The organism is Pseudomonas kulmbachensis (genome assembly GCF_963681935.1).
GTDB classification, from domain to species: domain Bacteria; phylum Pseudomonadota; class Gammaproteobacteria; order Pseudomonadales; family Pseudomonadaceae; genus Aquipseudomonas; species Aquipseudomonas kulmbachensis.
The window spans coordinates 4445001-4502671 of record NZ_OY817088.1; the positions used below are offsets into that span (position 1 = coordinate 4445001).

Sequence of the window (57671 nt, forward strand, 5' to 3'; positions counted from 1 at the left end):
TTACGACGCAAACGCAGTAAGTACTGAATCGGACCCGATGCCGCATACACCAGGAAGGCCAGCAACAGGATGCGTGGCGGATCGCTGAACACAACAGCGAATACCAGAACCACAGCCAGGATCGCCACAAAAGGAACACGCCCTTTCAAATCCAGCTCTTTAAAGCTGTTGTACTTGATATTGCTGACCATCAACATGCCAGCGGCAGCGACCAGCAAGGCAACCAGGAACGACATTTTCGATCCCTGGATCCCGTAATCACTGAATGCCCAAACAATACCCGCTACCACACCTGCAGCAGCCGGGCTGGCCAACCCGATGAAGTAACGCTTATCCGCTGTTCCGACCTGCGTGTTAAAACGCGCCAGACGCAACGCCGCACCCGCTACATAGATGAAGGCAACCATCCAGCCGACCTTGCCCATATCTCCCAGCGCCCAGCCAAAGGCCAGCAATGCAGGTGCCACACCAAAGGCAACCATGTCCGACAAGGAGTCGTACTCGGCGCCAAATGCACTTTCGGTGTTGGTCATACGGGCTACACGACCATCAAGACCATCCAGCACCATTGCGATAAAAATCGCGATGGCCGCAAACGCAAAATATTTGCTTGCGCCAGCAGCGTCACCCGCACTCATGGCGCTTTGGGCACTCATGGAGCTGATGATCGAATAAAAACCGGCGAACAGGTTCGCAGTGGTGAAAAGGTTCGGCAGCAGATAGATACCACGATGCCGGACTTTACGCCCTTCGGCGTCATGCCCTTCTTCGACATGCTCATCGATAGGCAGCAGGCTATCGGCGTCTGAAGCCGCTTTTGGCTCTTCGGGACGTTCGCTCATGGACATTACCTTGCAACGATATGGAAAGTTTCGATAGAAGCTTGGGGCCAACATGCACCCGCAAACGATCCTGCTTTATACCAGAAGCTGGCGCTCAAACGAAAAAACGCGGCCTAGGCCGCGTTTTCTCTACAGACCAAGAACTTAGTTCTTGGCTTGGTCAACGATCTTGTTCGCGCCGATCCAAGGCATCATCGAACGCAATTGTCCGCCGATGACTTCGATGCCGTGAGCAGCGTTGTTACGACGCTTGGCGGTCATCGATGGGTAGCCGGTAGCACCTTCACTGATGAACATCTTCGCGTATTCACCATCTTGAATGCGCTTCAAAGCGTTACGCATTGCTTGACGGGATTCAGCGTTGATCACTTCTGGACCGGTAACGTACTCGCCGTACTCAGCGTTGTTGGAGATCGAGTAGTTCATGTTGGCGATACCGCCTTCGTACATGAGGTCAACGATCAACTTCAACTCGTGCAAGCACTCGAAGTAAGCCATTTCTGGCGCGTAACCGGCTTCAACCAGAGTTTCAAAGCCAGCTTTAACCAGCTCAACAGTACCGCCACACAGAACAGCCTGCTCGCCGAACAGGTCGGTTTCAGTCTCGTCCTTGAAGGTGGTTTCGATGATACCGGTACGACCGCCGCCCACGCCCGAAGCGTAAGACAGTGCCAGGTTTTTGGCATTGCCCGAAGCATCCTGGTAGATAGCGATCAGGTCAGGGATACCGCCGCCGCGTACGAATTCAGAACGCACAGTGTGGCCCGGAGCTTTTGGCGCGATCATGATCACGTCAAGGTCAGCACGCGGTACAACCTGGTTGTAGTGGATTGCGAAACCATGGGAGAACGCCAGGGTTGCGCCTTTTTTGATGTTCGGCTCGATTTCATTCTTGTACAGCGCGGACTGGAACTCGTCCGGAGTCAGAATCATGACCAGGTCAGCAGCGGCAACAGCGCTGGCAACGTCAGTCACTTTCAGGCCGTGAGCCTCAGCCTTGGCGACAGTGGCCGAACCTTTACGCAGACCAACAGTAACGTCAACGCCGGAGTCTTTCAGGTTGCAGGCTTGGGCGTGACCCTGGGAGCCGTAACCGATAATGGCTACTTTTTTGCCCTGGATGATCGAAAGGTCGCAGTCTTTGTCGTAATAAACTTTCATGATTTTCCCTTATATCCAGGCCATTCAGGCCAATTAGCACTTATTAGTTTTAGATGCTGAGTACTTTGTCGCCACGGGCAATCCCGGTGACGCCACTGCGAACTGTTTCCAGGATCGAGGCGGTCCCAATCGACTGGATGAAACTGTCGAGCTTCTCGCTGGTGCCTGTCAACTGCACGGTGTACACACTGGCGCTGACATCAACGATCTGCCCACGGAAAATATCCGTTGTACGCTTGATCTCTGCGCGCTGTGCGCCTGTCGCCTTGACCTTTACCAGCATCAACTCGCGCTCGATGTGAGCACTTTCCGACAGGTCCACCAACTTGACCACTTCAATCAACTTGTTCAGGTTTTTGGTGATCTGCTCGATCACTTCATCATGCCCCACCGTGGTCAGCGTCAGACGCGACAAGGTCGGATCCTCGGTTGGTGCCACCGTCAGGCTTTCGATGTTGTAGTTACGTTGCGAAAAAAGCCCGACAACACGAGACAAGGCGCCCGGTTCGTTTTCAAGAAGCAAGGAAATAATGTGCCGCATGATTAAGTACGCTCCGTCTTGCTCAGCCACATGTCGCGCATGGAGCCATCTTTGATCTGCATCGGATAAACGTGCTCACTGGTATCAACCTGGATATCCAGGAACACCAGGCGATCCTTCATGGCAAAGGCCTCTTCCATCTTCGGTTTGAGGTCTTTCAGATCAGTGATCCGAATACCCACATGCCCATAAGCCTCTGCCAGCTTGACGAAATCAGGCAGCGATTCCATGTACGAGTGCGAGTGACGGCTGCCGTAGTTCATGTCCTGCCACTGGCGCACCATGCCAAGCACACCGTTGTTGAGGCTGATGATTTTTACCGGCAAGCCATACTGCAAACACGTCGACAGTTCCTGAATATTCATCTGAATACTGCCCTCACCCGTTACACAGGCAACGTCAGCATCAGGGAAGCTCAGTTTTACACCCATCGCCGCCGGGAAACCGAAACCCATCGTGCCCAGGCCGCCAGAGTTGATCCAGCGATTAGGCTTGTTGAAGCGGTAGTATTGGGCCGCAAACATCTGGTGCTGACCCACATCGGACGTTACATACGCATCGCCCTTGGTCACTTCGCAGAGCATCTCGATAACAGCCTGAGGCTTGATCACGCTGCCGTCGCCCTTGTTATAAGGGAACAGGTCACCATCACCACGCCACTCGTCGATCTGCTTCCACCAACTGGCAACTGCCTCCGGGTTCGGCTTATCGCCAATTTCCTTGAGGATTGCGACCATTTCGCTCAACACGCTCTCTACCGGACCTACGATCGGCACATCTGCCTTGATGGTCTTGGAGATGGACGCCGGGTCGATATCAATATGGATAATTTTGGCGTTCGGGCAGAACTTGGATGGACCGTTGATTACACGGTCATCAAAGCGCGCGCCTACAGCCAGGATCACGTCAGCGTTGTGCATGGTCATGTTGGCAGTGAAGCTGCCATGCATACCGAGCATGCCGACGAACTGACGGTCGGTGCCAGGGTAGGCACCCAGGCCCATCAACGTATTGGTTACGGGTACGTTGAGCATTTTTGCCAACTCGGTCAGCGGAGCCGAACCGCCGCCCAAAATAACCCCGCCGCCTGCATAAAGCACAGGGCGCTTGGCTGCCAGCAGCATCTCTGCCGCCTTGCGAATCTGGCCTGAGTGACCACGCAGGGCCGGGCTGTAAGAACGCAACTTGGCTTTTTTCGGGAAAACGTATTCGAACTTCTCGGCCGGGTTGGTCATGTCTTTCGGAATATCGACCACTACCGGACCAGGACGACCGGATTGAGCGAGGTAGAACGCCTTTTTCATGACCTCCGGGATTTCCGAAGCATGCTTGATCATAAAGCTGTGCTTCACGATGGGCCGAGAGATACCGATCATGTCGGTCTCCTGGAAAGCATCAGTCCCGACCATGGTGCTAGGCACCTGACCAGAAATGATCACCATCGGAATGGAGTCCATGTAGGCAGTGGCAATCCCGGTGATGGCGTTGGTAGCACCCGGTCCGGAAGTAACCAGTACTACACCGGCCTTACCGGTTGCACGGGCATAGCCGTCAGCCATATGGGTAGCAGCTTGTTCGTGGCGAACCAGGATGTGGGTAACTTCCGGCTCTTTGAACAGTGCGTCGTAGACATGCAGAAGAGCACCACCAGGGTACCCGTAGATATATTTGACACCTTCGTCGCGCAAAAAGCGCACGAGCATCTCACCGCCAGATAAAAGCTCCACGTTGTTCACCTCTAAAACGCCAGAATACCGTTCACAAAAATACGAACGGGTCTTAATAGGTTTACTTTTCAGCAGAGCATGAGCGACGGTGGTCGCCGACTACGTCAGCACTGACTGAGCAAGTATTGGGAACTCCCCAAATGTTGCGGGGGTTTCCCACCCAGCGCGAGGTAACGCGTTGCGGGTGTTGCAGGTCGGCGCGGGTGTGCGCCTCATGATCTGCTGAGAGGGTCTGCTTCTGGCAGTCCCTCTACAGCGGGACTTCGATTCTTGTCATTAGGCCAGCCCAAGTCAAGCCATCTATGAGATTTATTTTCATAAACCGACAGGAACGCACAAAAAAACGCGCGAAATGACAGAAACTGACAAGAAAATGGATGACTGCCAGCAAAAACTGGCAGCTATGACCTCAAGCGGAGGGGCTGATCAACAGGTCAAAACCTTCGAAGTGCTTGAGCAGTGGCTTCCAGTTTCCGCGACGCTGTGCAAAAACCTGGTCAGCCATATGCCGAATACCCGAAACATTTGGCAATGGCAGACCCTGCTCAACAATGACTTTCATCTTCGGCAGGAAGATCCACTGCACCCACAGCTCAAAGTCGAGCCGGTCGACGCTGAATGGCTCTTGGCTGGACAAGTCGTGCTCCGTAGGAACCTTGTCGCTCCACAACCCCTGCGTGCGCATTTCCTGCTCGATCAGCAACAAGAACTCGGCGACTTCAGGAGTACGTGAGTCCATAACCATCAGAGACTCACCTTGGCTTTTTGACGAGCCAGTGCAGCGCCTGCTGCATCGCCTTGTTTCTCACGCGCCTGGGCAATCAAACCCCACAGGCTCGCTTGCAAATCCGGGCGGCCATTGGCGAAAGTCAAACCACGACGGGCAAACTGCTCCGCCTGGGCAGCATCACCCTGAGCCATACGGACCTGGGCCAGACGGTAAAGCACTTGGGGCTCACGAGGTGCCACGCGCTGAGCCCGCTCAAGGCTCGACGACGCGCCGTTCAAGTCCCCGCTCGACTGTTGCTGCTGTGCGGTGGTGAGCAGCGCCAGCACCGGGCCGTCCAGTTGCTCGTCAGCAGCCAGACCACCGCCACTGCTGTTCGATGGAATACCACTTGGTGTAATCGGTGCCGGTGCACTGTAAGTATTACTCGGCGTGTAGCTACCCGTGCTGATAGGCGCGGCAGCTGGCCCCGGAGTAATTGGCCCCGGAGTAATTGGCCCCGGTGTGAAAGGCTGAGTGCTGATCGGTGTCGAAACACTGGCAGCGCCACCCGGGACCATCACCACAACACCCGAGTCCTCGGTAATCGTGCGCGCTTGAGCTGCCCGCGGAACAGCGGCCTGTGGATAACTCCCCGCCGTACGCTGGGCCGAAATACGTTCGTTATTGGATACCGGAACACCAGAATCGACCACAGGAATCGAACCCTGCGGTACGCTGGCACAACCATTGAGCAAAGCCAGGGCTGAAACAGCCGCAATCCACCACTTATTCACGTCAAACCCTCTTTGCTTAATTCAACCAGCCCTTGACCCAATCCATCACGGCGTCACCCGTGGCAGGCGCCTGCCCACCACAACTGGCCCCCGCTGGCGGCTCACTGCCGCGAATATACGGCATCTGTACCGCGCCAGGGCAGCTGGCATCAGATCCTTGACCGGTATGCGGATCAATCCAGGCCTGAACAATGTTATCGGGCTGAGGCATATCGAGCGGCAGGGGACCTGCTTTGCTCATAAAGCTGGTCCACACCTGCAAGGCCCCGGTGGCACCGGTAAACGGTGTTTTGCCATTGTCATCGCGGCCCAGCCATACAACTGCCAGCAAATCCTGGCTGAACCCTGCGAACCAGCTGTCACGAGAGTCGTTACTGGTGCCGGTTTTACCTGCCAACGTAAGGTTTTTTGGCAATACGTTATAGACCGAGCGCCCTGTACCTTCGCGCATCACATGCTGCATCGCGTTCTGAATCAGGAAAATCGAACCCGGATCAAAGCGCTGCTGGATCTGGAACGGATAACGCTTGAGCGGCTGACCTTCAGCTGTCAACACGCTGCGAATACCGCGCATGGGCGTATTGAAGCCGCCGTTGGCCAAGGTCTGATACATCGTCGCCACTTCCATCGGGCTCAATGCGCCAGCCCCCAGCAACATGGAAGGGAACGCAGGGAATTGCCGCTCTACCCCCAGTCGCGCCAATGTCTTGAGGACGTTAGGCACCCCGACTTCCTGCCCCAACCTTACCGTGCCGAGGTTGTAGGAATTCATCATCGACTGGTAGAGGAAAATCGTACCGTGCGAGCGCCGATCATAGTTCTGAGGTTTCCAGATCTGGCCATCTGCGCCTTTGATCGATAGCGGCTCATCCGACAGCCAACTGGTCAGTGTGTACTGACTCGGCCGTTCAAGCGCCGTGAGATAGACCGCAGGTTTGATCAGGGAGCCAATCGGCCTCACCGCATCCAGTGCACGGTTAAAGCCTGCATAGCCTGGAGCACGACTGCCGATCAGCGCCTGAACCTCACCGGTTTCCGGGTTGGTCACCACCATCGCGGCTTCAACCTCATCCGATCCCTTGCGCCCGGCAAGTCGCTTGAAGGTTTCACCGACAGCTGCCTCAGACTTCATCTGCAGGATCGGGTCGAAGCTGGTGAAGATCCTCAACCCTTCTTCGGTCAAGTCTTCGTCACGATAGTCTTCACGCAACTGACGCTTGACCAAATCCAGGAAGCCCGGGAATGAGCTGTCTGCCAGACTGCCGCGCGTGGTCACGCCCAGCGGCATTTTCTTCGCTGCGGCAACTTGCTCAGGCGTTGCAACACCTTGCTGCTCCAGCAAATCGAGCACAAGGTTACGGCGCATCAGCGCACGTTCAGGATAGCGTCGCGGGTTATAGGCTGACGGCCCTTTGACCATACCTACCAGCAGCGCCACTTGATGCAACTTGAGCTCGGCCAGCGGCTGGCTGAAGAAGAACTGACTGGCCAAACCAAAGCCGTGAACAGCGCGCTGGCCGTCCTGGCCGACAAACACTTCGTTGAGATACGCCTCAAGAATTTCGCGCTTGTCGTAATGCAACTCCAGCAACAACGCCATCATTGCTTCGGTCAACTTGCGGGTCAGACTGCGCTCATTGGTCAGATAGAAATTCTTGACCAACTGCTGGGTCAACGTACTGCCGCCCTGGCGCATTTGCCCGGCCGAAGTGTTGACCCACATGGCCCGCGCGATCGACTTCGGCGACACCCCAAAGTGATGATAGAAGTCCCTGTCCTCTACGGTTACCAGCGTATCAAGCAGAAACGGCGGCACCTGATCAATATTGATCAGGATCCGGTCTTCGAGGTTTTTCGGATAGATACCACCGATCAACAAGGGCTCAAGGCGCACCACGGGCAGCTTGGAGCCATTGGTCGATAAAAGCTCTGCCACATAATCGCCAGAAAAGCGTATCCGCACTGGCTGTGCCTGCTCGGCACCTTCATAGAATTGGAAACCACGGGTATTGAGGTCGACCGTGTTGCCATTAACCGCTGCAGCACCTGGGCCATTGGCAACGCTTTCGCGGCGATAGCCCAAGGCGTCGAGCTCCGTGAGGAAGTCGTTCTTGCTCAGCTTCTGGCCGACGAACAGCTCCAGCGGCCGAGCATAAACCTTGGCCGGGATGGTCCAGCGCTTGCCGGAGAACTTCTCCTGGACGATGGCATCGAGGTAGACGGCAAAACCTGCCAGCACCACCAGGCCGACCAGACTGAGCTTGATTGCCCAGCCGAGCCAGGGCCGAAGGCCGCCAGAAGGACGTTTGGAACGGGAGCGAGGGGATCGGGTACGAGTCATGGCGCGAGATTATACGCACTTTATTCATGTTCATCATGCGCAGCCCGGCGGTTTGCACTCCCGCTGTCAGCGGCCATAATGGCGCATTGAATTTTCCAGACCTTGAAGGATCAACCGTGAGCCAGAACCTGATTACAGCCCTGCAGAACCCGGACCTCTACCCCCATCAAGTCGATAAGTTTCAGGTTATCGAGACTCACATCTCCTGGGTCATTCTCACCGGCCCGTACGCCTACAAGCTAAAGAAACCGGTCAACTTTGGCTTCCTTGACTTTACCGAGCTCAGCGGTCGTGAACACTTCTGCAATGAAGAGCTGCGCCTGAACCAGCGCCTGACCGAAGGCCTGTACCTCGACGTGTTGCCGATCACCGGTACAGCCGAGGCGCCAACGCTGGGCGGCGAAGGTCCGGTGATTGAATACGCACTAAAAATGCGCCAGTTTCCGCAAAGCCAGCTACTGAGCACGTTGCAAGCCAATGGCGAGCTTAATGCCGCCCATATTGACGAGATGGCCCAGCAAATTGCCCATTTCCACACGCAGGCGCCCCACGTTCCTCTAGACCATTATCAAGGCACTCCAGACGCCGTGATGGACCCGGTCCGCCAGAACTTCGAGCAAATTCGCCCATTCCTCGTGGATAAAGCCGACCTGCTGCAACTGGAGGCCCTTCAGGCCTGGGCAGAGGCAAGCTTTACACGCCTCAAGCCACTGTTTGAACAGCGCAAGGCCCAAGGATTTATCCGCGAATGCCACGGTGATATTCACTTGGGCAACGCCACGATGATTGATGGCAAGGTCGTAATTTTTGACTGCATCGAATTCAACGAGCCTTTCCGCTTCACCGACGTGTATGCCGATACCGCCTTCCTGGCGATGGACCTTGAAGACCGCGGCCTGAAGTCTCTGGCACGACGCTTTGTCAGCCAGTACCTGGAGCTGACCGGTGATTACCAGGGGCTTGAGCTGCTGAACTTCTACAAGGCCTACCGTGCGCTGGTTCGCGCCAAAGTCAGTCTGTTCAGCATGCCTGCCGAAGCCAGCCCGGTGCAACGCGCAGCCACCCTGCGTCAGTACCGTAACTACGCCAACCTGGCGGAAAGCTACAGCACTATTCCGTCACGTTTCCTGACCATTACCCATGGCGTTTCGGCTGTAGGTAAAAGCTCAGTAGCCATGCGACTGGTTGAGGCGCTGGGAGCGATTCGTCTGCGCTCAGACGTTATCCGCAAGCAACTGTTCGGCAAGCAGACCGCTGAAAACGCTGTAGGAGATGGCATCTATAATGCCGACGCCAGCGCAGCAACCTACAACAAACTGCATGAGCTGGCTGGCATCGTGCTGCGCGCGGGCTTCCCCGTCGTTATTGACGCCACCTACCTCAAACGCGAGCAGCGCGACGCCGCCGCCAAGGTTGCAGAAGCCACCGGTGTACCTTGCCTGATCCTCGACTGTACCGCGCCAGACGCTGTGATCGAAGGTTGGCTGGCCCACCGCAAGTCCATTGGCACCGACCCTTCCGACGCCACCCTCGAAGTGGTCAAGGCCCAGCAAGCCAACCGCCAAGCGCTGGGCGCCGATGAAATTCTGCGCAGCAAGCGTGTTGAAACCCACAACAGCAAAAGCCTCGACACCCTGATTGCGGACATTCGTCAGCGCTTGCCAGGCCTGTAAGAATTCGCGTTCGCCGTGAAACCGCAATGGTTTCACGGCACCCGATAGTGGCACTATAATATTAGTTACCACATCCGGCTGGAGCCCTACCATGAGCCATCCCAAGTTGCTTGAGTCGGCGCTCTACGCTCTGCTGCATAAAGATGATATCCGCGGTTTCAATCAGCAGCGTCCTGCCGGACATATCGACATGCGCGGCGGAGACTTTCGTGGGCTGGATTTACGCGAGTTACAAGTCGAAGACGTGGACTTCACCGACGGTTATTTCCGCTCAGCCGACTTGCGCGGCCTGGACCTGCGCACGTCTTGCATCGAAGGTGCCAGCCTGGCCCATGCACAGATTTCAGGTGCCTATTTCCCGGTCGAGCTGACGGCCGATGAAATTCTGATGTCGGTTAATTTTGGCACCCGCCTGCGCTACCGCACCAAGTGACGCAAATACGACACCCGGTCCGAGGTTAAAGCGTCGTAGTAATACCGCTCTGTTGACCCGGACACAGCCACCTGCCCGTCTGGCCCCTTGCCACTGTCCGACAGAAAGCAGCCTGAACTGGGTACTCCTTGTTCCAAAACCGACTAATGGACTGCGGTTTTCCTACTGAGCGCTACACTTCGTAGGATCACCATGCCCTGTAAACGCTGAGCTCACGCCGTCGCAAGGAGAGCAGATGAATGATGAACTCCAGCATTTGAAAAACCTCGGAAAAACCTCGGCCCAATGGCTACATGCTGTTGGCATCCATAGTGCCTCTGACTTGAAGCGCTTAGGCGCCGTAGATGCTTATCGAGCGGTGAAAGCCAGGGGCTTCAGGGCCTCTAAAGTGCTTCTGTATGCCATTGAAGGGGCCTTGCTGGATGTGCACTGGAATGACATTCCGGCAGAACGCAAAGAAGCCCTTAACCGGCAAGTCGAGCATTTGGAAGCACTGAGCAAAGCCTGAAGTGACGGTTTAAGCCACACAAGATGAACGGTAAAAAACAGCTATTGACACTGGAATGAGAATTGTTATTATTACGCCATCTGGTCGCGAGACCAGTCGATCTTCTGGAAGGCCCTTGGTTCGGACTCTCAGAAAATCTCCTCATCAGGCTAATCACGGTTATTTGACCCGGCTCTTGCCGGGTCTTTTTTTGCCTGTTGAAAAGCACCAGCAAAAAAGTAACTGGCGCTATAGTTCAGCGGGCAATGACCAAAGGACACCCCAGTTCCGGATGAGGTTGTACTAAAACATCCAGACCAAAAACGGCCTTTAGAGCGTCCGGCTGCAATACCACTTGCGGGCAATCAAGGGCTCGCGGACGCCCCTCCTCAAGCAACAGCAAGCGATCGCAGTAACGCGCCGCCAGATTCAAGTCATGCAGGATGATCAGTACCGCCGCGCCGCGATCAGCGAATGCCCGAATGGCCTTGAGCGTGGTGTGTTGATGCAAAGGGTCGAGCATCGAGGTTGGCTCATCGAGCAACAGGGTCTGCCCGCTTTGACCTGGCCATAATTGCGCCAGTACTCGTGCCAGATGTACCCGCTGGCGTTCACCCCCCGATAACGCCAGATAGCTGCGCCCCGCCAGGTGCTCAACATCCGCAGCCTGCAATGCGGCCTGAATGATTTCCGAGTCACGAGTACGGCCTGTCTGATGAGGTAGCCGGCCCATGCCTACGACCTCTTCAACACGAAAGGCGAAATCCAGGGTCGAAGTTTGCGGCAAGACGGCAAGGCGCTGTGCCCGCTGCGCGCCTTTCCAGTGACCCAAGGCCTGCTGATCCAACCAGACTTGCCCCCCGCTCGGTGCCAGTTCCCCGCATAACGCTGCCAGCAATGTGCTTTTCCCCGCGCCATTGGGCCCCAGTACGCCCAACACTTCCCCCGGGCGCACATCAAGGGTGACATCCGCCAGCACGATTTTCTGATCGCGACGGATCTGCAAGTTTTGCGCACGCAGCATCAGTGACGACCTCGTAACAGTAGGAACAGGAAGAACGGCGCACCGAGAAATGCGGTAACAATCCCGATCGGCAGCTCTGCCGGTGCCAGGGCCAGCCGTGCAACCAAGTCGGCGAACAGCAGCAACGTCGCCCCCGCCAGGACCGATGCAGGCAACAGCACTCGATGATCAGGCCCCGCCAGCAACCGCACCAAATGCGGTACCACCAGCCCGATAAAGCCGATCATGCCTGCCGCCGCCACTGCGGCCCCCACACCCAGAGCGGTGCAAAACACCAGTTCACGCTTCAGACCTTCAACATCAATTCCTAGATGATTGGCTTCCGACTCTCCAAGCAACAGCGCATTGAGCGCACTCGCCCGCCGGGGCAGCCACAACGCAACGCCCACGGTGACAATCAACAATGGCCACAACCGCGCGTAACTGGCGCCATTAAGGCTGCCCAGATTCCAGAACGTCAGCGTACGCAATGTTGCGTCATCGGCCAGATAGGTAAACAAGCCTACCGCCGACCCGGCCAAAGCTGTCAGCGCTATCCCCGCCAACAGCATGACGGCTACATTGGTCTGACCGTTACGGCGTCCCAGTCGATACACCAGCGCTGTCACCCCCAAACCACCGAGAAATGCACATAACGACAGTAAATAAGGCCCGATAAATTCCGGTAGCCCGCCAAAAGCGGCTCCGCCAACAATCGCAATCGCCGCACCCAACGCCGCACCACTGGACACACCGACCAACCCGGGATCCGCCAGCGGGTTGCGAAACAAACCCTGCATGGCCACGCCCGACAGCGCCAACACCCCGCCTACCGCCAGACCCAACAAGGTGCGCGGCAAACGAATCTGCCCCAGGATCAGCTCAGCCTGCTCCAGCCCGTCACCCTGAATCGGCACGCCGAGCAGCCGCAGGGCGGCGCGCAAGGTGTCAAACAGCGGCAAACTCACCGGCCCCAGCGCCAGCGACAGCCAAATCGACAACAGGCACAGCGCGCTCAGCCCTATAAATAGAGAGCGGGGTTTAACCAGCGTCTTCATTGGCTTGCCGGAACCGTTGGATAAAACTCAGTTGTCAGTTGCTTCAAACTGGCCGGCAACCGTGGTCCCAGACCGCCCACCAGCAGCGTCGGGTCCAACTCGTACACCCGGCCATTTTTGGCGGCGCGAATAGACATCAATATCGGATTTTCCTTCATCAGTGCCTGGCGAACCGCCTCACCTGTCAGGCTACGATCAGCAAACACCAGCACTTCAGGATTGAGTCCCGCCAGCGCTTCCACCGAAAACGGCTTGTAGCCTTTATGCGTGGCCAGGTTATGCCCACCGGCTTGAGTCAGCAGCCAGTCTGCGGCGGTGTCCTTGCCGGCGATCAACGGCTTGCCGCCTGCATGGCCCAATAGCAGCAATACTCCGGGGGCCTTGTGACCTGCTTGTGCGGACTTGACCTGTTGCTGATGCTGCTCAAGCTGCTGTTGATAACTCTTGAACACCTGTGCCGCCTGCTCCTCGTCCCCCAGAAGCAGCCCCAGATGTTGCAAAGTACCTTCAAGACTTGCGAGGTCTGCCTGTGCCGAAAACATCTCGACCGCCACACCGGCACCACGAATTTGTGCCAGAACAGGCGGCGGCCCCATCTCTTCAGTGCCGATCAGGACATCCGGTTTCAAACTCAAGATCCCTTCTGCCGAGAGCTGGCGCTGATACCCAACGCTGGGCAGCGACTTGAGTGATTCAGGATGTTGACTGGTGGTATCGACCCCAACCAATTTAGACTCTGCGCCTAACACGCTGACCCATTCCGAAAGCGCTCCCCCTGCACTGACCCAGCGTTGCGGCAACTCACCAGCCAGGCTGGCATGAGTGATCATAAGGCCTGCACAGAGCGTAATCAGGCGGAGACTCAAGCGCATACAGAGGCATTCCTTGAAAAAGAGGGCTCAACGGGACAAAGGAATTGTCACGCCGTGAAAACAGTACATCGCGGAGCAAGGCGCCATTTGATAATTGTTTGCATTTGCACGTCAACCTCTTAACCCAACCTGAAACACGTCTTCGACACAACTGTTTGGCTGCTATTAAGGATTGTCATGAAGTTTTTATGCCCCTCTGCGGCACTTGGCGAAGGTTCCAGCCGCGGCTTCGAGTTGGACGATCTGCGTTTGCTGGTCATTCGCCGTGATGGCCAAGTTTATGCCTACAAAAACCGCTGCCCCCATCGCGGGGTACCGCTGGAGTGGCAACCGGATCAATTTCTCGACTCAAGCGCCAGCCTGATCCAGTGTGCTACCCACTCTGCGCTGTTCCTGATCGAAAGCGGGGAGTGCATTGCCGGGCCTTGCGCCGGGCAATTTCTGACGGCCCTTGGCTGTCGCGAAGACAGCCAAGGGATCTGGATTACACCAGAAGCTTCAGAGGATGACGTCTAACCGACGATCAACCACCACCGCGTCAGAGGTCAGGCTTACACCATAAGCCAGCACTTGCACCCCGGCTGCTACTGCCTCGCGCAATGCTGCGGCGTAAGCCGGGTCGATTTCTTCTGCAGGACGTACAGCGTCGACCCCCGTAAGGTTGACGCAATACAGCTGGACTGCACGGACACCTTCGCGCGCCAGAGTCGCCAGCTCGCGTAAATGCTTGGCGCCACGCTGGGTTACGGCATCCGGAAATGCCGCGACACGAGAGTCGTCAAAACCCAGGGTGACACTTTTGACCTCGACAAAGGCAAAGCCCTGCGGGTACTCCAGGCGAAAATCAATCCGGCTCTTCTCTTGCCCATAAGGCACTTCGCGCTTGAGCGCAGTGAACCCATCCAGCTCAGTAATCACCCCCGCCAGCAGCGCTTCCTCGATCAAGCGATTGGCGCGCCCGGTGTTCACACACGCCAGCCGCCCCTGCGGGGTTTGCGTGATTTCCCAGGTGCCCGGCAACTTGCGTTTGGGATCATTGGAGCGGCTGAACCAAACCTGACCGCCCTCAACCATGCAATTAAGCATAGAGCCCGTATTCGGGCAGTGAATGGTCAGCAACTCGCCGCTGGTGGTTTCAATGTCCGCCAGAAAACGCTTGTAGCGTTTTATCAGCCGCCCTTCTTCCAGCTCAGGTGAGAAACGCATCAGCCCTTCCAGCTCTTGAGGCCACGGGCGATCCGCTCTACGGCCTCCTGCAGACGCGGCAAACTTTGGGTATAGGCAAACCGTACGTGGTGCCCGGACTTGTAACGCCCAAAGTCCAGGCCCGGAGTAAAGGCTATGTGCTGGGTTTCGAGAAAATGCTGGCAAAACGCAAACGCATCACCGCCAAACGCACTGATATCGGCGTACAGGTAAAACGCACCTTCGGGTTCTACTGCAATGCCAAAGCCCAGCTCACGCAAGGCTGGTAACAGAAAGTCACGACGCCGACCGAACTCGGTCCGCCGCTCTTCCAGAATGGCCAGCGTCTGCGGCTCAAAACAAGCCAGAGCTGCGTACTGGGCCATGCTTGGCGCGCTGATATAGAGGTTTTGTGCGAGCTTCTCCAGATCGGCCACGGCTTCAGGTGGCGCCACCAGCCAGCCCAGACGCCATCCGGTCATGCCGAAATACTTGGAGAAACTATTGAGTACAAAAGCACTGTCATCGACTTCCAGCACGCTCGTAGCATCACAACCATAGGTCAGGCCGTGATAGATCTCGTCCACTACAAGATGCCCATTACGAGCCTTGATCGCCGTCGACAGGGCTACCAGCTCATCACGACTCAACATAGTCCCGGTAGGGTTGGCTGGCGATGCAACCAGCGCACCAACGCTGTCTTGATCCCAATAGCGTTCAACCAGATCCGCCGTCAGTTGGTAGCGCACATCCGGCCCCACCGGCACCAATTGCGCAGCGCCTTCAACCAGGCGCAGGAAATGTCGATTACACGGGTAGCCCGGATCCGCAAGCAGCCAGTGCTTACCCGGATCAACCAGTAGGCTTGTTGCCAGCAACAAGGCGCCAGAACCGCCCGGTGTGATAAGGATCCGCGAGGGGTCGATATTCAACCCATAGCGTTGTTGGTAGAAACCAGAGATTGCTTCACGCAGCTGCGGCAAGCCACGGGCAGCGGTATAGCGGGTCTTTCCGGCGGCCAAAGCGGCCTGCCCGGCGGCAATGATAGGCTCAGCCGTGGTGAAGTCCGGCTCGCCGATTTCCAGGTGAATCACATCGTGCCCCGCAGCCTGCAGCTCGTTGGCACGCGCCAACAACGCCATTACGTGGAACGGTTCAATTGCGCGGCTGCGCGCACTGTAAGACTGAGCCATTAGCCTGTTTTCCTGGGTAAGCAAAAAAACGATTCTACCCAAGCAATCTCACAAGGGAGAGCTAAATACAGTCTTAGCCAACCCGCCAATAGAACCAAACAACCCAGGCGCCGGTCATAGCTCGACTAAAATTATTAATTAGCCACTAATCTCAAGCACTACAGGGTCTGTACACAACCACTGACAACGGGCTAGACATGCGGGAGTAGCGCAGCCCGATTTGATCTGGTAAGTTCGCCCGCTTGCAGCCGCAGGGCCGGCAGGTGTCGGTGATGTTGCAATCCTGCGCAATGGATTAGAAGAATGAGAGGCGGTCCATTTCATGCCCACACAAACCAAGCAACAGAATAGTCAACTTAGCGGCTTTGAACCCTACGTTGAAAAAAAGGGTGAAGAGTACATGGGCGAGCCCATGCGCAAGCATTTCACCAAGATTCTGAACAAGTGGAAACAGGACTTGATGCAGGAAGTCGACCGCACCGTTGATCATATGAAAGACGAAGCGGCAAACTTTCCTGACCCATCCGATCGCGCAAGCCAGGAAGAAGAATTCAGCCTGGAACTGCGCGCCCGTGATCGCGAGCGCAAGCTGATCAAGAAAATCGACAAGACTCTGCAACTGATCGAAGACGAAGAATACGGCTGGTGCGAATCCTGCGGTGTCGAAATCGGTATCCGTCGACTCGAAGCCCGTCCTACTGCCGACATGTGCGTAGACTGCAAAACCTTGGCTGAAATCAAGGAAAAACAAGTCGGCAAGTAATCGCCGACTTGACCAGATGGGGCGTGCGAACGCCCCATTTTTGTTTCTGGAATTTGGTCACAGAATTCTGTAGCCGCTGCCGCAGGCTGCGATAAGGACCGAAGGGCCTTCAAAACACCAAGGCTGCTACTCGCAGTGGCGCACCATATCCATCGCAGCCTTCGGCAGCGGCTACAGGATTTTTGTCATGACTACTCCCTCCTACATCGGGCGCTTCGCCCCAACGCCCAGCGGCCATCTGCACTTTGGCTCCCTGGTCGCCGCCCTCGCCTCTTATCTCGACGCCCGCGCCGCAGGTGGCCGCTGGCTGCTGCGCATGGAAGACCTCGACCCGCCGCGCGAAATGCCAGGTGCCCAGGCTGCGATTCTGGATGCCCTTGAACGCTATGGCTTTGAGTGGGACGGCGAACTGGTTCTGCAAAGCGAGCGCCACGAAGCCTACGCCCAAGTCCTCAATCGCCTGTTCAGCATGGGCCTGGCTTACGCCTGCACCTGCTCGCGCAAACAGCTTGAAGGCTACAACGGCATTTACCCGGGTTTTTGCCGCAATGCTGGCCACTCGATGGAGAACGCCGCAATACGCATACGGGTTCCGGAACTTGAATACCGCTTTGAAGACCGGGTCCAAGGCTCATTTAGCCAGCATCTGGGCCGCGAGGTGGGCGACTTTGTAATTCGCCGCCGCGACGGGCTCTACGCCTATCAGTTGGCCGTGGTGCTCGATGATGCAGCCCAGGGCGTAACGGATATCGTGCGCGGCGCTGACCTGCTGGACTCCACACCGCGCCAACTCTACTTGCAGGAGCTACTGGGGTTGTCACAACCGCGTTATTTGCATGTGCCCCTGATTGTGCAACCAGATGGCCACAAACTCGGTAAATCGTACCGCTCGCCGCCCCTGACCCCGGAACAGGCTACGCCGCTACTGCTTCGCGCCTTGCGCACTTTGGGTCAGACCACAGACGAACGCTTGAACGACTCCACCCCGCGTGAAGTTCTGGATTGGGGTGTCGCCCACTGGAACGCAGCCAATATCCCACGCACACTCACCCTCGCCGAGGCGCAATTACGCTGACAGCCCTTGCAGGTTGCCAGCCATCCGTTACCATCGCCGCACGTTTTTGGGCATGCGGCCTGTAAAAGTGAGGGCGGGATGTATATCTATCGATTGGTCCTGTTGCTGGTTGTCGGGATCTACCTGTTTTCTCCCGCCATCATGGATTGGTGGATCGATGCGACAGGCGCCTGGTACAGGCCCTATCTGCTCTGGCTGATTCTGATCGTTGTGACCTTTATTCTTCAGAGCCAAAAAGATGCCGATGAGCTTTAGCCTGACCCAGATGATCCTGATCAGCGCCGCCTACCTGGGGGTGCTGTTTGGCGTAGCCTGGATCAGTGAACGCGGCATGATCCCGCGTGCAATCATTCGCCACCCCCTGACCTACACACTGTCGCTGGGCGTTTACGCCAGTGCCTGGGCGTTTTATGGCACCGTGGGCCTGGCTTACGAATACGGCTACGGCTTCCTATCCAGCTACCTCGGTGTTTCCGGGGCTTTCCTGCTGGCGCCAGTGCTGCTTTACCCGATCCTGAAAATCACCCGCACCTACCAGCTCTCATCGCTGGCAGACCTGTTCGCCTTCCGCTTTCGCAGCACCTGGGCCGGTGCGCTGACCACGATTTTCATGCTCATTGGTGTGTTACCGCTGCTGGCCCTGCAAATCCAGGCCGTGGCCGACTCCATCAGCATCCTCACTCGCGAACCGGTGCAACACCGCGTGGCCTTGAGTTTCTGTGCGCTGATTACCCTGTTTACGATTTTCTTCGGCTCACGGCACATCGCCACCCGAGAAAAACACGAAGGGCTGGTATTCGCCATTGCCTTTGAGTCCGTGATCAAGCTGATCGCCATTGGCGGCGTCGGCCTCTACGCGCTTTATGGTGTGTTCGATGGCCCGCAACAGCTGGAAGTGTGGCTGCTGCAAAACCAGACGGCGCTCGCCGCCCTGCACACGCCGCTGCAAGAAGGGCCGTGGCGTACCCTGTTGCTGGTGTTTTTCGCCTCGGCCATCGTGATGCCGCACATGTATCACATGACCTTCACCGAGAACCTCAACCCTCGCGGGCTGGTCAGCGCCAGCTGGGGCCTGCCCCTGTTTCTGCTGTTGATGAGCCTCGCCGTGCCACTGATTCTGTGGGCCGGCCTCAAGCTGGGCGCCACTACCAACCCCGAGTACTTCACCCTCGGTATCGGTATTGCCGCCAACAACAAACCCTTGGCGCTATTGGCTTATGTGGGCGGGCTTTCGGCCTCCAGCGGGCTGATTATCGTCACCACCCTGGCGCTTTCGGGCATGGCCCTGAACCACTTGGTGCTGCCGCTTTATCAGCCACCTGCCGAAGGCAACATCTACCGCTGGCTGAAGTGGACCCGTCGCGCACTGATCGTTGCCATCATCATGGCTGGCTATGGTTTCTACCTGCTGTTGGGCGCCGAACAAGATTTGGCCAACCTCGGCATCGTGGCCTTTGTCGCCACGTTGCAGTTCCTGCCTGGCGTGCTCTCGGTGCTGTACTGGCCGACCGCCAACCGACGCGGCTTTATTGCCGGGTTGCTGGCAGGGATTCTGGTGTGGATGGCCAGTATGCTGTTCCCGCTGATCGGCAACTTCCAGGGCTTTTATATCCCGTGGTTGAACATGATCTACGTGCTGGACGACACCAGTTGGCACATGGCGGCCATTGCGTCCTTGGCGGCCAACGTGCTGATGTTCACCCTGATTTCGCTGTTCACCAACGCCAGCCCTGAAGAGGCAAGCGCCGCCGAAGCTTGCGCAGTCGACAACGTGCGCCGCCCGCAACGCCGCGAGCTGCACGCCGCCTCACCGCAAGAGTTCGCCACCCAGCTGGCCAAACCCCTGGGAGCCAAGGCCGCGCAAAAAGAAGTCGAGCAAGCGCTACGCGACCTGTTCCTGCCATTCGATGAGCGCCGCCCCTATGCCTTGCGCCGCCTGCGCGACCGTATCGAAGCCAACCTCTCCGGCTTGATGGGCCCCAGCGTCGCCCAGGATATGGTCGAGACCTTTTTGCCCTACAAGTCAGGCGGTGAAAACTACGTCACCGAAGACATTCACTTTATCGAAAGCAGGCTTGAGGACTACCACTCGCGCCTCACAGGTCTTGCAGCCGAGCTCGATGCCTTGCGCCGCTACCACCGCCAGACCCTGCAAGAACTGCCCATGGGCGTTTGCTCGCTGGCCAAGGATCAAGAGATCCTGATGTGGAACAAAGCCATGGAAGAGTTGACCGGCATCCCGGCACAGCGCGTGGTGGGTTCGCGCCTGAGTACCCTGGGCGACCCGTGGCGAGAACTGCTGCAAGGTTTTATCGACCTGCCTGACGAACACTTGCACAAGCAGCACCTGGCTCTCGACGGTCAAACCCGTTGGCTCAACCTGCACAAGGCCGCGATTGACGAACCCCTGGCTCCGGGCAACAGCGGTCTGGTGTTGCTGGTCGAAGACCTGACAGAAACCCAGATGCTCGAAGACAAACTGGTGCACTCCGAGCGGCTGGCCAGTATCGGCCGCCTCGCAGCGGGCGTGGCTCACGAAATCGGCAACCCGGTGACCGGCATCGCCTGCCTGGCGCAAAACCTTCGCGAAGAACGCGAGGACGACAGCGAACTGACTGAGATCAGCAGCCAGATTCTTGAGCAGACCAAGCGTATTTCGCGCATCGTGCAGTCCTTGATGAGCTTCGCCCATGCTGGCAGCCATCAGCACAATGACGAGCCCGTCTGTCTGGCCGAAGTGGCCCAGGATGCCATCGGTTTGCTGGCCCTGAACCGACGCAATTTTGAAGTGCAGTTTTACAACCTCTGCGACCCTGACCACTGGATTGATGGTGATCCGCAGCGACTCGCCCAAGTGTTGATCAACCTGCTGTCAAACGCCCGCGATGCCTCGCCTGCGGGGAGTGCAGTCAGGGTCAAGACCGAAGCCAGCGAGCACACTGTCGACCTCATCGTGGAAGACGAAGGCACAGGCATTCCGAAGAACATCATGGACCGATTGTTCGAACCGTTTTTCACCACCAAGGACCCTGGCGAAGGCACCGGTCTGGGCCTTGCACTGGTCTATTCCATCGTTGAAGAGCATTATGGACAAATCACCATCGACAGCCCGGCTGACATTATCAGCCAACGCGGAACCCGTATCCGGGTGACACTACCGCGTCATGTCGAAGCGACGTCCGCTGTGAACTGAGACCGTCGAGAGAACTGAATCAATGCCGCATATTTTGATCGTCGAAGATGAAACCATCATCCGCTCCGCGTTACGCCGCTTACTGGAGCGTAACCAGTACCAGGTCAGCGAGGCTGGCTCGGTGCAAGAAGCTCAGGAGCGTTTCAGCATTCCCTCGTTCGACTTGATTGTCAGCGATCTGCGCCTGCCAGGCGCTCCAGGTACCGAGCTGATCAAGCTTGGCCAAGGCAAGCCGGTGCTGATCATGACCAGCTATGCAAGCCTGCGCTCGGCCGTTGACTCGATGAAAATGGGCGCCGTCGACTACATCGCCAAACCTTTTGATCATGACGAAATGCTGCAAGCGGTAGCGCGCATTCTGCGTGATCGGCAAAACACCCAAAGCGTGCCTGCCGAGCGTCCTGCCAAAGCGGGCATCGCCGACAAAAACACGGTAGATAACAGCAACGGTGAAATTGGCATCATTGGCTCCTGCCCGCCAATGCTGGACATGTACAGCAAGATCCGCAAAGTAGCGCCAACAGACTCCAATGTATTGATCCAGGGTGAGTCAGGGACCGGTAAAGAGCTGGTCGCGCGCGCTCTGCACAACCTGTCCAGACGCGCCAAGGCGCCGATGATTTCGGTGAACTGCGCGGCTATCCCCGAGTCACTGATCGAGTCCGAGCTGTTCGGCCACGAAAAAGGGGCATTTACCGGCGCCAGCGCTGGACGTGCCGGTCTGGTTGAAGCCGCCGATGGTGGCACGCTGTTCCTTGATGAAATCGGCGAACTGCCGCTTGAGGCACAGGCGCGCCTGCTGCGCGTGCTGCAAGAAGGCGAAATACGCCGCGTAGGCTCCGTGCAATCGCAAAAAGTTGACGTGCGCCTGATTGCGGCGACTCACCGCGACCTCAAAAGCCTGGCCAAGGTGGGCCAGTTTCGCGAAGACTTGTACTACCGCCTGCATGTGATCGCACTCAAACTGCCTGCCTTGCGCGAACGTGGCGCCGACGTCAACGAAATCGCCACCGCGTTCCTCGCCCGTCAAAGCGCCCGTGTTGGTCGCACCGACCTGAAATTTGCCCCCGATGCCGAGCGTGCAATCAGCCATTACTCATGGCCGGGTAACGTTCGCGAACTGGAAAACGCAGTCGAGCGTGCAGTGATCCTGTGCGAAAGCCCGGAAATTTCGGCCGAACTGCTGGGTATCGATATTGAACTGAGCGACCTGCAAGACGATGACTTCATCGGCCTGGCCCCGCAGCAGAGCATCGGCAGCGGTAACACCAGCCTTGATCCGACCGAAGACCTGTCACTGGAAGACTACTTCCAGCACTTCGTGCTTGAGCATCAGGACCACATGACCGAGACCGAACTGGCCCGCAAACTGGGGGTCAGCCGCAAGTGTTTGTGGGAGCGGCGCCAGCGCCTGGGGATCCCGCGGCGCAAAACCGGCGTGCCAAGCGAAGGCTAGGTAACACTGCTAAATGTAAAAAAACTGTTACCTCAGTTAAATCACGTAACAAAAGCCGGGTCTTACGGTAACGATGACCCGGCTTTTTTTTGCCCTTGGAAAAGCAAAAAACCTTAAAACCCCTTATTTTGCTGGGCCGCGCAAAAGTTGGCACGCCTCATGCTATATGTATCCGTACAAGAACAATAAGAATCACAGCAGCACATAATAAAAATAAGACGTATCGGCTCACGCATAACAAGAACAACACGGCGGAGGCGCAGCTAACTGATTGTTTTGGAGAGGCGTTGTAAATGGGGCTTGCCCCACGACTAGGCAGAGAACTACAAAAACTGCACTTAAAGCAGAGCCTGAACTAGTTGGATCATTGATCACATCAACACAGCGACCAAAGCAATCCGTTTGCTCTTATCTCCCGATTGGGAGGGTTGCACAGGCCAGACCTTTGTAACCAGGGCGATTAACAAAAACAAAAAGCCCGCAATCAATAATAAAAATAGAGCACGCAACTAATTCCAGGGGAGCTTCGGCTCCCCTTGTGCTTCCTGCGATTTAACAAATCCCCCTACCCCTCTAAGCCGCCCTTCTTAGCGCTTTTTCTGCTTGCAGCTTGCAGCTTCGCTCGCAAGACTGGCTCAGCGTCCTACACCATCCCCTGACTAAATGCTAGAATCCCCGCCCATCATGCGGTCATTCTTCGTTTTGGCCGAACATTCCTTCAAACAGTGCATCCCATGCTGAAGAAGCTGTTCCAGTCACTCCGTTCCCCCAAGCGTCGTACGCAACAACTGCGCAGCACCCCTGAAGTGCTCAACAGCAGCCAACATTCGCTGCAACGTGCCCAGTTCAGCCGCTACGCGGTCAATATCGTCGAACGCCTGCAGAACGCCGGTTACCAGGCTTACCTGGTCGGCGGTTGCGTACGCGACATGCTGCTCAACATCACGCCAAAAGACTTTGACGTCGCCACCAGTGCCACGCCGGAGCAAGTGCGCGCCGAGTTTCGCAATGCGCGAATCATCGGTCGGCGCTTCAAATTGGTGCATATCCACTTTGGCCGCGAAATCATTGAGGTCGCGACCTTCCGTGCCAATCACCCGCAAAACGACGAAGAGGAAGACAGCAACCAGTCCTCTCGTAACGAAAGCGGGCGCATTTTGCGCGACAACGTTTACGGCACCCTTGAAGAAGACGCACAGCGTCGTGACTTCACGATCAATGCCCTGTATTACGATCCGGTCAGCGAGCGCATCCTCGATTACGCCAACGGCGTACACGACATTCGCAACCGCTTGCTGCGCCTGATTGGCGATCCGCAACAGCGCTACCAGGAAGACCCGGTGCGTATGCTGCGCGCAGTGCGTTTTGCCGCCAAACTCAACTTTGGCATCGAAAAACACACCGCGGCACCGATTCGTGAATTGGCTCCAATGCTGCGCGAGATCCCGTCTGCACGGCTGTTCGAAGAAGTACTCAAGCTGTTCCTCTCGGGTAACGCTTCAGATACCTTTGAAATGCTGGTCGACCTCGAATTGTTCGATCCTCTGTTCCCGGCCAGCGCCGAAGCACTGGAACACAATCCGACGTACACCCACACCCTGATCAGCGAAGCCTTGCGCAACACTGATCTGCGAATCAAACAGGGCAAACCGGTGACCCCGGCCTTCCTGTTTGCCGCCTTGCTCTGGCCTGCCCTGCCAGCCCGCGTCATGTATTTGCAGGACCGCGGTATGCCAGCGATCCCTGCCATGCAGGAAGCTGCGCACGAGCTGATCAGCGAGCAATGCCAGCGGATTGCTATTCCCAAACGTTTCACGATGCCGATTCGCGAGATCTGGGACATGCAGGAACGCCTGCCGCGCCGCAGTGGCAAACGTGCCGACATGCTGCTCGACAACCCGCGTTTCCGTGCCGGCTATGACTTCTTGCTGTTGCGTGAAAGCGCAGGTGAAGAAACCAACGGCCTGGGCCAATGGTGGACTGACTATCAGGACGCCAATGACAGCGGTCGCCGCGACATGATTCGCGACTTGAGCAATGCCAAGGAAGATGGCACCGGACCAGCACCGCGCAAGCGTCGCCGTACCAGCGGTGCCAAGCGCAAACGTAGCGCCGCCGCGGACGAATAAGCGATGGAACGTATCTACATTGGAATGGGCAGCAATCTGGCTGACCCTGCAGATCAATTGCGCAGTGCTGTCCAGGCACTGGCGCAATTACCTGACTCCCGATTCGTCGGGGTTTCAGCGTTCTATCAAAGCGATTCGCTACTGCCCGGCCAACCGCGTTACACCAATGCCGTGGCTGCCATCGACAGCACCCTGGCGCCGTTGGACCTGCTGGACGCTCTGCAAGCCATCGAACTTGACCAAGGTCGCGAGCGCCACGAGCGCTGGGGCCCGCGTACGCTGGATTTGGACATCCTGCTGTTCGGCGATCGCCTGATCGACGAACCCCGCCTCAAGGTCCCGCACTACCACATGCACGCCCGCCCTTTTGTGCTGTACCCACTGGCCGAACTGGCGCCAGCATCGCTGCAACTCGCCGATGGCCGCACACTGTCGCAATTGCTCGCCGACTGCCCTTTCATCGGGCTCGAGCGCATCGCGCCTTAAAGCTGAATCGAATCAATACCCGGGTAACACCTCTGCGGTAACACCCGGAATTGACTTCCTGTGAGCTCGTCACGACTATAGGCATCCCGCAGCCATCCACTGGATGGCGCAATGTGAAAAGCAGGCTTTATAAGCACCCTCCAGAAAGGTGTGCCTGTTCATAACGATGAATCACACGCGTTACTTGCAGTGGTTATCACACTGCCTGACGAGGATCCTTTTCATGCCAGCTATTACCCTGACCACCCTGCAAAGCCTTAAGCAAAAAGGTGAAAAAATCACCATGCTGACGTGCTATGACGCCACCTTTGCCCACGCCTGCAATCAGGCCGGTGTTGAAGTGTTACTGGTAGGCGACTCCCTGGGCATGGTTCTACAAGGGCATGACAGCACATTGCCTGTTACGACCACGGACATGGCTTACCACGTAGCCTGCGTAAAGCGCGGCAACCAGGACGCCCTGATTCTCGCGGACATGGCCTTTATGGCTAACGCGACACTCGAACAAGCCTTGAACAACAGCGCCCTGCTGATGAAAGCTGGCGCACATATGGTCAAAGTCGAAGGCGCCGTGTGGCTCGCGGAATCGATTCGCGCCATGACCGAACGCGGTATTCCCGTGTGCGCGCACATGGGCTTGACCCCGCAGACAGTCAACGTGCTCGGCGGCTACAAGGTGCAAGGCCGCAACGAAAATCAGGCCCGCCAAATGCGCGCCGATGCCATTGCACTTGAGCAGGCAGGCGCAGCCATGCTGCTGCTTGAATGCGTGCCAAGCGAACTGGCGGCAGAAATCACCCACGCGGTCAAAATTCCGGTAATCGGCATTGGCGCTGGCAGCGACACCGACGGTCAGGTCCTGGTGCTGCACGACATGCTTGGTCTTTCACTGACCGGTCGCGTGCCCAAGTTCGTGAAAAACTTCATGACCGGCCAGCCTGACATCCAGTCCGCCCTCAGCGCCTACGTGTCTGAAGTCAAAGCCGTCAGCTTCCCTGGCACCGAACATGGATTCAGCGCATGAACACAGTAAAAACCGTTCGCGAACTGCGCGCAGCTGTCGCCCGCGCACGCCGCGAAGGCAAACAGATCGCCCTGGTTCCGACCATGGGTAATCTGCACAGCGGCCACGCGGCCCTGGTGACAACCGCCGCGCAGCAGGCTGATTTTGTAGTAGCGAGCATTTTTGTGAACCCGCTGCAATTTGGTGCCAACGAAGACCTCGACACCTACCCGCGCACCCTGGCAGCCGATCAGGAAAAGCTCCTGCAGGCGGGCTGCCATTTGTTGTTCGCCCCGACCGTCGCAGAGATGTACCCCAACGGCATGGACGGCCTGACCCGTGTCACCGCTGCCACGCTGAGCAATGAGCTGTGCGGCAGTCGCCGCCCGGGGCATTTCGATGGCGTGACCACCGTGGTCAGCAAGCTGTTCAATATGGTTCAGCCGGATCTGGCTATCTTCGGGCAAAAAGACTACCAACAGTTGGCAGTCATTCGCGCAATGGTCAACGACCTCAACTTTCCAATCCAGATCATCAGCGAACCCACCGTACGCGCCGACGACGGCCTGGCGCTGTCTTCGCGCAACGGTTACCTGACCCCAGAACAACGAGCCCTGGCGCCAGCGCTGTACCGTCACCTGAGCGAGATGGCACACGCCATTGAAGCCGGTGAGCGCGATTACGCGACGCTGGTGAACCAACATCTGGCGCAAATCGAAGCCATTGGTTTTCGCCCCGACTACCTGGAAGTCCGCCACGCACAGACTTTACTTCCAGCCCAGACCACTGATCGTGACCTGGTAATTTTGGTCGCGGCTTTTCTGGGGGCCACCCGTTTAATCGACAACGTACACTTAAACCTCGACAGCGCGCTCTGACAGAGCCGACTGTGCGGACCCGCGGAATGACCCGCACCCAATAAAAAACACTGAAACGTTTCAGCTCGTGTGACATAGCGGTGACAAAAGTTACCGATTGTTGTCAGACAAAGCCAAGACAGAAGCAGGCGAGAGAGTTACTGTAATCGCCCTGCTTCTAGCTGACGTGCAGAATCAGACCGACCGAGCACCTCGATAATAAAAAGGTGCAGGCGTTTTCAGTGTCCAAAGGCAGTTCAAGCAAAAAGGATATCCGCAGCGATGGCGTACTACCGCACCCCTCATGACGTTACCGCTCTGCCCGCTTGGCAAGCGTTGAAACTACACCGCACCGGCATGCAAAATTTCAGCATGCGCGACGCGTTTAATAGCAACCCCAAACGTTTTGAAGAATTCACCCTGAGCAGCTGCGGGCTGTTTCTGGACTACTCGAAAAACCTGATCGACAACGAGACCCGCGATCTGCTGGTCAACCTCGCCAATGAGGCTGACCTCAAAGGTGCGATCAAATCGTTGTTCGGCGGTGAAATCGTCAACGCCTCTGAAGGCCGCCCAGCCTTGCACACCGCGCTACGCCGCCCGGTTGCCGACAAGCTGTCGGTGAGCGGCGTGAATATCATGCCCGAGGTGCATAAAGTCCTGAACCAGATGACCGAGCTGGTCGGCCGGATTCACGACGGCCTGTGGCGCGGTTACACCGAAAAGCCGATCACCGACATCGTCAACATCGGCATTGGTGGCTCCTTCCTTGGCCCTGAGCTGGTGTCTGAAGCTCTGCTGTCCTACGCCCAGAAAGGCGTGCGCTGCCATTACCTGGCGAACATCGATGGCAGTGAGTTCCATGAACTGACCGCAAAACTGCGCGCAGAAACCACGCTGTTCATCGTTTCGTCAAAATCCTTCAACACCCTCGAAACCTTGAAAAACGCTCAGGCGGCACGGGCCTGGTACTTGGCCCAAGGCGGATCGGAAGCCGAACTGCATCGCCACTTTATCGCTGTGTCGAGCAACAACGCGGCGGCCGTAGCATTCGGTATTCGTGAAGAAAACATCTTCCCGATGTGGGACTGGGTCGGTGGGCGTTACTCGCTGTGGTCGGCCATTGGCTTGCCAATTGCGCTGGCAATCGGCATGTCCAACTTCAAAGAGCTGCTGTCCGGTGCCTACAGCATGGACCAGCACTTCCAGACCGCACCGTTCGAGCAGAACATGCCGGTGCTGATGGCCTTGCTGGGTGTGTGGTATGGCAACTTCTGGGGCTCGCAAAGCCACGCGATCCTGCCGTACGACCACTACCTGCGCAACATCACCAAGCACTTGCAACAACTGGATATGGAATCCAACGGCAAGAGCGTGCGCCAGGACGGCACCCCGGTGTCCACCGACACTGGTCCGGTGATCTGGGGTGGTGTGGGCTGTAACGGCCAGCACGCCTATCACCAGTTGCTGCATCAAGGCACACAGCTGATCCCGGCCGACTTTATCGTGCCGATTGTCAGCTTCAACCCGGTCTCCGATCACCACCAGTGGCTGTATGCCAACTGCCTGTCGCAAAGCCAGGCCCTGATGCTGGGTAAAACCCGCGAAGAGGCCGAGGCCGAGCTGCGCGACAAAGGCATGAGCGAAGAAGAAGTGCAAAAACTGGCACCGCACAAGGTGATCCCGGGCAACCGTCCGAGCAATACCTTGGTGGTTGAACGCATCAGCCCGCGTCGTCTGGGTGCACTGGTTGCGCTCTACGAGCACAAGGTTTTTGTGCAAAGCGTGATCTGGGGCATCAACGCCTTCGACCAATGGGGCGTTGAGCTGGGCAAAGAGCTGGGCAAGGGTGTTTACAACCGCTTGACCGGCAGCATCGAAGAGCCAGCCGATGATGCTTCGACCCAAGGTCTGATCAACTACTTCCGCGGTCGTCATCGCGGTTGATTGATAGCCGGCCAGTCCCTCGACTGGCCGGCACAATCGAGGCTCCATGGATTTCATCCGCATTCCCATCGAACGCCAGATCATGAGCCTGACCGGGCTTTCACTCGGCCAGCTCGACCTCGAAAACCCCAAGGGCGACCCCGGCCTGTTTGGCCCGGATTCCATCAGTTGGCAGGTGCATGGTGATTTCACCAGCATGCTGATTGGCGGCATCAGCGCCTTGATGCTGCAAGCCTTGCACCCACTGGCCCTGGCCGGGGTGTGGGACCACTCCAATTTCCGTCAAGACATGCTGGGTCGGCTACGCCGCACCGGGCAGTTCATTTCTGGCACTACCTTCGGCGCTACTGGCGATGCCAACTGGCTGATCGACAAAGTGCGTACCATCCATTTGCAAGTCACCGGCACCGCCCTCGACGGCCGCCCATATGCCGCCAGCGATCCCGAGTTGCTGACCTGGGTGCATGTGGCTGAAGTCAGCAACTTCCTCGCCGCCCACCTGCGCTATCGCAACCCGCATTTGTCCGGCGCAGATCAGGACCGTTACTACGACGAAATAGCCATGATCGCTGAACGCCTGGGAGCTACAAATGTCCCGCGTTCACGCCAGCAAATCGCCGACTACCTCGAAGGCATCCGCCCACAATTACTCTGTGATGAACGTAGTCATGAAGTGATTCGCCTGTTGCTCAACGCCCCCTCCCCCAGCCTGCTGGCCAAGCCTTTTGGCGCACTGATGATGAAGGCCGGGATTGATTTGCTACCGGACTGGGCCAGCGATCAGTTGGGGCTGCAGCAACGCCCGCTGGTTCGCAAACTGGTGCGGGCGCAAGTCAGCAGCACCGCGCCGATCCTGCGCTGGGCCGTACGCAATGGTTCAGTACAACGGGCGCGGCGGCGCATGGGGCTTGGCTGAAACCGGGTCGCGGCCATCGCGGGCAAGCCCCCACAGGTTCAAGACCTCCCTGCCCCCGCTTCTGTTAAACTGCCGCGCCTTATCCATTCCCCAAGGCGCATCGCATGTCTTCCTTGAATCAGGCGCTGCGCGCCGCCCTCGATAACCGTCATCAATTGCTGGCCGAGTTGCATACTCAGGGCACTGACTGCTATCGCCTGTTTCACGGCAGCCAGGAGGGCGCTGGCGGCCTGACCATCGACCGTTACGGCCCACAGCTACTGGTGCAAAGTTTCCATCAGCGCCTTGAGCGCGATGATCTGCTGCAACTGCACGAAGCCATCAATCGTCACTTGGGCCTAGACCTGATGCTGGTCTACAACGACCGCTCCCAAGGCAATTCACGTATTGATCGCGAAGACACCGTATACCGCGCCGATGAAGCGGCACTGGCAGACACGGTCGGTCACGAGTGGGGCCTGAAATACCGTGTACGCGGGCGCCATGCTGGACAAGATCCGTTGCTGTTTCTCGACCTGCGCAATGCTCGCGGCTGGGTCAAGCAACACAGCGCCGGTAAAAGCGTACTCAACCTGTTTTCCTACACCTGCGGCGTCGGCCTGAGTGCTGCGGCAGGGGGCGCCAGTGAAGTTTGCAACCTGGATTTCGCTGAAGGCAATCTGGCGGTGGGCCGCGAAAACGGCCTGCTGAACCCGCAATTACCGAAAATGAAATTCGTACAGTCGGACTATTTTGCGGCCATCCGCCAATTGGCAGGTTTGCCGATTATTCAGCGCCGCCACAAGCTGCCTGCCTACCCGCGCATGGATCAGCGTGAGTATGATCTGGTGTTGCTCGATCCGCCTGCATGGGCCAAGAGCGCGTTTGGTACGGTCGATCTGCTGCGCGACTATCAAAGCCTGCTCAAGCCCGCAGTGCTGACCACCGCGCCAGACGGCGTGCTGATCTGCTGCAATAACCTGGCGAAAGTCAGCATGGACGACTGGCGCGAACAGGTTTTGCGTTGCGCCGAGAAAGCAGGCCGCCCGGTTCGCGATTGGCAGGTATTGCCCCCCGCCAGTGACTTCCCGTCCCTGGATCAGCAGCCACCGCTGAAAACCTTGATCCTTCAATTTTAAAAACGTGCTGTGTTTATGGCGCTCGTCTCGGAACCAGAAACGCGTGCCATACTCCAAGGCACTCCCGACTGCTATAGACGACGCCCCACATGCTCAAAGGATTGATCCGCGCCCTCGGCGCCGTGCTGATTGCTATCGCACTTTACAGCGTGCTTGGCTTCCTGATTTTGCCGGGCGTTGGCCTGCGCATCATCAACCAGCAACTGGCCAACTACGCCACGGTACCCGCCAAACTTGACCGGCTGGAGTTCAACCCGTTCAGCCTGGAGCTGACTTTGTGGGGGCTGAAAGTTGGCGAACCGGGCAAGGAGCAAGTCGGGTTTGACCGTTTGTATGCCAATTTGCAAGCAGACAGCCTGTGGACAAAAGCCTTGCACCTGGCGGATGTTCAGCTGGACAAGCCCAAGACCGAGCTGCTGTTCAACAAGGACGGTACGCTCAATCTGACTCAGCTGTTCAAGCTTCCGGCCAGTGAGCCCACCCCGAGCGATCCCGACAGCAAGCCTTTCCCGGTACGTCTGGACAACATCAAACTGGCGGGGGGCTACCTGCACTTCACCGATATGCGTCCCAGCGAGCCTATCGAATTTCTGTACGACTCGATGGACCTTGAGCTAAAAAACCTCAGCACCTTGCCCGATGACAACGCCGACATGACCCTGGTGGCTGCTGGTCCGGCAGGCGGGCGGATTGACTGGAGCGGTACGCTGAGCCTGGTGCCCATCACCTCTACCGGCAAACTGAAAGTCACCGATGCCAAGATGAAAGTCTGGTGGCCCTATGTACGTGATGCGCTGCCACTGGTACTCGAAGACGGGGTGCTGAACTTCAGCACCGATTACACCCTGAACCTGTCCAAAGAAACCGAGATGGTGCTGAGCAACGCCTCAGCCAGCATCGCACCCTTTAAAATCAATGCCCCTGACGGACGCCCTTTGGCACGTCTGGAACGGTTGGATATCAGCGACACCACTGTAGATCTGGCCAAGCAGCAAGTCGTCGTCGGCAAGATCAACAGCCAGAATCTCGAAACCTGGGCCGCTCGCGAGAAAGACGGCCAACTGGACTGGCAGAAGCTGTTTGCCAGCCAACCCGAAAAGGTCCCGCACAAAACGGATGACGAGGTGACAGTTGCAGCGCCAAAGCCTGCCCCCGTTGCACCGAGCAAGCCATGGCAAGTGCTGCTCAAGGACGTTGAGCTGCGCGACTATCGGGTACACCTCGCCGACAAGGAGCCTAAAACCCCAGTGGCGCTGGATATTGGCCCGCTCAACCTGAACCTGAAAAACTTCGACAGCCTGAACCGCTCACCCTTCACTCTCAACCTCGACACGGGTGTGGGCAAGCAAGGCAAGCTCACCGCCAGCGGCGACGTCAACCTGAGCCCGGTAAGTGCCAGGCTCAAGGTCACAACCAAGGATATCGACTTGCGTGTAGCGCAGGCCTATATCGACCCGTTTATTCGCCTTGAGCTACGCAGCGGCATGCTCGGCAGCGACCTCGCGGTCGATCTTAAAAGTACCGAGCCGCTGGCCTTTACCGTGGCTGGGCGTGCTCAGGTCGATCAACTGCACACACTGGACACACTGAAAAACCGCGACTTCCTCAAATGGCAAAAGCTGGTACTGGAAGACGTTAAGTACCAGCACGGTGAAAGCCTGTCGATTACCCGGGTCAACTTCGAAAAACCCTATGTGCGCTTCATGATCAACGACGATCGCACTACTAACGTCGATGACCTGCTGATCCCGCAACCCGCTGGCAGCGGTGCCAAACCGGCTGCCAGCAAGAGCAAACCACTGGGCATCCATGTGGGTGGCATCGCGATCAATGACGGTTCGGCCAACTTTGCCGACTTCAGCCTGACCCCGAACTTCCAGACCGCGGTTCAACAACTCAACGGCCAGATCGGTACCATTGACAGTCGTCAGGCCAAACCGGCGAGTGTGAATATCGCAGGCAAGGTCGACCGTTACGCCCCTGTCACCATCAAAGGTAGCGTCAATCCCTTTGACCCGATGGCTAGCCTCGATATCGCCACCAGTTTCAAGCGTGTCGAACTGACAACCCTGACGCCTTACTCCGGCAAATTTGCTGGCTACCGTATCCGCAAGGGCCGTCTGAACCTCGACCTGCATTACTTGATCACCCAAGGTCAGCTCAAGGCTGAAAACAAAGTAGTGATCGAGCAATTGCAACTGGGTGAGAAAGTCGACAGCCCGGACGCCGTCAACTTGCCACTTAAATTGGCGATTGCGTTGCTCAAGGACAGCGACGGCAGGATATCCATTGAACTGCCGGTGACTGGTGACCTGAACAACCCGCAGTTCAGCGTGATGCCAATTGTATGGCAAACCCTGCGCAACCTGGTGGTACGCGCGGCACAGGCACCCTTCAAGTTCATTGGCGGGCTGATCACCGGCGGTGGCTCCGAGGACCTGGGTACAGTGTCATTCGCGCCAGGATCAAGCGAGCTGAGCCCTGAGGCACAAAAAGCGCTCACTACTCTGGCCGATGCATTGAAACAACGCCCGGCCTTGCGCCTTGAAATTGAAGGCACGGCCGCACAAAGCAGCGATGGGCCGCATATCGCTCAAGATCGTCTTGAGCGCGAGTACCAATACAACTACTACAAGATTCTCCAGCGCCGTGGCGACAAGGTGCCTGCCCAGGCATCGCTGCTCAAGGTGCCGGATGAAGAGAAGGGGCCGTTACTCGAAGGTATTTACCGCACCCGCCTCAAACAACAGCCACCTGCCGAATGGGCTGACCTGAGCCGTGATGAACGGGCCGCCAAAATGAGCGCCGCTCTGGTCGAGTTCTGGAGCAAAAGCGAAGTACTGCTGCGCCAACTGGGCCAGGACCGCGCAAGCAGCATCAAGGACTTCCTGGTCGATCAAGGCCAGTTGGCTGATGACCGCGTGTACTTTATCGATGCCACCCTGGGCGAAGCCGAAAGCGATGGCAGGGTAATCTCGCCGCTGCATCTGGATAGCGAATAAACCAGAACCCCGCACCTGTGTGGCTGCTGCGCAAGGAACGAGGCTTATGGTTTTACGACTGCTGCGCAGCCGGACACTGCCTCGTTCCTCCGGCAGCGGCTACAAAGATTTTCGTACCCTCCGCCCAAATAGAACAGCCCCCGACGCAGAGCGCCGAGGGCTGTAATGGCCACATCCGTATGGCCGTCGCATGAACCTTGTTTCAAAGCCTGCAGGCGTACTGCTTAAATGACCTGCTGCAGCTTTGCTTCCCCCGGTTCTACGAGCAAGAGTGGGTTATTCAGCTTTTAAGCCATCAGCCGAGACAGCTTTAACGCCTTTGATTTTCTTGGTAATGGCAACTGCGATCTCTTTTTGCGCCTCAGTCACTGGCACCATGGAAGAAAGGGAAACAACACCTTTGTTCGTCTCAACCTTGATATCAGTACCCGGAATGCCTTTTTCGGTAACCAGGTCAGCTTTCACTTTGGTTGTGATCCAGGTATCAGAAGTGGCTTCCTTGGCTTTGGTTACTTCGCCAGCAGCCACGACCATCGGGGCTTGGGTGGTCGCTTGAGCAGCAAATGCGGCGTTGGCCATAGTCAGGGTCAGAGCGGTGGCAGTTGCGGCAGCGATAGCGAACTTCTTCATACGAGTAACTCCTGTCTTCTTCAAAATCTGCGCCGTCTTCCAGCTGCAGGGTTATCTGTACTGTTGCAGGGCCTGTGCCAACTTTAAATTTAAAATAAATCCTTATAAATCAATAAGTTACAATTATTCAATAATCTGTATGTCGTGCAAAATGCATGACACCCCGCAAAACTGCATGCAAGTTGCGGCTTTGCACTCATGGCCTATCGCCCGACTTTTCTTCAGGCATAAAAAAAGGATCCCGAAGGATCCTTTTTTCAAAGCAGGTATCGGGGGCTATTAAGCTTCCGATGCCTTGGCAGCAGCTACGTCCTTGATGGACAGCTTGATACGGCCGCGGTTGTCCACGTCCAGTACCAGTACTTCCACTTCCTGACCTTCTTTCAGAATGTCAGTCACTTTCTCAACACGAGCATCGCTCAGCATGGAGATGTGAACCAGGCCGTCTTTGCCTGGCAGGATGTTTACGAATGCGCCGAAGTCGACGATACGCTCAACCTTGCCCACGTAGATCTTGCCGATCTCGGCTTCTGCGGTGATGCCCAGAACGCGCTGACGCGCTGCTTCTGCTGCTTCTTTGGTTTCGCCGAAGATCTTGATCGAACCGTCGTCTTCGATATCGATCGAAGCCTTGGTTTCTTCACAGATTGCACGGATGGTCGCGCCGCCTTTACCGATAACATCACGGATTTTGTCGGTGTCGATTTTCATCGCGATCATGGTCGGAGCGTTAGCCGACAGCTCGTTGCGCGATACGGCAATGATCTGGTTCATCTGACCCAAGATGTTCAGGCGAGCGTCCAGGGCTTGGCCCAGTGCGATCTCCATGATTTCTTCGGTGATGCCCTTGATCTTGATGTCCATCTGCAGCGCGGTAACACCTTTAGCGGTACCGGCTACTTTGAAGTCCATGTCGCCCAGGTGATCTTCGTCACCCAGGATGTCGGTCAGAACTGCGAATTTCTCGCCTTCTTTAACCAGACCCATGGCGATACCGGCAACCGGTGCCTTCATCGGAACACCAGCGTCCATCAGTGCCAGGGAAGCACCGCAAACCGATGCCATCGAGCTGGAACCGTTGGATTCGGTGATTTCCGATACAACACGGATGGTGTACGGGAACACGTCAGCAGCAGGCAGCATGGCCTGAACCGAACGGCGGGCCAGACGGCCGTGACCGATTTCGCGACGACCAGCGCCACCCATACGACCACACTCACCTACCGAGAACGGAGGGAAGTTGTAGTGCAGCATGAACGGGTCTTTCTTCTCGCCTTCCAGGGTGTCCAGCAGCTGTGCGTCACGGGCAGTACCCAGAGTTGCAACAACCAGAGCCTGAGTTTCGCCACGGGTGAACAGAGCCGAACCGTGGGTCTTCGGCAGTACGCCAACTTCGATGTTCAGAGGGCGAACAGTCTTGGTGTCGCGGCCATCGATACGCGGCTTGCCGTTAACGATGTTTTCGCGAACGGTGCGGTATTCGATTTCGCCGAAAGCAGCTTTGACTTCGCTGGCAGAAGGCTGGCCTTCTTCACCGGACAGCTTGGCAACAACCTGGTCTTTCAACTCGCCCAAGCGAGTGTAACGGTCAGCCTTGACGGTGATGGTGTAAGCCTGGGAGATCGCTTCGCCGAACTCGGCACGGATAGCGCCCAGCAGTTCGGTAGCTTCTGGAGCCGCAGCCCAGTCCCAAGTTGGTTTGGCAGCTTCGGCAGCCAGCTCTTTAACAGCCTGGATAACTACCTGGAATTCGTCGTGGGCGAACAGTACTGCGCCCAGCATCTGGTCTTCGGTCAGCTCTTTGGCTTCCGATTCAACCATCAATACGGCTTCCGAAGTACCGGCAACAACCATGTCCAGGCTCGAAGCGGCCAGTTGCTCGTAAGTCGGGTTCAGCAGGTAGCCGGTGCTTTCGTGGTAAGCAACGCGGGCAGCGCCGATCGGACCATCAAAAGGAATACCGGAGATTGCCAGGGCAGCCGAAGTACCGATCATCGCAGCGACGTCCGGATCGGTTTTCTTGCTGGTGGACAGAACGGTGCAGACAACCTGCACTTCGTTCATGAAACCTTCCGGGAACAGCGGACGGATCGGACGGTCGATCAAGCGCGACGTCAGGGTTTCTTTCTCGGAAGGGCGACCTTCACGCTTGAAGAAACCGCCTGGGATTTTACCCGCGGCGTAGGTTTTTTCCTGGTAGTGAACAGACAGAGGGAAGAAGCCCTTGCCTGGATCAGCTTGCTTGGAGCCGACAACAGTCACCAACACGCTGACGTCGTCGTCAACGGTGACCAATACTGCGCCGGAAGCCTGACGGGCGATACGGCCAGTCTCGAGAGTAACGGTCGACTGACCGAACTGAAATTTTTTGATAACCGGGTTCACGGTGTCCTACCTTCTTTGTGGCTCTTGGGGAACGGGTTTCTTGCGAAAGTCATGTGCAACATCGGGTATTGACCCGACTCAAGATGCTTACGAAAACAGCCCGTGCGGCAAATTTTCGTAAGAATCCGGCTAGTCCAGATAAAACTTGAGGCTGGAAGCCTGCCGTCCGCTTGCGGGAAACCCGCAAACGCACGACAGACAACCAGCCTCTAGCAACATCGCTATTAGCGACGCAGACCCAGGCGAGCGATCAGCGTTTTGTAACGCTCAACGTTTTTGCCTTTGAGGTAATCCAGCAGCTTGCGACGCTGGTTTACCATACGGATCAGACCACGACGGGAGTGGTGATCCTTGCTGTTTGCCTTGAAGTGACCTTGCAGCGTGTTGATGTTAAAGGTCAGCAGTGCAACCTGCACTTCTGGAGAACCTGTATCACCTGGAGCTTGCTGGTAGTCAGCTACGATTTCTGCTTTGTGTTCAACTGTAAGTGCCATTTGGCTTTCCTTTCAATTAGGGCCTGCTTGCAAGCAAGACAGATCCAATAGGCCGAGGACAAATCCTCGTATTTAAATGTGAGATGTGACCGTGCCTAATAACAGCCACCCTCATTCCAATCTGCCCCAAGAGTATTACATCCCGAAGCAGCCTGGTTCCGGTCATTCCGACCGAATCAGTCGACGCGGCGCAATGCGCCCGTCTTCGCTCACTTCACCGATCCCGATGAAGCGACCGTTATGATCTTGTACCCGCACCATACCGAACTTCGGAGCATCCGGAGCACGAACCGGCTGACCATTGAGCCAATAGAAAGCACTGGCTTCCGAGAAGTGCAGCAACGGCCAGTCCAGCAACCCGCTGTCCGATGGCATCAGGAAGCGATCTACCGCTTCATTACCGCCTTCGGCATGCACCGCTTCCAACTCTTCCAGCGTGACCGTTTGGGCCAAGCTGAAAGGTCCGGCGTGCGTACGACGCAACTCTGCAACGTATGCACCGCACCCCAATTGCTCACCGATATCTTCCACGAGGGTACGGATATAGGTGCCTTTGGTGCAGTCGACGGCCAAGCGCGCAGTGTCGCCTTCGCTGGCCAGTAATTCGAGGCGTGTAATAGTAACAGAACGTGGTTCACGCTCCACCACTTCGCCTGCACGGGCCAGCTTGTAAAGCGGCTGTCCGTCTCGCTTGAGTGCAGAGTACATCGGCGGTATCTGACTGATTTTCCCACGAAAATTGGGTAAAACAGCTTCGATATCGGCACGACCAACGGTCACTGGGCGAGTCTGTAAAACCTCACCCTCAGCATCTGCCGTGGTGGTGGTCTTGCCCAATTGCATCAGGGTTTCATAACCCTTGTCGGAATCGAGCAAGTATTGCGAAAACTTGGTGGCTTCGCCAAAGCACAGCGGCAATACACCGCTGGCCAATGGATCGAGACTACCGGTGTGCCCTGCCTTCTCGGCATTGAGCAGCCAGCGAACTTTCTGCAGGGCCGCGTTGGAAGTGAATCCAAGAGGCTTGTCCAACAGGATGATGCCGCTGACGTTACGACGGATACGCTTGACCTGAGCCACCGGTTACTCCTTGGTGTCTTCGGGAGCAGTGGTTTCAGGGTGCTGATTGTCTTCAGCCACTGCACGCTCGATCAAGGCGGACAGGTGAGCGCCACGCACGACACTTTCATCGTAGTGGAAGTGCAGCTGTGGAACGCTGCGCAGTTTCATTTCACGCGCCAGTTGCATGCGCAGGAAACCCGCTGCCGAGTTCAACACCTTGATGCTCTGGGCGATGTCTTCAGCATTATCCTGCCCCATCACGGTGATGAAGATCTTGGCGTGACCGACGTCACGGCTGACTTCAACAGCAGTAATGGTGACCAGACCCACGCGCGGGTCTTTGACTTCACGACGGATCAGCTGTGCCAGCTCGCGCTGCATCTGATCGCCAATACGTTGGGTACGGCTATATTCTTTTGCCATGTCTTGTTACCTGTTACTCACCCATGGGAAACCCATGCGGTCTGAAAGCGGCAAACGCCCGGCCAGACAGAAGCCGGACCGGGCGTTGCGTTTAGAGTCCAGGCCGAGCGACGGTCATTTGCATGCCGCGGCTCGTCCTCGCTCTTGAGGCTCGCGAGTTAGAGGCTGCGAGCAACCTGGACCTTCTCGAACACTTCGATCTTGTCACCGACTTTAACGTCGTTGTAGCTCTTGACGCCGATACCGCATTCCATGCCGGCACGCACTTCGGACATGTCATCTTTAAAGCGACGCAGGGATTCCAGCTCGCCTTCGTAGATAACGATGTCTTCACGCAGTACGCGGATTGGACGGTTACGGTGAACAACACCTTCAAGCACCATGCAACCTGCAACCGCGCCGAACTTAGGCGAACGGAACACGTCACGGACTTCGGCGATACCCAGGATGTTCTCCCGAACGTCGCTGCCAAGCATGCCGGTAAGGGCTTTCTTGACGTCTTCGATGATGTCGTAGATGACGTTGTAGTAACGCATGTCCAGGCCTTCCTGCTCGACAATCTTGCGAGCGCCGGCATCGGCACGCACGTTGAAGCCAAACAGTACAGCGTTGGAGGCCAGTGCCAGGTTAGCGTCGCTCTCGGTGATACCACCGACACCGCCGCCAACTACGCGCACTTGCACTTCGTCGTTACCCAGGCCGCCAAGGGCGCCCTGCAGAGCTTCCAACGAACCACGGACGTCAGATTTGAGGACGATGTTAAGCGTCTTCTTCTCTTCCTGGCCCATGTTCTCGAAGATGTTTTCCAGCTTGCCTGCGTGAGCACGCGCCAGTTTCACTTCGCGGAACTTGCCTTGACGGAACAGGGCAACTTCACGCGCCTTCTTCTCGTCAGTCATTACGCTCATCTCGTCGCCAGCATCTGGCGTTCCGTCCAGGCCGAGAATCTCGACAGGGATGGATGGACCGGCTTCCTTGATGGACTTGCCGTTCTCATCGAGCATGGCACGGATGCGACCGTAGTTGGAGCCGACCAGAACCATGTCGCCTTGGCGCAGGGTACCGTCTTGAACCAGAACAGTTGCAACAGGGCCACGGCCTTTGTCCAGACGGGACTCAACCACTACGCCACGGCCAGGAGCCGATGGAGTTGCCTTGAGTTCCAGAACTTCAGCTTGCAGCAGTACGGCTTCGAGCAATTCGTCAACGCCGGTACCCATTTTCGCCGAGACCGAAACAAACGGAGTGTCACCACCCCATTCTTCCGACGTCACGCCGTGAACGGACAACTCGCTGCGGATGCGATCGAGATCAGCACCTGGCTTGTCGATTTTGTTCACTGCAACAACCAGAGGCACACCAGCCGCTTTCGCATGCTGAACAGCTTCGATGGTTTGCGGCATTACACCGTCGTCTGCAGCAACAACCAGAATCACGATGTCAGTCGCCTTGGCACCACGTGCACGCATTGCGGTAAACGCAGCGTGACCCGGGGTATCGAGGAAAGTGACCATGCCGCGTTCGGTTTCAACGTGGTATGCACCGATGTGCTGAGTAATACCACCGGCTTCGCCAGCAGCTACCTTGGCACGACGGATGTAGTCGAGCAGGGACGTTTTACCGTGGTCAACGTGGCCCATTACGGTCACAACCGGTGCACGGGAGAACGACTCGCCTTCGAACTTCAGGGACTCGGCCAGGGAATCTTCCAGGGCGTTGTCGCTGACCAGAGTCACTTTGTGGCCCAGTTCTTCAGCAACCAGTTGAGCAGTTTCCTGATCAAGTACCTGGTTGATGGTCGCTGGAGTACCCAGCTTGAACATGAACTTGATGACTTCAGCAGCCTTGACCGACATCTGTGCAGCCAAATCGCCGACAGTGATGGTCTCGCCAATCTGAACGTCACGAACTACAGGGCCGGTTGGGCTCTGGAAACCGTGAGCGTTACGCTTCTTCAGCTTGCCCTTGCCACGACCGCCGCGACGGAAGCTGTCGCTTTCTTCGTCGGAAGTACGCGGAGCAACACGTGGAGTCGGTGCTTTTTCTTTAACCGAGGCACGATGCGGAGCGTTTTTGCGATCGCCGTCACCACTACCGCGACGATTATTATCGTCAGCACGTGGCTTGTCCGGGCGACGCTGTTCGTCACGCTTGCGTGCATCAACTGCTGGAGCCGGTGCGGCTGGTGCTGCGGCTTGCACAGGTGCAGGCGCGGCAACAGCTGGAGCAGCAGCAGGAGTAGATGCAGGCTGACGGCGCGCGTCTTCTTCGGCGCGACGCTTGGACTCTTCTTCAGCCTTTTGACGTGCGGCATTTTCTACTGCACGACGTTCATCCATCTCACGTTTGCGCTCGGCTTCAATTTCTTCCGGGCTTTGCTGTACGAAGACTTTCTTCTTGCGTACTTCAACGCTAATGCTTTTGCTGCCAGCAACACGCAGGGTACTGGTGGTTTTACGCTGCAAAGTGATCTTGCGCGGTTCTTCCACTTTAGCCTTGTGGCTGCTTTTCAGGTGAGTCAGCAGAGCTTGCTTCTCACTGTCGGTCACATTCTGCTCGGCGGCGTTGTGCGGCAGACCTGCCTCACGCATCTGCTGCAACAGGCGCTCAACCGGTGTTTTGACCTCATCGGCCAGTTGTTTCACCGTGACTTGCGTCATGCATTTCTCTCCTCAGGCCGCGCCTAATTACTCGAACCAATGGGCTCGGGCGGCCATGATCAACTTGCCGGCACGATCATCGTCAATGCCGTCGATGTCGAGCAGGTCGTCAATAGACTGCTCGGCCAGGTCTTCGCGGGTAATTACGCCGCGCACCGCCAGTTCCATCGCCAAATCCTTGTCCATACCCTCAAGCGAGAGCAGGTCTTCGGCCGGATGGGCGTCTGCCAGCTTTTCCTCAGTAGCGATGGCTTTAGTCAACAGTCGATCTTTGGCCCGAGCGCGAAGCTCGTTGACGGTATCTTCGTCAAAGCCATCGATGTTGAGCATTTCCTCCACCGGTACGTAGGCAATCTCTTCCAGGCTAGTAAAGCCTTCATCTACCAGAACCTGCGCCAGGTCTTCATCAACTTCCAGCTCTTCGATGAAGTTGCGCAGGATATCGCCGGTTTCTGCTTGCTGCTTAGCCTGGATGTCCGATTCGGTCATCACGTTCAAGGTCCAGCCGGTCAACTGGCTGGCCAAACGTACGTTCTGACCGCCGCGACCAATCGCCTGGGCCAGATTGTCTGCGCCAACGGCGATGTCCATTGCATGGGCATCTTCGTCGACGATAATTGCCGCCACTTCAGCTGGCGACATTGCGTTGATCACGAACTGCGCCGGGTTGTCATCCCAAAGGACGATATCCACTCGCTCTCCGCCCAATTCGCCGGACACTGCCTGGACGCGCGAACCGCGCATACCAATGCAGGCACCTTGCGGATCAATGCGTTTGTCTTTGGAGCGAACGGCTATTTTAGCGCGTGATCCTGGATCGCGGGAGGCCGCCATCACTTCGATCAGGCCTTCGGAGATCTCTGGCACTTCAATGCGGAACAGCTCGATCAGCATCTCTGGCGCGGTACGCGACAGAATCAACTGAGGGCCGCGGTTCTCGGTGCGGATTTCCTTGAGCAGTGCGCGAAGGCGTACGCCAACACGGAAGGTTTCACGCGAGATGATGTCTTCACGGGCCAGCAACGCTTCAGCGTTATTGCCCAGATCGACGATCACATTGTCACGTGTCACCTTTTTCACGGTGCCCGAAATGATTTCACCCAGACGCTCGCGATAAGCATCGACTACTTGAGCGCGCTCGGCTTCGCGGACCTTTTGCACAATGACCTGTTTGGCCGTTTGTGCAGCAATCCGACCGAATTCGATAGAATCGATTTTCTCTTCGATAATATCGCCAGCTACAGCGCCTGGCTGTTTCGCCTGGGCCTGGTCTACAGCCAACTCGTATGCTGGATCATCCAGATCTTCGTCTTCGACCACAGTCCAGCGACGGAAAGTCTCATAGTTACCGGTGTGGCGATTGATTTCCACACGCAGTTCGACTTCGTCTTCAAAACGCTTTTTAGTCGCGGTGGCCAGAGCCAGCTCCAGCGCTTCAAAAATAACGTTTGCCGGTACGCCCTTTTCATTGGACACCGACTCAACAACCAGCAGTACTTCTTTGCTCATCGTACGCCTCGCCTTTCGCAAGCCATTGGATCCGCGGGATCCGCGTCTCAGTCAAAACTGGGAATAATGTTGGCCTTGTCGATCATATCGATCGGCAACAGGAATTCATGGTCTTCAACTTGCACCACAATGTCCTGCTCCTCTACGCCGCGCAGAAGGCCCTGAAAGTTGCGTCGCCCTTCGAACGGGGAACGCAGCTTGATCCTCACTTGCTCACCGGCAAATTTCGCGAACTGCTCAATAGTGAACAGAGGGCGTTCCATGCCAGGAGAAGAAACTTCAAGCGTGTACTCAACAGCGATAGGATCTTCGACATCCAAAACGCCGCTGATCTGACGACTGACAATTGCGCAGTCATCTACCAGTACGCCGCCTTCCTTGTCGATATAGACACGCAACATTGAATGGCGGCCTTGAGCCGAAAATTCAATACCCCAGCATTCATAGCCAAGGGCCACGATCACCGGGGCCAACAAGTCCTGCAACTGTTCTAGCTTGCTCGACACCTGAACCCCCTGTGCATGTTTGTGCATGCTGTGCAAAATGAAAAAATGGGCGAAGCGCCCATCTCTGAAACGTCGTTGAATACCGACGCTATAAAGTGTCCAGTTAACAAAAAGCCCCTAAGAAGGGGCTCCGCTAAAACTGGTTGCGGGAGCCGGATTTGAACCGACGACCTTCGGGTTATGAGCCCGACGAGCTACCAGACTGCTCCATCCCGCGACAAAGCTGGAGCGGAAGTATACGGTTGATCCTTTTCAGGGTCAATCCAACCTTCCACATACAAGAAAGCCCGCTACTGCGGGCATTCTTGATAATTGGTACCGAGAAGGGGACTCGAACCCCTACACCCTATGGGCACAACCACCTCAAGGTTGCGTGTCTACCAATTCCACCACCTCGGCAATACTACGTTACATCATGAAACCCGTTTTACTTTTGCTCTTGAGCTGGAGGTACGTCAGTCGCAGGGGTTGCCGACTTTTGCTCATGAAGCACCGGAACATCATCTGAAGCCGGCTTTTGCACTGGAACTTCCAACACCGCTGGATTTGGCAAACCTACTTGAGTCAGCTGTTCAGCTTTCTCTTTAGCAAAGTAACCTAACCCTAAGCTGGTTATGAAAAAACCTGCGGCAAGTATAGCAGTAAACTTACTAAGAAAGGTAGAGGAACCTTGGCTTCCGAACACAGTATTTGATGCACCTGCGCCGAAAGATGCTCCAGCATCCGCTCCCTTGCCCTGTTGCAGCAAAACCAGGGCAATTACACCCAATGCTGTCAGCAGATGAAACACAGTTACGACGTTATCCAGCATTTTCAGTTTCCTGCGGCACGAATGATCGCACCGAACTCATCTGCATTCAGGGAAGCCCCGCCAATGAGTCCCCCATCGATATCCGGCATGCTGAACAGTTCGACCGCATTGGCCGCCTTCACGCTGCCGCCGTATAGAAGCCGCACACCTTGTGCCACTTCAGAATTCTTTTGCGCCAGCTGTGCGCGAATGGCCGCATGCACATCTTGCGCTTGCTGTGGTGATGCGGTCAGTCCGGTACCAATGGCCCAGACCGGCTCGTATGCAATCACAGCATTTACAAAAGCATCAATGCCAAACTCGTCAATCACGGCATTCAGCTGACGCCCTACCACTTCAAGCGTTTGCCCCGCTTCGCGCTGCTCCAGGGTTTCCCCTATACACAACACTGGCGTCAAACCAGAGGCTTGAGCCGCTGCAAACTTGCGATTGAGTGTCTCGTCCTGCTCACCCAGAATCAGGCGACGTTCGGAGTGCCCCACAAGCACCAGCTTGCAACCTGCGTCTACCAACTGGCTCGATGAAATCTCGCCAGTCAGAGCGCCCTGCCCCGACTCCACTGCAGCATCCTGAGCACCGACCGAAATCGCTGCGCCTTGCAAGCCATTGATAACACGATCAATAAACAGCTGAGGCGGAAATACTGCAACATCAACATCGTTCGGCAAGACCAGACCACGCAGACCGTCGATCAGCTCAGCGACGCTGGCGCGGGTACCGTGCATCTTCCAGTTACCAGCTACCATAGTGCGACGCATGCTTTACCTCGTCGGTCAAAGTGGGCGCAGATGTTACCCAACCACATCCGCGCTGGCAAGCCGAATTCAGGCACAAACTTCACTTACCAGTTTTGCCAGCTCTTCGGCGTAGCCGCGAACCATGTTTTCGTCGTCGCCTTCGACCATTACACGCACCAAAGGCTCTGTTCCCGACTTGCGCAACAAGACACGGCCGCGACCGTTCATGGCCTCGGTGACGCGCGCGCAAGCGTCTTTAACAGCCGGATGCTCGACAGGATTAACCCCACCTGCAAACCGTACGTTCAGCAGAACTTGCGGACACTTGCGCAACGCCTGGCGCGACTGTGCAAGGCTTTCATCGCGACGACGCAAAGCCAGCAGCACCTGAAGTGCAGCAATGATCGCATCGCCGGTTGTAGTGTGCTGGAAGCACACGATATGCCCGGAATTTTCCCCGCCCACCAGCCAGTTACGCTCCAGCAATTCAGCGATAACGTAACGGTCACCTACATTGGCGCGCACGAACGGAATGCCCAGGTCAGCCAATGCCAGCTCAAGCCCGAGGTTACTCATCAGCGTACCGACAACACCACCCTGCAACTTGCCACGCTCGTGCAAATCACGCGCAATGATAAACAGCAATTCATCGCCATCAACCACGGCACCGGTATGGTCAACCATAAGAACACGGTCGCCGTCGCCATCGAAGGCAATACCCAGGTCCGCGCCTTCAGCCACCACGGCAGCCTGCAGTTGACCCATATGAGTCGAGCCGCAGTTGTCGTTGATGTTCAGGCCATTGGGCTGAGCCGACAGCACAATAACTTCCGCGCCCAGCTCTTTGAAAACGCTCGGAGCAACCTTGTAGGTAGCACCATGAGCACAATCGAGAACAATCTTGAGGCCACCGAATTTGGTACTGCTTGGCACACTGCTTTTGCAGAATTCGATATAACGACCCGGAGCGTCATTGATACGCGACACCTTGCCGAGCTTGTCGGATTCAACAACCGTCATCGGAGCGTCAAGCAACTCCTCGATCATCAACTCGACGTCATCAGGCAACTTGGTGCCATCGCCGGAAAAAAACTTGATGCCGTTATCGTCATGGGGATTGTGCGAAGCACTGATCACGATGCCCGCTTCCGCATGGAAGGTGCGCGTCAGGTAGGCGATAGCCGGTGTAGGCATAGGCCCCAGCAACATCACATCAGCCCCGGCAGCCGACAAACCCGCTTCAAGCGCAGACTCGAACATGTAACCCGAAATACGGGTGTCCTTGCCTACCAGAATCCGGCAAGCGCCCTTGCTGCGAAACGCCATGCCCGCCGCCCAACCCAACTTGAGCATGAAATCAGGGGTAATCGGATAAACGCCGACCCGACCACGAATACCGTCGGTGCCAAAATACTTCTTTGTCATAAGTGCTCCATCATTCTTAGTCTGCGGAATCTACCGCTGCGATCATCCGTACCACATCAACTGTTTCGGCAACATCATGGACACGCAAAATACGCGCCCCCTTGGTCATCGCCAAGGCTGCAAGAGCCAGACTGCCATACAGCCGCTCTGCAACTGGCCGGCTCAACGCCTGCCCGACCATACTTTTACGTGACACACCCACCAGCAAAGGCCGCCCCATCAAATGCAAGGCTTCCATATGTTTGAACAGGCTAAGGTTGTGCTGCAATGTTTTGGCAAAGCCGAACCCCGGATCCAGCACGATGCGCTCAGGGCCAATACCGGCAGTGGCACAGCGCGCCATGCTATCGACCAGAAACGCAGAGACTTCGCCCACCAGGTCATCGTAATGCGGATTGTCCTGCATATCGCCCGGCTCACCGAGCATATGCATCAGACATACCGGCAATCCCGTGGCCGCAGCCGCCTGCAAGGCGCCTTCACGGCGCAGCGAGCGCACATCATTGATCAGCCCCGCACCCAAACGCGCAACCTCGGTCATGACCATTGGCGCGGATGTATCGACCGAAATAATGACGTCCAGTTCCCGACTTATGCGCTCGACAACAGGCGCAACCCGATCCAGCTCTTCCTGCTGCGAAACCACAGGAGCGCCGGGGCGCGTTGATTCACCGCCAACATCAATCAGAGTTGCACCGGCCAGAACCATCGACTGCGCATGGCGCAAAGCCGCATCCAATGCTGCAAAGCGGCCGCCATCGGAGAAGGAATCAGGGGTGACATTAAGAATACCCATAACATGCGTATGGGCCAAATCAAGAACCCGGTTGCCGCAAGGCAACCGGGTTGAGGACTGAACAGAAGTCATTTCAAGCCTTATTGATCAGCAGCAGGGCCGCCGATAGGTGTTTCCGGGCGCTCGGTTTTATCCAGCGTTGGGGCAGTCGGGGTACCCGAGTTGCCGCCTTCCCAGTCACGCGGCTCACGCGGCGGACGACCCGCCATGATGTCGTCGATCTGATCAGCATCGATCGTCTCGTACTTCATCAGCGCATCAGCCATTGCATCGAGCTTGTCACGGTTTTCAGTCAGTATCTGCTTGGCAGTGTTGTAGCACTGATCAATGATGCTGCGCACTTCGGAGTCGATCAGCTTGGCTGTGTCGCCGGACACACTTGCCGACTGACCACCGCCACGTCCCAGATAAGACTCTTCATCTTCGGCATACATCAGTGGGCCGAGCTTCTCGGACAAACCCCACTTGGTAACCATGTTCCGCGCAATCTGGCTCGCACGCATGATGTCATTGGACGCGCCAGTGGTAACACCGTCAAAGCCCAAGGTCATCTCTTCAGCGATACGACCGCCATACAGCGAGCAGATCTGGCTGATCAGCGCACGCTTGGACAGGCTGTAACGATCCTCTTCCGGCAGGAACATGGTCACACCCAGCGCACGACCACGCGGAATGATCGAAACCTTGTAGACCGGATCATGCTCAGGCACTACGCGACCAACGATAGCGTGACCCGCTTCGTGATACGCCGTGTTGCGCTTTTCCTTATCCGACATGACCATCGATTTGCGCTCGGCGCCCATCATGATCTTGTCCTTGGCCAGCTCGAACTCTTTCATTTCAACAACACGCTTACCGGTGCGCGCTGCGAACAAGGAAGCTTCGTTCACCAGGTTGGCCAGATCAGCACCCGAGAAGCCCGGAGTACCACGTGCAATAACGCCCGGCTGGACATCATCGCCCATTGGCACTTTGCGCATGTGAACCTTGAGGATCTGCTCGCGGCCACGAATGTCCGGCAAACCAACCACAACCTGACGGTCAAAACGGCCTGGACGCAGCAGCGCAGGGTCAAGTACGTCAGGACGGTTAGTGGCGGCAATCACAATGATGCCGTCGTTCATCTCAAAGCCGTCCATCTCAACCAGCAACTGGTTAAGCGTCTGCTCACGCTCATCATGACCGCCGCCCATACCGTTACCACGGTGGCGACCGACAGCATCGATTTCATCGATGAAGATGATGCAAGGAGCATGCTTCTTGGCTTGTTCAAACATGTCACGAACACGGCTTGCACCGACGCCCACGAACATTTCAACAAAGTCGGAACCGGAAATCGTGAAGAACGGCACCTTGGCTTCGCCCGCAATCGCCTTGGCGATCAGGGTTTTACCGGTACCTGGCGGGCCAACCATCAGCACGCCACGAGGAATACGACCACCCAGGCGCTGGAACTTGCCCGGATCACGCAGGAACTCAACCAGCTCACCCACTTCTTCCTTGGCTTCGTCGCAACCCGCTACGTCAGCCAGAGTCGTTTTGACCTGGTCTTCCGATAACAGCCGCGCCTTGCTCTTGCCAAAGCTCATCGGTCCGCCCTTACCGCCGGCACCGCCCTGCATTTGACGCATGAAGAACATGAAGACTGCGATGATCACCAGAATCGGGAAGCTCGCAACCAGCAGTTGAGTCCAGATGCTTTGTTGCTCAGGCAATTTGCCTTCAACGGTCACATGGTTATCCACCAGGTCACCGATCAAACCGTTGTCCTGAATAGCCGGACGGATGGTTTTGAAGGTATCCCCATCGCTGCGTTTGCCGGTAATCACGTAGCCATCCACGGCAACGCGCTCGACCTTGCCATCCTTAACTTGCTGGATGAAGTCGGAATAGTTGAGGGTTTGTGGCTCGTTTGGACTGGAGAAGTTGTTCATCACTGTCACCAGGACAGCAGCGATGATCAACCACAGGATCAGATTCTTTGCCATATCGTTCAATTAGCTACCCTCTGAAGCACAAGCCCCGCTACTGAAGCGTGCTTCGCATGATATTCACCGGCATAACTTACTACATTGCCTACAACCCTTGCAGGCTCCGTCTGTAACCCTTTGTGAAACTTTGACTACACAATATTCGTTATGCCAGATCTGTAAAGCGATTCAAAAAAAACTATCGCCCCGGTCAAAGACGCTCATCACTGGCAGAACCATCAACTCCACGGAAGCCGCGCCCCAGCAAATACTGCTCGCGGGACCTGTCTCGTGACGACGACGGCTTGCGCATCTGTACCTTGTCAAACAGCTTGCGAATGTCTTTGTGGTATTGATCGAAGCCTTCACCTTGGAAAACTTTAATCAGAAAATCACCACCAGGACGTAGGACGCGACCGGCAAGATCCAGTGCCAACTCGCACAGGAACATCGCCCGAGGCATGTCCACAGCTGCCAATCCACTCATATTGGGGGCCATATCTGAAATCACAAGGTCTACTTGTGTATTTCCGACAGCCTCGAGGATCTGCGCAAGCACTGCGTCCTCAGTAAAATCGCCCTTGATGAAGGTCACATCAGGGATGCTGTCCATGTCCAGAATGTCGGAAGCGATCAAGCGACCTTGGCCACCGATCAGACGACTGGTTACCTGTGACCAGCCACCCGGGGCAGCACCCAGGTCAATAACCGTCATGCCTGGACGAATCAGACGATCACGCTCCTGGATCTCCAGCAATTTGTAGCTGGCACGCGAGCGATACCCGTCTTTTTGCGCCATTTTGACGTATGGATCGTTGAAATGCTCTTTCAGCCAGTTAAGGCTAGTCTTGGAACGGGCCACGGGCCACCTCAAAAATTTTAAACGGGTTGTGATTAACCGGGCGGTCTCGGACTCGCTCGGGTAAACTGGCCGCCGCTTTTTACAAGATCAGACACAGGGGTCAGATTATGCCGCTCACTCAAGAGCAGAAGAAACAGTACAAATCCATTGGCCACCATCTGAAACCAGTTTTGACTGTGGCTGATAATGGTTTGACTGAAGGTGTTTTAGCCGAACTCGAACGCGCATTGGGCGATCACGAGCTGATTAAAATCAAAGTCAACATTCTGGATCGCGAATCCCGCCTGGAGGCCGTCGCACAAATGTGCAAGGCCGGCAAAGCGGAACAGGTACAGATTATCGGCAAAATGGCGCTTCTGTACCGTAAGAACGTCAATGTAAACAAGCAACTGTCGAACATCCATCGCTTCAAGTGATGTCGACAAGGGTCAAGGGTGCGCCTGGCGCGCCCTGAAACTCTTCCAGGGTTAAACCCGAGAGTTATGCAAGAACTGCCCGCGCAACGCATCAGGCAGCCAGAGACGCCCAACGCACGACCTCCCCACCCGCTACCTGCCTTTTCAAACAGCAACGCTGCCAGCCGTGTTCAGGCCAGCACCGGCAAAAATTCTGTGTGCAACAACCACAAGCTACCAACCCGGAACACCCGGGTCGGCCGCCAAAAAAGTGCGCCCGCACAAGGCGGGCACACTTCTTAGATGTGACTTACTTTAACAATCTCGTACTCAATGACGCCGCCCGGTGTTTTCACCGCAACCACGTCACCCTCTTCCTTGGCGATCAAGGCGCGAGCCAATGGCGAGCCAACGGAGATTTTTCCGAGTTTGAAGTCAGCTTCGTCTTCACCCACGATCTGATAGATCACGCTTTCGTCAGTTTCAACGTTAGCGATCTCAACCGTCGTGCCGAAAATCACCTTGCCGGTATGAGGAATCGCCGCCACATCAATCACCACTGCATTCTGCAGACGGCCTTCGATATCACGGATACGAGCCTCAGACATACCCTGCAGCTCACGAGCAGCATGGTATTCAGCATTTTCCTTGAGGTCGCCCAACTCACGCGCCGTACCAATTTCCTTGCTCAGCTTTGGCCGAACAACCTTGGTCAGGTGTGCAAGCTCTTCTTCCAGGGCTTTATGGCCCTGGACAGTCATCGGGTACTTGATCATGACTTCAATCCTGCGTGTAGATCCTGCAAGCGACGCACGGTTTTTTCAGGACCGAATTTAAGCGCTTCACAGATCGCTTCGCCAGCAGCAATGGTCGTGGTGCAGTAGATCTTGTGCTGCAGCGCGTTGCGGCGAATGGAGTAGGAGTCAGCAATCGACTGACGACCTTCGGTGGTGTTGATGATCAAGGTAACTTCGTCGTTCTTGATCATGTCGACAACGTGCGGACGACCTTCGGTCACCTTGTTCACGCGGCGTACTTTCAAGCCTGCTGCTTCGATGAACTTGGCAGTACCAGCAGTCGAAACAATCTCAAAACCCAGGTTGATCAGGTCGCGAGCAACACCGGCCACCAAAGGCTTGTCGTCGTCACGCACGCTGATGAAAGCAGTACCGCCTGTTGGCAGCACTTCGCTTGCACCCATCTGAGCCTTGGCAAACGCTTCGCCGAAGGTATCGCCCACACCCATCACTTCACCGGTGGACTTCATCTCAGGGCCGAGAATCGGGTCAACACCCGGGAATTTGGCGAACGGGAAGACCGCCTCTTTCACGCTGTAGAAGTTAGGAATGATTTCCTTGGTGAAGCCGATTTCTTTCAGGGTTTTACCGGCCATCACGCGGGCAGCGATCATTGCCAGGGAAACACCGATGCACTTGGATACGAAAGGAACGGTACGCGAAGCACGCGGGTTCACTTCGATCACGTAGATATCTTCGCCTTGCAGGGCCAACTGCACGTTCATCAGGCCGACAACGCCCAATTCCAGAGCCATTTTCTTGACCTGTTCGCGCATCTCGTCCTGGATGTGCAGCGGCAGCGAGTACGGCGGCAGCGAGCATGCGGAGTCACCGGAGTGAACGCCCGCCTGTTCGATGTGCTGCATGATCGCGCCGATCACCACATCTGTACCGTCGCAGACAGCATCCACGTCCATTTCGATGGCGCAGTTAAGGAAGTGGTCCAGCAGCACTGGGCTGTCGTTGGACACTTTCACCGCGTCACGCAGGTAGCGCTTGAGCTCTTCTTCTTCGTAGACGATTTCCATCGCACGGCCGCCCAACACGTAGGAAGGACGAACAACCAGCGGGTAACCAATCTTGCCAGCAGCACGAATTGCTTCGTCTTCGCTGCGCACAGTAGCGTTAGGCGGCTGACGCAGGTTCAGACGCTCAACCATCTGCTGGAAGCGCTCACGGTCTTCTGCACGGTCGATGGCGTCAGGGCTGGTACCGATGATCGGCACGCCAGCTTCTTCCAGGGCACGAGCCAGCTTCAGCGGAGTTTGGCCGCCGTACTGGACGATCACGCCTTTTGGCTTCTCGACACGTACGATTTCCAGCACGTCTTCCAGGGTTACGGATTCGAAGTACAGACGATCCGAAGTGTCGTAGTCGGTGGAAACGGTTTCCGGGTTGCAGTTGACCATGATGGTCTCGTAACCGTCGGCACGCAGCGCCAGAGCGGCGTGTACACAGCAATAGTCGAACTCGATACCTTGGCCGATACGGTTCGGGCCACCACCCAGAATCATGATCTTGTCACGATCCGAAGGGTTGGCTTCGCACTCTTCCTCATAGGTGGAGTACATGTAAGCAGTGTCGGTTGCAAACTCGGCCGCGCAGGTGTCAACGCGCTTGTAGACCGGGAACACTTCCAGCTTGTGACGGTGGCGACGCAGGTTTTTCTCGGTCACACCCAGCAGTACGGCCAGACGTGCGTCAGAGAAACCTTTGCGCTTGAGGCGATACATGGCATCGCGATCAATCGAGGACAGCGCCATGGTCTTGATTTTTTCTTCGTCCTTGATCAGATCTTCGATCTGTACCAGGAACCAAGGGTCAATCATGTTCATGCCGAAGATATCTTCAACGGTCATACCGGCGCGGAACGCGTCAGCCACGTACCAGATACGCTCGGCGCCCGGCACGGTCAGCTCGCGCTTGAGCACGGCCATGCTTTCCGGGTTGCTCAGGTCCAGCTTTGGATCAAGACCGCTTACACCCACTTCCAGACCACGAAGGGCCTTTTGCAGGGATTCCTGGAAAGTCCGGCCAATGGCCATGACTTCACCTACCGACTTCATCTGAGTCGTCAGGCGCGCATCTGCCTTCGGGAATTTTTCGAAAGCAAAGCGCGGCAGCTTGGTCACAACGTAGTCGATGGACGGCTCGAAGGACGCAGGCGTGGCGCCGCCGGTGATTTCGTTTTGCAGTTCATCCAAGGTGTAACCGATCGCCAATTTGGCAGCGATACGCGCAATCGGGAAACCGGTAGCTTTCGATGCCAGCGCCGAGGAACGCGATACACGCGGGTTCATCTCGATCACGACCATACGACCGGTGTCCGGGCAGATACCGAACTGAACGTTGGAACCGCCGGTTTCAACGCCGATCTCACGCAGTACCGCCAAAGAGGCGTTACGCATGATCTGGTATTCCTTGTCCGTCAGGGTCTGTGCCGGAGCAACGGTGATCGAGTCACCGGTGTGCACGCCCATCGGGTCGAAGTTTTCAATCGAGCAAACGATGATGCAGTTGTCCTTCTTATCGCGGACAACCTCCATCTCGTACTCTTTCCAGCCGATCAGGGATTCGTCGATCAGCAGCTCTTTGGTTGGCGACAGATCCAGACCACGAGCGCAGATTTCTTCGAATTCTTCACGGTTGTAAGCAATACCGCCACCGGTGCCGCCCATGGTGAAGGACGGACGGATGATGCACGGGAAACCCAGCTTTTCGAGGACCGCATTGGCCTCTTCCATGCTGTGAGCGATACCGGAACGTGGGCAGTCAAGGCCGATGGACTTCATCGCCTTGTCGAAACGCGAACGGTCTTCAGCCTTGTCGATGGTGTCAGCGTTAGCGCCGATCATCTCTACGCCGAACTTCTCCAGAACGCCTTCGCGTTCCAGGTCCAGTGCGCAGTTCAGTGCAGTCTGGCCGCCCATGGTTGGCAACAGTGCGTCCGGGCGCTCTTTCTCGATGATCTTGGCAACGGTCTGCCACTTGATCGGCTCGATGTAGGTCGCGTCGGCCATGTCCGGGTCGGTCATGATGGTGGCCGGGTTGGAGTTCACCAGGATGACGCGGTAACCCTCTTCGCGCAGGGCTTTACAAGCCTGGGCGCCGGAGTAGTCGAATTCACAGGCCTGGCCGATAACGATCGGGCCAGCGCCGAGAATCAGGATGCTTTTTATGTCTGTACGTTTTGGCATGGGTTTGTCACTCAAATCCGCAGGTCAGTCGGCAAGCTGTCAATCAGGTTCCTGAAGCGCCCTGGGGGCCACCGAAGTTCGGGGCCGCCACCGGGCGCTGCAGCAGGGGCTGATCAGCGGCGCTTGGCCATCTCATTGATGAAGCGATCGAACAGCGGTGCAACGTCGTTCGGGCCCGGGCTTGCTTCAGGGTGGCCCTGGAAGCTGAAAGCGCTCTTGTCGGTCAGTTCGATGCCTTGCAGAGTGCCGTCGAACAGCGACTTGTGGATGGCGCGCACGTTGGCTGGCAAGGTCGCTTCGTCTACCGCAAAACCGTGGTTCTGGCTGGTGATCATCACAACGCCCGTGTCCAGATCCTGAACCGGGTGGTTGGCACCGTGATGGCCATGACCCATTTTCACGGTCTTGGCGCCGGCGGCCAGAGCCAGCAGCTGGTGACCCAGGCAGATGCCGAATACCGGAATCTCGGTATTCAGAACTTCCTTGATCGCGGTGATTGCGTAGTCGCAAGGCTCAGGGTCACCCGGGCCGTTGGACAGGAACACGCCATCCGGGTTGAGAGCCAATACGTCACTGGCTGGAGTCTGAGCTGGAACCACGGTAACGCGGCAGCCACGCTCAACCAGCATGCGCAGGATGTTCCACTTCACGCCGTAGTCGTATGCAACTACGTGGTAAGGCAGTTCGCTGGCTTCGATAGTCGGGTGACTGTCGGTGGCCAGGTTCCAGACGCTGGAGCGCCACTCGTAGGTTTTTTCGGTGCTGACAACTTTCGCCAGATCCATGCCTTTCAGGCCCGGGAAGCCGCGTGCGGCAGCAATTGCAGCCTCTTCGGAGATGTTGTCACCGGCCATGATGCAGCCGTTCTGCGCGCCTTTTTCACGCAGGATGCGTGTCAGACGGCGGGTGTCGATACCGGCGATAGCCACAACGTTGTTGGCTTTCAGGTAGTCGGCCAGCGACATCGTGTTGCGCCAGTTGCTGGCAACCAGTGGCAGATCACGGATTACCAAACCTGCGGACCAGACACGATCAGACTCGGCGTCTTCCGGGGTAGTACCGGTATTGCCAACATGCGGGTAAGTCAGGGTCACGATTTGCTGAGCGTAGGAAGGATCCGTCAGGATCTCCTGGTAGCCAGTCATTGCGGTGTTAAACACCACCTCACCAACGGTTTGACCGTCGGCCCCAATGGCTTCGCCGCGAAAAATGCTGCCATCAGCGAGGGCGAGTATGGCTTGCTTAGTCAAGAAGACCTCCCGTAAATAAAGCCTGAAAGGGCGATCGCAGGTTGTAAAAAAGCGGAGAGACGTATGGACACGTCACCCCGCTTCTTCATCGAATTATCTGCGCGCTTTTAGTGGACACACTAAAGCTGTAGCTTACAGAAAAAGGCTTTTTTGGTCTACCGCTAAAGAGTCTAAAAGACAGGAGAATGCGACAGAACATCGCTTAGCGGTTAAAAATCGGGCTACTGGCGCGCCAACAACCCGATTTTACAGAGTTTACTCAACGCAGGTCGAGCACATCCTGCATGTCATACAGCCCTGGCTCACGTCCTTGCAGCCACAAGGCAGCACGAACGGCACCCTTGGCGAAGGTCATGCGACTGGATGCCTTGTGGGTAATCTCGAGCCGCTCGCCTTCAGTGGCGAACAGCACCGTATGATCGCCCACCACATCACCGCCGCGCACAGTGGCGAAACCAATGGTTTCACGCTCACGGGCACCGGTATGGCCTTCACGACCATAAACCGCGACCTTCTGCAGATCACGACCCAGCGCATCAGCAATCACTTCACCCATGCGCATCGCCGTACCGGAAGGTGCATCGACCTTGTGCCGGTGATGAGCCTCGATGATTTCGATATCCGCATCATCGCCCATCACCCGCGCCGCCATGTCGAGCAGCTTGAACGACAGATTGACCCCGACACTGAAGTTGGAAGCAAAGACAATCGGGATATCCTGACCCGCCTCGACCAACTGCTGCTTTTGCTCAGCCGTCAGCCCCGTAGTGCCAATCACCATTGCTTTGCCCAGCTTGCGACACACAGCCAGATTGCCCAGCATCACTTCGGGCAGAGTGAAGTCGATCAGTACATCAAAATCAGCTTCGACCGCTTGCAGGCTGTCCGACAACAGAACCCCGATACGCCCGATAGAAGCCAGCTCACCGGCATCAGCCCCCACCAGCGAGCTTCCCGGACGCACGATTGCCGCCTTCAACCCGCACAGAGGCGAGCGCTGTTGAACCGCATCAATCAATGCCTTGCCCATGCGCCCGGCAGCGCCCATCACAGCTATACGTCGCATTTACTGCTCCTTACAGGTCGCCGAAAAAACGCTTCACACCTTCGAACCAGCCAGTGGCGTTTGGCGAATGACAGCTATCGCCTTCCAGCGTAGTGCGGAACTCTTCCATCAGCTCACGCTGACGACGGCTCAGCTTGACCGGAGTTTCAACCACAACACGACACATCAGGTCGCCTGCACCACCGCCACGCACCGGAGCAACGCCCTTGCCACGCAAGCGGAACTGCTTGCCGGTCTGGGTGCCCTCAGGGATTTTCAACTTGACCCGACCATCCAGGGTCGGCACTTCAAGCTCTGCACCCAAAGCAGCATCAGCCACGCTGATCGGCACTTCACAGAACAGATGCTTGCCGTCGCGCTGGAAAATCGCGTGCTCGCGCACATCGATCACCACGTACAGATCGCCAGTCGGGCCACCTTGCACGCCCGCCTCGCCTTCGCCGGACAGGCGAATACGATCACCGGTATCAACACCGGCAGGCACTTTGACGGAAAGGGTTTTGTACTCTTCTACGCGACCTTCGCCACGGCAGCTGTCGCACGGATCAGAGATGACCTTGCCTTGACCGTGGCAACGCGGACACGTCTGCTGAACAGCAAAGAAACCTTGCTGCATGCGCACCTGGCCAATACCGCCGCAGGTGGTACAGGTAACAGGCGAAGAACCCTTCTTGGCGCCCGAACCGTCACATGGCTTGCAGTTGACCAGTGTCGGAACACGGATATTGACCG

The 57671-nt window shown here is 56.6% G+C and carries 48 protein-coding genes, 2 tRNA genes and 1 pseudogene (2 of these 51 cut by a window edge); 18 read left to right on the plus strand and 33 right to left on the minus strand.

Translation table 11 applies throughout. From position 1 onward, the window contains the following. From pssA to mrcB, 7 genes are all read right to left on the minus strand, one after another. A protein-coding gene (gene pssA, locus U5A05_RS20570; RefSeq protein WP_321834552.1) for a CDP-diacylglycerol--serine O-phosphatidyltransferase crosses the window boundary here: on the minus strand, window positions 1–842 show its 5' portion. The gene continues 16 nt to the left of window position 1, outside the view; 842 of the gene's 858 nt are visible here — the first part of the coding sequence; the start codon lies at window positions 840–842; its stop codon lies beyond the left edge, outside the window. A 144-nt stretch (window positions 843–986) separates the two neighbouring features. Continuing rightward, entirely contained in the window at window positions 987–2003 is a 1017-nt protein-coding gene (gene ilvC / locus U5A05_RS20575; protein WP_095002580.1) for a ketol-acid reductoisomerase, read from the minus strand. Between the two features lie 49 nt (window positions 2004–2052). Continuing rightward, window positions 2053–2544 (minus strand): acetolactate synthase small subunit, encoded by a 492-nt coding sequence (gene ilvN, locus U5A05_RS20580; protein WP_016783407.1) that lies wholly within the window; start codon window positions 2542–2544, stop codon window positions 2053–2055. A gap of 2 nt (window positions 2545–2546) precedes the next feature. Next, window positions 2547–4271 carry an acetolactate synthase 3 large subunit gene (locus U5A05_RS20585; protein WP_261739705.1) on the minus strand — a complete coding sequence of 575 codons (1725 nt, stop codon included), beginning with the start codon at window positions 4269–4271 and terminating at the stop codon, window positions 2547–2549. 409 nt (window positions 4272–4680) lie between these two features. Then, window positions 4681–5010 (minus strand): YqcC family protein, encoded by a 330-nt coding sequence (locus U5A05_RS20590; RefSeq protein WP_321836542.1) that lies wholly within the window; start codon window positions 5008–5010, stop codon window positions 4681–4683. A gap of 5 nt (window positions 5011–5015) precedes the next feature. Beyond that, window positions 5016–5774 carry a tetratricopeptide repeat protein gene (locus U5A05_RS20595; protein ID WP_321834557.1) on the minus strand — a complete coding sequence of 253 codons (759 nt, stop codon included), beginning with the start codon at window positions 5772–5774 and terminating at the stop codon, window positions 5016–5018. Between the two features lie 16 nt (window positions 5775–5790). Next, window positions 5791–8115, minus strand: a complete 2325-nt coding sequence (gene mrcB / locus U5A05_RS20600; protein WP_321834558.1) for a penicillin-binding protein 1B — start codon at window positions 8113–8115, stop codon at window positions 5791–5793. A 116-nt stretch (window positions 8116–8231) separates the two neighbouring features. Between mrcB and U5A05_RS20605 the strand changes: the two genes are divergently transcribed. The 3 genes from U5A05_RS20605 to U5A05_RS20615 all read left to right on the plus strand — a co-directional run bounded on the left by U5A05_RS20605 (window position 8232) and on the right by U5A05_RS20615 (window position 10729). Further along, window positions 8232–9788, plus strand: coding sequence for a bifunctional aminoglycoside phosphotransferase/ATP-binding protein (locus U5A05_RS20605; protein ID WP_321834560.1), 1557 nt, complete (start codon window positions 8232–8234; stop codon window positions 9786–9788). Window positions 9789–9879: 91 nt separating this feature from the next. Continuing rightward, on the plus strand, window positions 9880–10221 hold the full coding sequence (locus tag U5A05_RS20610) for a pentapeptide repeat-containing protein (protein WP_261739709.1): 342 nt from the start codon (window positions 9880–9882) through the stop codon (window positions 10219–10221). A gap of 235 nt (window positions 10222–10456) precedes the next feature. Further along, complete coding sequence (locus U5A05_RS20615) at window positions 10457–10729, plus strand: TfoX/Sxy family protein (protein ID WP_261739710.1); 273 nt, start codon at window positions 10457–10459, stop codon at window positions 10727–10729. A 235-nt stretch (window positions 10730–10964) separates the two neighbouring features. Here the strand turns inward: U5A05_RS20615 and U5A05_RS20620 are convergent. The 3 genes and pseudogenes from U5A05_RS20620 to U5A05_RS20630 form a co-directional block, all read right to left on the minus strand. After that, window positions 10965–11684: pseudogene (locus tag U5A05_RS20620) on the minus strand (heme ABC transporter ATP-binding protein); the annotation flags it as partial. Between the two features lie 47 nt (window positions 11685–11731). Next, window positions 11732–12715: a FecCD family ABC transporter permease gene (locus tag U5A05_RS20625; RefSeq protein WP_321836543.1), complete on the minus strand. Its 984-nt coding sequence runs from the start codon at window positions 12713–12715 to the stop codon at window positions 11732–11734. 50 nt (window positions 12716–12765) lie between these two features. Next, window positions 12766–13641 carry a heme/hemin ABC transporter substrate-binding protein gene (locus tag U5A05_RS20630; RefSeq protein WP_321834563.1) on the minus strand — a complete coding sequence of 292 codons (876 nt, stop codon included), beginning with the start codon at window positions 13639–13641 and terminating at the stop codon, window positions 12766–12768. A gap of 177 nt (window positions 13642–13818) precedes the next feature. Here U5A05_RS20630 and U5A05_RS20635 point away from each other — a divergent pair, with 177 nt between their 5' ends. Then, window positions 13819–14157 carry a Rieske (2Fe-2S) protein gene (locus U5A05_RS20635; RefSeq protein WP_261739713.1) on the plus strand — a complete coding sequence of 113 codons (339 nt, stop codon included), beginning with the start codon at window positions 13819–13821 and terminating at the stop codon, window positions 14155–14157. Here U5A05_RS20635 and sfsA read toward each other — a convergent pair. Both sfsA and U5A05_RS20645 read right to left on the minus strand, forming a co-directional pair. Beyond that, window positions 14140–14847 carry a DNA/RNA nuclease SfsA gene (gene sfsA, locus U5A05_RS20640; protein WP_261739714.1) on the minus strand — a complete coding sequence of 236 codons (708 nt, stop codon included), beginning with the start codon at window positions 14845–14847 and terminating at the stop codon, window positions 14140–14142. The genes U5A05_RS20635 and sfsA overlap by 18 nt on opposite strands. Further along, a complete protein-coding gene (locus U5A05_RS20645; protein ID WP_321834564.1) occupies window positions 14847–16019 on the minus strand; it encodes a pyridoxal phosphate-dependent aminotransferase in 1173 nt (390 codons plus the stop codon). Before U5A05_RS20645 ends, sfsA begins: the two co-directional genes overlap by 1 nt. Before the next feature lie 322 nt (window positions 16020–16341). Here U5A05_RS20645 and dksA point away from each other — a divergent pair, with 322 nt between their 5' ends. The 13 genes from dksA (at window position 16342) to U5A05_RS20710 (ending at window position 33964) form a co-directional block, all read left to right on the plus strand. Continuing rightward, window positions 16342–16782, plus strand: a complete 441-nt coding sequence (gene dksA, locus U5A05_RS20650; RefSeq protein WP_261739716.1) for an RNA polymerase-binding protein DksA — start codon at window positions 16342–16344, stop codon at window positions 16780–16782. A gap of 187 nt (window positions 16783–16969) precedes the next feature. Beyond that, complete coding sequence (gene gluQRS / locus U5A05_RS20655) at window positions 16970–17857, plus strand: tRNA glutamyl-Q(34) synthetase GluQRS (protein WP_261739717.1); 888 nt, start codon at window positions 16970–16972, stop codon at window positions 17855–17857. A gap of 78 nt (window positions 17858–17935) precedes the next feature. After that, window positions 17936–18112 (plus strand): hypothetical protein, encoded by a 177-nt coding sequence (locus U5A05_RS20660; protein ID WP_003176118.1) that lies wholly within the window; start codon window positions 17936–17938, stop codon window positions 18110–18112. Next, window positions 18096–21050, plus strand: a complete 2955-nt coding sequence (locus U5A05_RS20665; RefSeq protein ID WP_261739718.1) for a sensor histidine kinase — start codon at window positions 18096–18098, stop codon at window positions 21048–21050. The genes U5A05_RS20660 and U5A05_RS20665 overlap by 17 nt, the downstream gene beginning before the upstream one ends. Before the next feature lie 22 nt (window positions 21051–21072). Then, a complete protein-coding gene (locus U5A05_RS20670) occupies window positions 21073–22506 on the plus strand; it encodes a sigma-54-dependent transcriptional regulator (protein ID WP_261739719.1) in 1434 nt (477 codons plus the stop codon). A 734-nt stretch (window positions 22507–23240) separates the two neighbouring features. Beyond that, window positions 23241–24635, plus strand: coding sequence for a polynucleotide adenylyltransferase PcnB (locus tag U5A05_RS20675; RefSeq protein WP_261739720.1), 1395 nt, complete (start codon window positions 23241–23243; stop codon window positions 24633–24635). Between the two features lie 3 nt (window positions 24636–24638). Further along, a complete protein-coding gene (folK, locus tag U5A05_RS20680) occupies window positions 24639–25121 on the plus strand; it encodes a 2-amino-4-hydroxy-6-hydroxymethyldihydropteridine diphosphokinase (protein ID WP_321834566.1) in 483 nt (160 codons plus the stop codon). A 223-nt stretch (window positions 25122–25344) separates the two neighbouring features. Next, complete coding sequence (gene panB, locus U5A05_RS20685) at window positions 25345–26145, plus strand: 3-methyl-2-oxobutanoate hydroxymethyltransferase (protein ID WP_261739722.1); 801 nt, start codon at window positions 25345–25347, stop codon at window positions 26143–26145. Further along, window positions 26142–27002, plus strand: a complete 861-nt coding sequence (gene panC / locus U5A05_RS20690; protein ID WP_321834568.1) for a pantoate--beta-alanine ligase — start codon at window positions 26142–26144, stop codon at window positions 27000–27002. The genes panB and panC overlap by 4 nt, the downstream gene beginning before the upstream one ends. Before the next feature lie 261 nt (window positions 27003–27263). Continuing rightward, entirely contained in the window at window positions 27264–28928 is a 1665-nt protein-coding gene (pgi, locus tag U5A05_RS20695; protein ID WP_321834569.1) for a glucose-6-phosphate isomerase, read from the plus strand. A gap of 46 nt (window positions 28929–28974) precedes the next feature. Then, the gene (locus U5A05_RS20700; RefSeq protein ID WP_321834571.1) at window positions 28975–29844 is read left to right on the plus strand and encodes an oxygenase MpaB family protein; all 870 of its coding nucleotides are present in this window, start codon (window positions 28975–28977) and stop codon (window positions 29842–29844) included. A gap of 104 nt (window positions 29845–29948) precedes the next feature. After that, the gene (locus U5A05_RS20705; RefSeq protein ID WP_261739726.1) at window positions 29949–30962 is read left to right on the plus strand and encodes a class I SAM-dependent rRNA methyltransferase; all 1014 of its coding nucleotides are present in this window, start codon (window positions 29949–29951) and stop codon (window positions 30960–30962) included. Window positions 30963–31051: 89 nt separating this feature from the next. Then, the gene (locus U5A05_RS20710) at window positions 31052–33964 is read left to right on the plus strand and encodes a DUF748 domain-containing protein (protein ID WP_321834572.1); all 2913 of its coding nucleotides are present in this window, start codon (window positions 31052–31054) and stop codon (window positions 33962–33964) included. 276 nt (window positions 33965–34240) lie between these two features. Here U5A05_RS20710 and U5A05_RS20715 read toward each other — a convergent pair whose 3' ends face one another. From U5A05_RS20715 to rlmE, 16 genes are all read right to left on the minus strand, one after another. Next, entirely contained in the window at window positions 34241–34594 is a 354-nt protein-coding gene (locus tag U5A05_RS20715; protein ID WP_095002557.1) for a BON domain-containing protein, read from the minus strand. A 279-nt stretch (window positions 34595–34873) separates the two neighbouring features. Further along, complete coding sequence (pnp, locus tag U5A05_RS20720) at window positions 34874–36979, minus strand: polyribonucleotide nucleotidyltransferase (protein WP_019825928.1); 2106 nt, start codon at window positions 36977–36979, stop codon at window positions 34874–34876. A 224-nt stretch (window positions 36980–37203) separates the two neighbouring features. Continuing rightward, complete coding sequence (gene rpsO / locus U5A05_RS20725; protein WP_261739728.1) at window positions 37204–37473, minus strand: 30S ribosomal protein S15; 270 nt, start codon at window positions 37471–37473, stop codon at window positions 37204–37206. Between the two features lie 162 nt (window positions 37474–37635). Continuing rightward, the gene (truB, locus tag U5A05_RS20730; RefSeq protein WP_261739729.1) at window positions 37636–38553 is read right to left on the minus strand and encodes a tRNA pseudouridine(55) synthase TruB; all 918 of its coding nucleotides are present in this window, start codon (window positions 38551–38553) and stop codon (window positions 37636–37638) included. A 3-nt stretch (window positions 38554–38556) separates the two neighbouring features. Continuing rightward, entirely contained in the window at window positions 38557–38958 is a 402-nt protein-coding gene (gene rbfA / locus U5A05_RS20735; RefSeq protein WP_261739730.1) for a 30S ribosome-binding factor RbfA, read from the minus strand. A 158-nt stretch (window positions 38959–39116) separates the two neighbouring features. Beyond that, window positions 39117–41618, minus strand: coding sequence for a translation initiation factor IF-2 (gene infB, locus U5A05_RS20740; protein ID WP_261739731.1), 2502 nt, complete (start codon window positions 41616–41618; stop codon window positions 39117–39119). A 27-nt stretch (window positions 41619–41645) separates the two neighbouring features. Further along, window positions 41646–43127 (minus strand): transcription termination factor NusA, encoded by a 1482-nt coding sequence (nusA, locus tag U5A05_RS20745; RefSeq protein ID WP_019825920.1) that lies wholly within the window; start codon window positions 43125–43127, stop codon window positions 41646–41648. A 47-nt stretch (window positions 43128–43174) separates the two neighbouring features. After that, window positions 43175–43633 carry a ribosome maturation factor RimP gene (gene rimP, locus U5A05_RS20750; RefSeq protein ID WP_019825918.1) on the minus strand — a complete coding sequence of 153 codons (459 nt, stop codon included), beginning with the start codon at window positions 43631–43633 and terminating at the stop codon, window positions 43175–43177. A 140-nt stretch (window positions 43634–43773) separates the two neighbouring features. After that, a tRNA-Met gene (locus tag U5A05_RS20755) sits at window positions 43774–43850 on the minus strand. Between the two features lie 96 nt (window positions 43851–43946). After that, a tRNA-Leu gene (locus U5A05_RS20760) sits at window positions 43947–44032 on the minus strand. A 28-nt stretch (window positions 44033–44060) separates the two neighbouring features. Continuing rightward, the gene (gene secG, locus U5A05_RS20765; RefSeq protein ID WP_261739732.1) at window positions 44061–44444 is read right to left on the minus strand and encodes a preprotein translocase subunit SecG; all 384 of its coding nucleotides are present in this window, start codon (window positions 44442–44444) and stop codon (window positions 44061–44063) included. Window positions 44445–44446: 2 nt separating this feature from the next. Beyond that, window positions 44447–45202 carry a triose-phosphate isomerase gene (gene tpiA, locus U5A05_RS20770; RefSeq protein WP_321834576.1) on the minus strand — a complete coding sequence of 252 codons (756 nt, stop codon included), beginning with the start codon at window positions 45200–45202 and terminating at the stop codon, window positions 44447–44449. A gap of 66 nt (window positions 45203–45268) precedes the next feature. Next, window positions 45269–46606, minus strand: a complete 1338-nt coding sequence (gene glmM, locus U5A05_RS20775; protein ID WP_261739734.1) for a phosphoglucosamine mutase — start codon at window positions 46604–46606, stop codon at window positions 45269–45271. Between the two features lie 16 nt (window positions 46607–46622). After that, window positions 46623–47474 (minus strand): dihydropteroate synthase, encoded by an 852-nt coding sequence (gene folP / locus U5A05_RS20780; protein WP_321834577.1) that lies wholly within the window; start codon window positions 47472–47474, stop codon window positions 46623–46625. 8 nt (window positions 47475–47482) lie between these two features. Beyond that, a complete protein-coding gene (ftsH, locus tag U5A05_RS20785) occupies window positions 47483–49390 on the minus strand; it encodes an ATP-dependent zinc metalloprotease FtsH (protein WP_261739736.1) in 1908 nt (635 codons plus the stop codon). Between the two features lie 193 nt (window positions 49391–49583). Further along, the gene (rlmE, locus tag U5A05_RS20790; RefSeq protein ID WP_261739737.1) at window positions 49584–50234 is read right to left on the minus strand and encodes a 23S rRNA (uridine(2552)-2'-O)-methyltransferase RlmE; all 651 of its coding nucleotides are present in this window, start codon (window positions 50232–50234) and stop codon (window positions 49584–49586) included. A 107-nt stretch (window positions 50235–50341) separates the two neighbouring features. On the opposite strand from rlmE, the gene yhbY reads away from it, so the two are divergent. Then, window positions 50342–50650 carry a ribosome assembly RNA-binding protein YhbY gene (yhbY, locus tag U5A05_RS20795; protein ID WP_321834579.1) on the plus strand — a complete coding sequence of 103 codons (309 nt, stop codon included), beginning with the start codon at window positions 50342–50344 and terminating at the stop codon, window positions 50648–50650. A gap of 278 nt (window positions 50651–50928) precedes the next feature. Here the strand turns inward: yhbY and greA are convergent, their stop codons facing one another. The 5 genes from greA to dnaJ form a co-directional block, all read right to left on the minus strand. Beyond that, window positions 50929–51405, minus strand: coding sequence for a transcription elongation factor GreA (greA, locus tag U5A05_RS20800; protein ID WP_261739739.1), 477 nt, complete (start codon window positions 51403–51405; stop codon window positions 50929–50931). Further along, on the minus strand, window positions 51402–54623 hold the full coding sequence (carB, locus tag U5A05_RS20805; RefSeq protein ID WP_261739740.1) for a carbamoyl-phosphate synthase large subunit: 3222 nt from the start codon (window positions 54621–54623) through the stop codon (window positions 51402–51404). The genes greA and carB overlap by 4 nt, the downstream gene beginning before the upstream one ends. 113 nt (window positions 54624–54736) lie before the next feature. Continuing rightward, window positions 54737–55873 (minus strand): glutamine-hydrolyzing carbamoyl-phosphate synthase small subunit, encoded by a 1137-nt coding sequence (carA, locus tag U5A05_RS20810; RefSeq protein WP_261739741.1) that lies wholly within the window; start codon window positions 55871–55873, stop codon window positions 54737–54739. Window positions 55874–56132: 259 nt separating this feature from the next. Beyond that, window positions 56133–56939, minus strand: a complete 807-nt coding sequence (gene dapB / locus U5A05_RS20815; RefSeq protein WP_321834581.1) for a 4-hydroxy-tetrahydrodipicolinate reductase — start codon at window positions 56937–56939, stop codon at window positions 56133–56135. 10 nt (window positions 56940–56949) lie between these two features. Next, window positions 56950–57671: the 3' portion of a molecular chaperone DnaJ gene (gene dnaJ, locus U5A05_RS20820; protein WP_261739743.1), read on the minus strand. 403 nt of this gene lie beyond the right edge of the window; only the last 722 of its 1125 coding nucleotides appear in the window; the start codon falls outside the window, past its right edge; it ends in the stop codon at window positions 56950–56952.

What these genes read in the sequence shown, in the direction of transcription:
- ilvC (WP_095002580.1), bottom strand. Translation starts at nt 2,003, where the DNA reads ATGAAAGTTTATTACGACAAAGACTGCGACCTTTCGATCATCCAGGGC.
- ilvN (WP_016783407.1), bottom strand. Translation starts at nt 2,544, where the DNA reads ATGCGGCACATTATTTCCTTGCTTCTTGAAAACGAACCGGGCGCCTTG.
- U5A05_RS20590 (WP_321836542.1), bottom strand. Translation starts at nt 5,010, where the DNA reads ATGGACTCACGTACTCCTGAAGTCGCCGAGTTCTTGTTGCTGATCGAG.
- mrcB (WP_321834558.1), bottom strand. Translation starts at nt 8,115, where the DNA reads ATGACTCGTACCCGATCCCCTCGCTCCCGTTCCAAACGTCCTTCTGGC.
- U5A05_RS20610 (WP_261739709.1), top strand. Translation starts at nt 9,880, where the DNA reads ATGAGCCATCCCAAGTTGCTTGAGTCGGCGCTCTACGCTCTGCTGCAT.
- U5A05_RS20615 (WP_261739710.1), top strand. Translation starts at nt 10,457, where the DNA reads ATGAATGATGAACTCCAGCATTTGAAAAACCTCGGAAAAACCTCGGCC.
- U5A05_RS20630 (WP_321834563.1), bottom strand. Translation starts at nt 13,641, where the DNA reads ATGCGCTTGAGTCTCCGCCTGATTACGCTCTGTGCAGGCCTTATGATC.
- U5A05_RS20635 (WP_261739713.1), top strand. Translation starts at nt 13,819, where the DNA reads ATGAAGTTTTTATGCCCCTCTGCGGCACTTGGCGAAGGTTCCAGCCGC.
- sfsA (WP_261739714.1), bottom strand. Translation starts at nt 14,847, where the DNA reads ATGCGTTTCTCACCTGAGCTGGAAGAAGGGCGGCTGATAAAACGCTAC.
- U5A05_RS20645 (WP_321834564.1), bottom strand. Translation starts at nt 16,019, where the DNA reads ATGGCTCAGTCTTACAGTGCGCGCAGCCGCGCAATTGAACCGTTCCAC.
- dksA (WP_261739716.1), top strand. Translation starts at nt 16,342, where the DNA reads ATGCCCACACAAACCAAGCAACAGAATAGTCAACTTAGCGGCTTTGAA.
- gluQRS (WP_261739717.1), top strand. Translation starts at nt 16,970, where the DNA reads ATGACTACTCCCTCCTACATCGGGCGCTTCGCCCCAACGCCCAGCGGC.
- U5A05_RS20660 (WP_003176118.1), top strand. Translation starts at nt 17,936, where the DNA reads ATGTATATCTATCGATTGGTCCTGTTGCTGGTTGTCGGGATCTACCTG.
- U5A05_RS20665 (WP_261739718.1), top strand. Translation starts at nt 18,096, where the DNA reads ATGCCGATGAGCTTTAGCCTGACCCAGATGATCCTGATCAGCGCCGCC.
- U5A05_RS20670 (WP_261739719.1), top strand. Translation starts at nt 21,073, where the DNA reads ATGCCGCATATTTTGATCGTCGAAGATGAAACCATCATCCGCTCCGCG.
- U5A05_RS20675 (WP_261739720.1), top strand. Translation starts at nt 23,241, where the DNA reads ATGCTGAAGAAGCTGTTCCAGTCACTCCGTTCCCCCAAGCGTCGTACG.
- folK (WP_321834566.1), top strand. Translation starts at nt 24,639, where the DNA reads ATGGAACGTATCTACATTGGAATGGGCAGCAATCTGGCTGACCCTGCA.
- panB (WP_261739722.1), top strand. Translation starts at nt 25,345, where the DNA reads ATGCCAGCTATTACCCTGACCACCCTGCAAAGCCTTAAGCAAAAAGGT.
- panC (WP_321834568.1), top strand. Translation starts at nt 26,142, where the DNA reads ATGAACACAGTAAAAACCGTTCGCGAACTGCGCGCAGCTGTCGCCCGC.
- pgi (WP_321834569.1), top strand. Translation starts at nt 27,264, where the DNA reads ATGGCGTACTACCGCACCCCTCATGACGTTACCGCTCTGCCCGCTTGG.
- U5A05_RS20700 (WP_321834571.1), top strand. Translation starts at nt 28,975, where the DNA reads ATGGATTTCATCCGCATTCCCATCGAACGCCAGATCATGAGCCTGACC.
- U5A05_RS20705 (WP_261739726.1), top strand. Translation starts at nt 29,949, where the DNA reads ATGTCTTCCTTGAATCAGGCGCTGCGCGCCGCCCTCGATAACCGTCAT.
- U5A05_RS20710 (WP_321834572.1), top strand. Translation starts at nt 31,052, where the DNA reads ATGCTCAAAGGATTGATCCGCGCCCTCGGCGCCGTGCTGATTGCTATC.
- U5A05_RS20715 (WP_095002557.1), bottom strand. Translation starts at nt 34,594, where the DNA reads ATGAAGAAGTTCGCTATCGCTGCCGCAACTGCCACCGCTCTGACCCTG.
- rpsO (WP_261739728.1), bottom strand. Translation starts at nt 37,473, where the DNA reads ATGGCACTTACAGTTGAACACAAAGCAGAAATCGTAGCTGACTACCAG.
- rbfA (WP_261739730.1), bottom strand. Translation starts at nt 38,958, where the DNA reads ATGGCAAAAGAATATAGCCGTACCCAACGTATTGGCGATCAGATGCAG.
- infB (WP_261739731.1), bottom strand. Translation starts at nt 41,618, where the DNA reads ATGACGCAAGTCACGGTGAAACAACTGGCCGATGAGGTCAAAACACCG.
- nusA (WP_019825920.1), bottom strand. Translation starts at nt 43,127, where the DNA reads ATGAGCAAAGAAGTACTGCTGGTTGTTGAGTCGGTGTCCAATGAAAAG.
- secG (WP_261739732.1), bottom strand. Translation starts at nt 44,444, where the DNA reads ATGCTGGATAACGTCGTAACTGTGTTTCATCTGCTGACAGCATTGGGT.
- tpiA (WP_321834576.1), bottom strand. Translation starts at nt 45,202, where the DNA reads ATGCGTCGCACTATGGTAGCTGGTAACTGGAAGATGCACGGTACCCGC.
- glmM (WP_261739734.1), bottom strand. Translation starts at nt 46,606, where the DNA reads ATGACAAAGAAGTATTTTGGCACCGACGGTATTCGTGGTCGGGTCGGC.
- folP (WP_321834577.1), bottom strand. Translation starts at nt 47,474, where the DNA reads ATGACTTCTGTTCAGTCCTCAACCCGGTTGCCTTGCGGCAACCGGGTT.
- ftsH (WP_261739736.1), bottom strand. Translation starts at nt 49,390, where the DNA reads ATGGCAAAGAATCTGATCCTGTGGTTGATCATCGCTGCTGTCCTGGTG.
- yhbY (WP_321834579.1), top strand. Translation starts at nt 50,342, where the DNA reads ATGCCGCTCACTCAAGAGCAGAAGAAACAGTACAAATCCATTGGCCAC.
- greA (WP_261739739.1), bottom strand. Translation starts at nt 51,405, where the DNA reads ATGATCAAGTACCCGATGACTGTCCAGGGCCATAAAGCCCTGGAAGAA.
- carB (WP_261739740.1), bottom strand. Translation starts at nt 54,623, where the DNA reads ATGCCAAAACGTACAGACATAAAAAGCATCCTGATTCTCGGCGCTGGC.
- dapB (WP_321834581.1), bottom strand. Translation starts at nt 56,939, where the DNA reads ATGCGACGTATAGCTGTGATGGGCGCTGCCGGGCGCATGGGCAAGGCA.